Annotated in this window: 49 protein-coding genes (1 of these 49 cut by a window edge); 23 read left to right on the plus strand and 26 right to left on the minus strand. The window is 70.9% G+C overall.

Going from position 1 to position 55,344, the window contains the following annotated elements:
• The 3 genes in view from VHU88_15110 to VHU88_15120 are tightly spaced (each overlapping or abutting the next) and all read left to right on the plus strand, a layout consistent with a single transcriptional unit that may run on beyond the window.
• Positions 1–382, plus strand: the 3' portion of a protein-coding gene (locus tag VHU88_15110; GenBank protein HEX3613014.1) for a sigma-70 family RNA polymerase sigma factor. It extends 200 nt beyond the left edge of the window; 382 of the gene's 582 nt are visible here — the last part of the coding sequence; its start codon lies off the left edge, out of view; the stop codon is at positions 380–382.
• Complete coding sequence (locus VHU88_15115) at positions 375–821, plus strand: hypothetical protein (protein ID HEX3613015.1); 447 nt, start codon at positions 375–377, stop codon at positions 819–821. Before VHU88_15110 ends, VHU88_15115 begins: the two co-directional genes overlap by 8 nt.
• Complete coding sequence (locus VHU88_15120; protein HEX3613016.1) at positions 806–3,400, plus strand: CHAT domain-containing protein; 2,595 nt, start codon at positions 806–808, stop codon at positions 3,398–3,400. The genes VHU88_15115 and VHU88_15120 overlap by 16 nt, the downstream gene beginning before the upstream one ends.
• Before the next feature lie 101 nt (positions 3,401–3,501).
• Here the strand turns inward: VHU88_15120 and VHU88_15125 are convergent, their stop codons facing one another.
• The 3 genes from VHU88_15125 to VHU88_15135 are packed head-to-tail and all read right to left on the minus strand — an operon-like array spanning position 3,502 to position 6,061.
• The gene (locus VHU88_15125) at positions 3,502–4,329 is read right to left on the minus strand and encodes a sulfurtransferase (protein ID HEX3613017.1); all 828 of its coding nucleotides are present in this window, start codon (positions 4,327–4,329) and stop codon (positions 3,502–3,504) included.
• A gap of 23 nt (positions 4,330–4,352) precedes the next feature.
• Positions 4,353–5,486 (minus strand): alkaline phosphatase family protein, encoded by a 1,134-nt coding sequence (locus tag VHU88_15130; GenBank protein ID HEX3613018.1) that lies wholly within the window; start codon positions 5,484–5,486, stop codon positions 4,353–4,355.
• A complete protein-coding gene (locus VHU88_15135; protein ID HEX3613019.1) occupies positions 5,486–6,061 on the minus strand; it encodes a DUF5998 family protein in 576 nt (191 codons plus the stop codon). The genes VHU88_15130 and VHU88_15135 overlap by 1 nt, the downstream gene beginning before the upstream one ends.
• A gap of 147 nt (positions 6,062–6,208) precedes the next feature.
• Here VHU88_15135 and VHU88_15140 point away from each other — a divergent pair, with 147 nt between their 5' ends.
• Both VHU88_15140 and VHU88_15145 read left to right on the plus strand, forming a co-directional pair.
• Complete coding sequence (locus tag VHU88_15140; protein ID HEX3613020.1) at positions 6,209–7,117, plus strand: pseudouridine-5'-phosphate glycosidase; 909 nt, start codon at positions 6,209–6,211, stop codon at positions 7,115–7,117.
• A gap of 139 nt (positions 7,118–7,256) precedes the next feature.
• Positions 7,257–9,686 carry a DNA topoisomerase IV subunit A gene (locus tag VHU88_15145; protein ID HEX3613021.1) on the plus strand — a complete coding sequence of 810 codons (2,430 nt, stop codon included), beginning with the start codon at positions 7,257–7,259 and terminating at the stop codon, positions 9,684–9,686.
• 86 nt (positions 9,687–9,772) lie between these two features.
• On the opposite strand, the gene VHU88_15150 is transcribed toward VHU88_15145, so the two are convergent.
• The gene (locus VHU88_15150) at positions 9,773–11,869 is read right to left on the minus strand and encodes a DNA topoisomerase IV subunit B (protein ID HEX3613022.1); all 2,097 of its coding nucleotides are present in this window, start codon (positions 11,867–11,869) and stop codon (positions 9,773–9,775) included.
• 337 nt (positions 11,870–12,206) lie between these two features.
• Here VHU88_15150 and VHU88_15155 point away from each other — a divergent pair, with 337 nt between their 5' ends.
• Positions 12,207–12,434, plus strand: a complete 228-nt coding sequence (locus tag VHU88_15155; GenBank protein HEX3613023.1) for a hypothetical protein — start codon at positions 12,207–12,209, stop codon at positions 12,432–12,434.
• A 300-nt stretch (positions 12,435–12,734) separates the two neighbouring features.
• Positions 12,735–12,890, plus strand: coding sequence for a hypothetical protein (locus VHU88_15160; GenBank protein ID HEX3613024.1), 156 nt, complete (start codon positions 12,735–12,737; stop codon positions 12,888–12,890).
• Between the two features lie 21 nt (positions 12,891–12,911).
• On the opposite strand, the gene VHU88_15165 is transcribed toward VHU88_15160, so the two are convergent.
• The 5 genes from VHU88_15165 to VHU88_15185 form a co-directional block, all read right to left on the minus strand.
• Positions 12,912–14,324 carry an RNA polymerase sigma factor gene (locus tag VHU88_15165; protein ID HEX3613025.1) on the minus strand — a complete coding sequence of 471 codons (1,413 nt, stop codon included), beginning with the start codon at positions 14,322–14,324 and terminating at the stop codon, positions 12,912–12,914.
• A gap of 118 nt (positions 14,325–14,442) precedes the next feature.
• A complete protein-coding gene (locus VHU88_15170; GenBank protein ID HEX3613026.1) occupies positions 14,443–16,083 on the minus strand; it encodes a SpoIIE family protein phosphatase in 1,641 nt (546 codons plus the stop codon).
• Positions 16,076–16,657: an HhH-GPD-type base excision DNA repair protein gene (locus VHU88_15175; protein HEX3613027.1), complete on the minus strand. Its 582-nt coding sequence runs from the start codon at positions 16,655–16,657 to the stop codon at positions 16,076–16,078. Before VHU88_15175 ends, VHU88_15170 begins: the two co-directional genes overlap by 8 nt.
• 51 nt (positions 16,658–16,708) lie before the next feature.
• Positions 16,709–17,521, minus strand: coding sequence for a hypothetical protein (locus tag VHU88_15180; protein HEX3613028.1), 813 nt, complete (start codon positions 17,519–17,521; stop codon positions 16,709–16,711).
• A 43-nt stretch (positions 17,522–17,564) separates the two neighbouring features.
• A complete protein-coding gene (locus VHU88_15185) occupies positions 17,565–18,569 on the minus strand; it encodes an ATP-binding cassette domain-containing protein (protein HEX3613029.1) in 1,005 nt (334 codons plus the stop codon).
• A gap of 105 nt (positions 18,570–18,674) precedes the next feature.
• On the opposite strand from VHU88_15185, the gene VHU88_15190 reads away from it, so the two are divergent.
• The 7 genes from VHU88_15190 to VHU88_15220 all read left to right on the plus strand — a co-directional run bounded on the left by VHU88_15190 (position 18,675) and on the right by VHU88_15220 (position 31,422).
• Positions 18,675–22,394, plus strand: a complete 3,720-nt coding sequence (locus VHU88_15190; GenBank protein ID HEX3613030.1) for a hydantoinase B/oxoprolinase family protein — start codon at positions 18,675–18,677, stop codon at positions 22,392–22,394.
• Positions 22,387–23,688, plus strand: a complete 1,302-nt coding sequence (locus tag VHU88_15195) for a DNA polymerase IV (protein ID HEX3613031.1) — start codon at positions 22,387–22,389, stop codon at positions 23,686–23,688. The genes VHU88_15190 and VHU88_15195 overlap by 8 nt, the downstream gene beginning before the upstream one ends.
• Before the next feature lie 40 nt (positions 23,689–23,728).
• Complete coding sequence (locus tag VHU88_15200; protein HEX3613032.1) at positions 23,729–24,418, plus strand: response regulator transcription factor; 690 nt, start codon at positions 23,729–23,731, stop codon at positions 24,416–24,418.
• Positions 24,419–24,455: 37 nt separating this feature from the next.
• A complete protein-coding gene (locus VHU88_15205; protein HEX3613033.1) occupies positions 24,456–26,192 on the plus strand; it encodes a HAMP domain-containing sensor histidine kinase in 1,737 nt (578 codons plus the stop codon).
• Between the two features lie 34 nt (positions 26,193–26,226).
• Positions 26,227–27,861: a trypsin-like peptidase domain-containing protein gene (locus VHU88_15210; GenBank protein ID HEX3613034.1), complete on the plus strand. Its 1,635-nt coding sequence runs from the start codon at positions 26,227–26,229 to the stop codon at positions 27,859–27,861.
• Positions 27,862–28,415: 554 nt separating this feature from the next.
• Positions 28,416–29,927, plus strand: a complete 1,512-nt coding sequence (locus VHU88_15215; protein HEX3613035.1) for a TldD/PmbA family protein — start codon at positions 28,416–28,418, stop codon at positions 29,925–29,927.
• A gap of 103 nt (positions 29,928–30,030) precedes the next feature.
• A complete protein-coding gene (locus tag VHU88_15220) occupies positions 30,031–31,422 on the plus strand; it encodes a metallopeptidase TldD-related protein (protein ID HEX3613036.1) in 1,392 nt (463 codons plus the stop codon).
• A 100-nt stretch (positions 31,423–31,522) separates the two neighbouring features.
• Here VHU88_15220 and VHU88_15225 read toward each other — a convergent pair whose 3' ends face one another.
• Together VHU88_15225 and VHU88_15230 are read right to left on the minus strand one after the other, a co-directional pair.
• Complete coding sequence (locus VHU88_15225; GenBank protein ID HEX3613037.1) at positions 31,523–32,050, minus strand: hypothetical protein; 528 nt, start codon at positions 32,048–32,050, stop codon at positions 31,523–31,525.
• A gap of 181 nt (positions 32,051–32,231) precedes the next feature.
• Complete coding sequence (locus tag VHU88_15230) at positions 32,232–32,444, minus strand: dodecin (GenBank protein HEX3613038.1); 213 nt, start codon at positions 32,442–32,444, stop codon at positions 32,232–32,234.
• Between the two features lie 128 nt (positions 32,445–32,572).
• Between VHU88_15230 and VHU88_15235 the strand changes: the two genes are divergently transcribed.
• Entirely contained in the window at positions 32,573–32,926 is a 354-nt protein-coding gene (locus VHU88_15235) for a DUF3099 domain-containing protein (protein ID HEX3613039.1), read from the plus strand.
• A gap of 539 nt (positions 32,927–33,465) precedes the next feature.
• Here VHU88_15235 and moaA read toward each other — a convergent pair.
• Positions 33,466–34,458 carry a GTP 3',8-cyclase MoaA gene (gene moaA, locus VHU88_15240; protein HEX3613040.1) on the minus strand — a complete coding sequence of 331 codons (993 nt, stop codon included), beginning with the start codon at positions 34,456–34,458 and terminating at the stop codon, positions 33,466–33,468.
• Positions 34,459–34,702: 244 nt separating this feature from the next.
• On the opposite strand from moaA, the gene VHU88_15245 reads away from it, so the two are divergent.
• Entirely contained in the window at positions 34,703–35,536 is an 834-nt protein-coding gene (locus VHU88_15245; GenBank protein HEX3613041.1) for an SURF1 family protein, read from the plus strand.
• A 4-nt stretch (positions 35,537–35,540) separates the two neighbouring features.
• Here VHU88_15245 and VHU88_15250 read toward each other — a convergent pair whose 3' ends face one another.
• The 5 genes from VHU88_15250 to VHU88_15270 all read right to left on the minus strand — a co-directional run bounded on the left by VHU88_15250 (position 35,541) and on the right by VHU88_15270 (position 40,207).
• Entirely contained in the window at positions 35,541–36,311 is a 771-nt protein-coding gene (locus VHU88_15250) for a Sir2 family NAD-dependent protein deacetylase (protein ID HEX3613042.1), read from the minus strand.
• 93 nt (positions 36,312–36,404) lie between these two features.
• Positions 36,405–36,875 (minus strand): hypothetical protein, encoded by a 471-nt coding sequence (locus tag VHU88_15255; protein ID HEX3613043.1) that lies wholly within the window; start codon positions 36,873–36,875, stop codon positions 36,405–36,407.
• Positions 36,876–37,166: 291 nt separating this feature from the next.
• Positions 37,167–37,982 (minus strand): enoyl-CoA hydratase/isomerase family protein, encoded by an 816-nt coding sequence (locus tag VHU88_15260; GenBank protein ID HEX3613044.1) that lies wholly within the window; start codon positions 37,980–37,982, stop codon positions 37,167–37,169.
• Positions 37,983–38,202: 220 nt separating this feature from the next.
• Positions 38,203–38,415, minus strand: coding sequence for a helix-turn-helix domain-containing protein (locus VHU88_15265; GenBank protein HEX3613045.1), 213 nt, complete (start codon positions 38,413–38,415; stop codon positions 38,203–38,205).
• Positions 38,416–38,608: 193 nt separating this feature from the next.
• Complete coding sequence (locus tag VHU88_15270; GenBank protein HEX3613046.1) at positions 38,609–40,207, minus strand: ABC-F family ATP-binding cassette domain-containing protein; 1,599 nt, start codon at positions 40,205–40,207, stop codon at positions 38,609–38,611.
• A gap of 344 nt (positions 40,208–40,551) precedes the next feature.
• Here VHU88_15270 and VHU88_15275 point away from each other — a divergent pair, with 344 nt between their 5' ends.
• From VHU88_15275 to VHU88_15285, 3 genes are read left to right on the plus strand one after another with little or no spacing between them, the layout of a single operon-like run.
• Complete coding sequence (locus VHU88_15275; GenBank protein ID HEX3613047.1) at positions 40,552–41,478, plus strand: branched-chain amino acid ABC transporter permease; 927 nt, start codon at positions 40,552–40,554, stop codon at positions 41,476–41,478.
• Positions 41,479–41,506: 28 nt separating this feature from the next.
• Positions 41,507–43,618, plus strand: a complete 2,112-nt coding sequence (locus tag VHU88_15280) for a branched-chain amino acid ABC transporter ATP-binding protein/permease (protein HEX3613048.1) — start codon at positions 41,507–41,509, stop codon at positions 43,616–43,618.
• Positions 43,611–44,309 carry an ABC transporter ATP-binding protein gene (locus VHU88_15285; GenBank protein HEX3613049.1) on the plus strand — a complete coding sequence of 233 codons (699 nt, stop codon included), beginning with the start codon at positions 43,611–43,613 and terminating at the stop codon, positions 44,307–44,309. Before VHU88_15280 ends, VHU88_15285 begins: the two co-directional genes overlap by 8 nt.
• On the opposite strand, the gene VHU88_15290 is transcribed toward VHU88_15285, so the two are convergent.
• From VHU88_15290 to VHU88_15330, 9 genes are all read right to left on the minus strand, one after another.
• Positions 44,285–45,007: an acVLRF1 family peptidyl-tRNA hydrolase gene (locus VHU88_15290; GenBank protein HEX3613050.1), complete on the minus strand. Its 723-nt coding sequence runs from the start codon at positions 45,005–45,007 to the stop codon at positions 44,285–44,287. The genes VHU88_15285 and VHU88_15290 overlap by 25 nt on opposite strands.
• Complete coding sequence (locus VHU88_15295) at positions 44,997–45,395, minus strand: hypothetical protein (protein ID HEX3613051.1); 399 nt, start codon at positions 45,393–45,395, stop codon at positions 44,997–44,999. The genes VHU88_15290 and VHU88_15295 overlap by 11 nt, the downstream gene beginning before the upstream one ends.
• A 110-nt stretch (positions 45,396–45,505) precedes the next feature.
• On the minus strand, positions 45,506–45,829 hold the full coding sequence (locus VHU88_15300) for a metal-sulfur cluster assembly factor (GenBank protein HEX3613052.1): 324 nt from the start codon (positions 45,827–45,829) through the stop codon (positions 45,506–45,508).
• Complete coding sequence (locus tag VHU88_15305; protein HEX3613053.1) at positions 45,826–46,269, minus strand: SUF system NifU family Fe-S cluster assembly protein; 444 nt, start codon at positions 46,267–46,269, stop codon at positions 45,826–45,828. Before VHU88_15305 ends, VHU88_15300 begins: the two co-directional genes overlap by 4 nt.
• Positions 46,269–47,507 carry a cysteine desulfurase gene (locus VHU88_15310; GenBank protein HEX3613054.1) on the minus strand — a complete coding sequence of 413 codons (1,239 nt, stop codon included), beginning with the start codon at positions 47,505–47,507 and terminating at the stop codon, positions 46,269–46,271. Before VHU88_15310 ends, VHU88_15305 begins: the two co-directional genes overlap by 1 nt.
• A complete protein-coding gene (gene sufC, locus VHU88_15315; protein ID HEX3613055.1) occupies positions 47,504–48,265 on the minus strand; it encodes a Fe-S cluster assembly ATPase SufC in 762 nt (253 codons plus the stop codon). The genes VHU88_15310 and sufC overlap by 4 nt, the downstream gene beginning before the upstream one ends.
• Positions 48,265–49,350 (minus strand): Fe-S cluster assembly protein SufD, encoded by a 1,086-nt coding sequence (gene sufD, locus VHU88_15320; protein HEX3613056.1) that lies wholly within the window; start codon positions 49,348–49,350, stop codon positions 48,265–48,267. The genes sufC and sufD overlap by 1 nt, the downstream gene beginning before the upstream one ends.
• Positions 49,350–50,762, minus strand: coding sequence for a Fe-S cluster assembly protein SufB (gene sufB, locus VHU88_15325; GenBank protein HEX3613057.1), 1,413 nt, complete (start codon positions 50,760–50,762; stop codon positions 49,350–49,352). Before sufB ends, sufD begins: the two co-directional genes overlap by 1 nt.
• Positions 50,759–51,442 (minus strand): HTH domain-containing protein, encoded by a 684-nt coding sequence (locus VHU88_15330; protein ID HEX3613058.1) that lies wholly within the window; start codon positions 51,440–51,442, stop codon positions 50,759–50,761. Before VHU88_15330 ends, sufB begins: the two co-directional genes overlap by 4 nt.
• A 137-nt stretch (positions 51,443–51,579) precedes the next feature.
• On the opposite strand from VHU88_15330, the gene VHU88_15335 reads away from it, so the two are divergent.
• From VHU88_15335 to VHU88_15350, 4 genes are read left to right on the plus strand one after another with little or no spacing between them, the layout of a single operon-like run.
• Positions 51,580–52,509, plus strand: a complete 930-nt coding sequence (locus tag VHU88_15335) for an ABC transporter ATP-binding protein (GenBank protein ID HEX3613059.1) — start codon at positions 51,580–51,582, stop codon at positions 52,507–52,509.
• A gap of 53 nt (positions 52,510–52,562) precedes the next feature.
• Entirely contained in the window at positions 52,563–53,339 is a 777-nt protein-coding gene (locus tag VHU88_15340; protein HEX3613060.1) for an ABC transporter permease, read from the plus strand.
• 29 nt (positions 53,340–53,368) lie between these two features.
• Complete coding sequence (locus tag VHU88_15345) at positions 53,369–54,340, plus strand: COX15/CtaA family protein (protein HEX3613061.1); 972 nt, start codon at positions 53,369–53,371, stop codon at positions 54,338–54,340.
• A 27-nt stretch (positions 54,341–54,367) separates the two neighbouring features.
• Positions 54,368–55,300 carry a hypothetical protein gene (locus tag VHU88_15350; protein ID HEX3613062.1) on the plus strand — a complete coding sequence of 311 codons (933 nt, stop codon included), beginning with the start codon at positions 54,368–54,370 and terminating at the stop codon, positions 55,298–55,300.
• Positions 55,301–55,344: the final 44 nt, after the last annotated feature.

The raw sequence follows: 55,344 nt of genomic DNA on the forward strand, positions 1-55,344 counted from the left end.
CTCGCTGCGCGACCCCGACGCGCTGCCGGGCTGGCTGCGGACCACGACCCGCAACGAGTGCCTGCGGGTGATCCGCCGCGGCGGCCGCGAGGTGCACCAGGCCGAGGTGGGAACTGACATCACCTCACCTGACGCTCCATCACCGGAACACCTGCTGCTCGCCGAGGAGCGCGACCGCCAACTGTGGGGGGCCTTGCGCGGGTTGTCGCGCCGGTGTCAGGACCTGCTTCGAGTTCTCGCCTACTCCCCCGACGCCGGCTACGCCGAAATCTCCCGCTCGCTGGGCCTGCCGGTCGGGAGCATCGGTCCGAGCCGCGCGCGGTGCCTGGCCAATCTGCGTCGCAGGCTGGAGCAGACCGACCGACTGCCGGCCGGTGGGTGAGGCCGTGGAACGAGAGCTGGTCGACCGACTGCGGGCCCTGCACGACGCGGTGGACCCGGTGCCGCAACCCGTGGTCGCTGCCGCACATGCCGCGTTCGAGTGGCGCAACGTGGACGCCGAACTTGCCGCGCTCACCTCCGACACGCTCCCGGCGCAGGCCGGCATGCGCTCGACCGGGCAGGCGCGTCTGCTGGTCTTCGCCGGCCCCCGGGGCGGTGCGGAGGTCGAGGTCGTCCCGATCGGTCGACGGCACCGCCTGGTCGGGCAACTGCTGCCGATCCGGGCGAGCGAGGTGGTCGTCGAACTGTTCGACGACAGGCGCGCCGCCTCGACCGATGCAGTGGGCTGCTTCCGGTTCGAGGACCTGCCGCCCGGACCGCTGCGGTTGCGATGGACGACGGCCGACGGCCCGGTGGTGACCGGTTGGGTGTCGATCTGACGTCCGGCCAGTCCGCGGCGCACGCAGCGCTGCAACTGGTGCTCGTCGACCCGAGCGCCGCGCTGGCCGCGGCCGAGGCGGTGCTGGCGCGCGACGTCGAACCCGCGGAACGAGCCTTGGCCCTGCGGGCCGCCGGGCAGGCGTGCGCCGAGACCGGGCGCACCACTGCCGCGGTGGGGCATCTGCGGGCCGCGGTGGCACTATCCGGCCGTCATGGTCTGGTCGCCGACGAGACTGCCGGGCGGATCAGCCTGTCCGGGGCACTCGCGGCTCGGGGTCGGGTCGCCGCAGGCCTGCGTGAGCTCGACCAGGCCCCGTCGATCGGCGGCCGCCCCACAGCGCAGGTCGTCGCCCAACGTGGGTTCCTACTGGCCCGCGCGGGCCGGGAACGCGAGGCGCTCGAGTGCTGGCGCGACGCACTGCCCGGGCTGCGGCGGCTGGGCGATCAGAGGTTCGAGGCGATCCTGCTGCTGAACCGAGGTGCGCAGCTCGCCGAGCGCGGCGAGCTCGTCGCCGCCGAACGCGACCTGCGGCGCTGCGCGGCAGTCGCCGAAGCGGCCGGCCTCGGGCAGTTGGTCGCCGACGCACAGAACAACCTGGGGTACGTCGCCGCGCTGGCCGGGGACCTGCCCGTGGCTTTCGCCGCGTTCGACGCCGCGCAGGCCGTCCCGGGGATCGCCGCGGCACAGCTGATCGCCACCCGGCTGGACCGGGCGCGGGTCTTGCTGTGCGCGCGGATGGCCTCAGATGCGACCGTCGAGATCGAACGGACGCTGCCGTTGCTGGAGCAGTCCGGACGCGACCTGGAGCGGGCCGATGCGGAGCTGCTGTTGGCCGAGGCCGCGCTGGCGGCGGGTGAGCCTGAGTTGGCCCGCAGATCCGCAGCCGCCGCCTGCGTCCGGATGCGGGCCCAGCGGCGCACCGGCTGGGCGGCGTTGGCCGGGCACCTCGAGCTGCGCGCCCGGTTCGCCGCCGGGGAGCGCGGTGCCGCGTTGGCCACGGCGGCCCGGCGTGACGTCGCCCGGTGCGAACGCGTCGGCTGGCGTCAGGCGGCGGTGGAGTCGCGCGTGCTGTGGGCCACCTTGCTGCTGGAGGCGGGTGCCCCGAGCCGGGCCGCCGCGGTGCTGGATCCGGCCTGCACGGCGACCGGACGTGGCCCGACCGGGTTGCGGGTGGTGGCCTGGCATGCCGTCGCGCTGCGCGCCGAGGCACTCGGCGACCGGGCCGCCGCGCTGCGGGCCGCTCGGGCTGGGCTGCGGCTGTCGCGGGCGCAGGTCGCAGCTTGCGGGGCCGAGGATCTGCGGGCCCACGCTGCCGATCACGGCTCCGAATTGGCCGGGATCGGGTTGCGCCTGACGCTGGACCGAGGCGACGCCGCCGGCGTCCTGCGCTGGTCCGAGGCGCATCGGGCGACGGCACTGCTGCTCCCGCCGGTCCGGCCGCCGCGCGATCCCGCTACAGCCGCGGACCTGGCCGCGCTGCGGGCGAACAGCGCTGCCCTGGCCGAGCGGATCGCGGCCGGCCAGGACAGCCGGGCGGCGGCCCGGAACTGCGATCAGCTCCGGGCCGTGATCACCGCCCGCTTGCGGCGCGACCCGGGCGGCAGCGCGGCTGTGGAGGAGTTGGACCTGGCCGCGTTGACCACGACCGTCGGCGGGCGGGCACTGATCTCGTTCCTGCGGTCGCAGGGTCGGTGCCACGCCGTCTCTCTGGTGGCTGGGCGGTGTCGGTTGCGCGACCTGGGTGCCTTCGCCGATGTCCTCGGGCTGCTGGAGACGGCGCGATTCGCGTTGCTGCGCACCGCCGGGGGGCGTCGCGGCAACTGGGCGCAGGCACGTCGCGCGGCATTGGAACACGCGGTCGGCGGCCTGGATCGCTTGCTGTGCAAGGCATTTCCGGAGGTGGACGGCCGCGATCTGGTCCTGGTGCCGACAGGCGACCTGTTCCGGATGCCGTGGAGCCTGCTGCCGTCGTGGCGGGGGCGGTCGATCGTGGTCGCGCCGTCGGCACGGACGTGGCTGCGCGCGGCGGCCGGTCCGCGGCGCCGAAGGCGCGGAGTGCTGCTGGCCGGCGGCCCCGACCTGTCGGGCGCGACTGCGGAAGTGGCCGCGCTGCGGGGTCTGCATCCGGACGCCACCGTGCTGGTCGGCGCCGACGCGACCGCCGCCGCGGTGCTCCGTGGCCTGGCCGGGGCGGAACTGGCGCACCTGGCCTGCCACGGCGAGTTCCGCGACGAGAACCCGTTGTTCTCCAGCCTGGATCTGGCCGATGGACCACTGGTCGTCCACGAGTTGAGCGGGTTGCGTCGAGCGCCGCGGACCCTGGTGCTGTCGGCGTGCGACTCGGCCCGGTGCGCGGTGCGGCCCGGCGATGAACTGCTCGGGCTCACGGCGGCGCTGCTCGCGACCGGCACCCGCACCGTGGTCGCCGCGGTGAGCCCGGTCGACGACGCCGCGACCGTCGAACTCATGATCCACCTGCACCGGGGGCTGCGGGCCGGTGTGCGGGCCGGGCAGGCCCTGGCCGATGCAGCGGCAGCCACCGGCGTGTACGGATTCGTCTGCCTGGGCGCGGACTGACGCCCACCACCCCATCTTCTGCCGTGTCGCGCGCCCTTCCGCGTCGCGGAAGGGCGCGCGACACGGCAGAAGATGAGATTGGGGCCGGCCGGTCGGGGCGCTCAGTCGGTCGAGGCGGGGCGCTCCTGGGCAGACCATTCGCTCCAGGAGCCGACGTAGAGTGCCGGGGTCGGCAGGCCGGCGGTGTCCATCGCCAGGATCGTGTGACAGGCCGTCACACCCGAGCCGCAGTAGACGCCGACCGGCTTGCGCCTCACCCCTAGACCTCGGAAACGCTGCGTCAGTTCCTTTGCAGGCAGCCAGTTCCCGGCGGCGTCGACGTTCTCCACGGTCGGCGCGCTCACCGCGCCGGCGATGTGTCCACGCACCAGGTCGGCCGGATCCTCGCCGCGATAGCGCGCGGCGGACCGGGCATCGAGCAGCAGACCTTTCTTCGCCAGCGTCGCAGCGCCGTCGGCGTCCAGCACCGGCAGCGCCCCGGCCGCCGCCAGGAAGTTGCCCGGCTCCACCGGGTCCGGCTCACCCTTGGCCACCGGGAACTTCGCCGCCCGCCACCCGGCGAAGCCGCCGTCGAGCACGCGGACGTCCCGGTGCCCGAAGTAGCGCAGACACCACCAGGCGCGTCCGGCAGCCAGCCCCGAGTCCAAGTCGTGCACGACCACCGGACGGGACTTGCGCACCCCGTGGGCGCGCATCGCCGCGGTGAACACTCGGGCGCTCGGCAACGGGTGGCCGCCGCCCCTGGCCCCGCCCGCCGGGGCCGACAGTTCGGTGTCCAGGTCCACGAACCGGGCGCCGGGGATGTGACCGCTGCGGTACCCGGCGCGGTCGGGCGGCCCGGGGATCGGCCAGCGGACGTCGAGCACCACGGGTGGCCGCGGCCCGGCCAACGCTTCGGCCAACTCGCCCGGGGTGATCAACGACGACATGGCGGCTCCTGACTGTTCGGACCTCAGCCGAGGGCGCACAACAACGGCACGTACTGCTCGACCGCGGTCAGGCCGCCGTGCATGCCGATCAGCTTGGCCATGATCGGTTCGGCGGTGTTGGCCATCACCGCGCCGGCGCCCAGCGGAACGGCCAGGACGTCGCCGATCACCGCCTCGCGACCGGCGTCCAGCACGCCGAACCAGCCTGCCGCGACCGCCTCATCGCGTGCGCACACCAACCAGTCCGGGCCGAGCGCCTCCCGCCAGGTGGCCAGCACGTCCGCCGCCGCACCCGGCACGGTGTGCACGTACCGGGCCCGCGGTTCGCCGGCCAGCAACTCGACCCCGGCGAGCAGTTCCGGCCGCTGATCGACGTCGACCTGCTCGTCCTTGGGTACGTCGAGCATCCCGTGGTCGGCGGTGACCAGCAGCGCATCGCCAGGCCGCAGCCCGCTGACGATCTGCTCGACGATCCGGTCGACGTGCTCCAACTGGAAGCCCCAGGCAGCCGACTCGCAGCCCTCCCGGTGGCCCGTGGCGTCGAGGTCGCCGTGGTAGGCGTAGACCAGCGCAGGCTCCCCCGGCGCGCCGGACCCCAGCGCCCGCAGGGTCCCGGCCGCCAGCTCCCCCGGCGACTCCGCGCCCCACGACACCGCCCCGCGGAACGCCGCCGTGTTCAAGCCACTGCCCCGAAACCGCCGCGGGCCCACCGACTTGACCATGACGCCGGCCGCGGTGGCCCGCTCGAACGCGGTGGCATGCGGCTGCCAGGCGATCGGGTCGACAACGGCTGCGTCCCAATGCAGGGCCGACAGCAGTTCGCCGTCTGGGCGGCGCATGGTCAGTCCGAGAACCCCGTGCGCACCGGGCGGCAGCCCGGTTCCCAGGGAGGTCAGCGAGGTGGCGGTGGTCGTCGGGAACCCGGCGGCCAACCGACCGCCCTTCACGTCCGCGGCCAACGAGGTCAGGCAGGGCGCCCGGTCGGCGTGGGTCGCCAGCAGGTCCGCGCCCAGACCATCGACCAGCAGCACCGCAATGCGACGCGGCAGGTGCAGCCCGAGCACGTCCTTCTCACCGGGCACACCGAGGTTCGCGAGCACGGCGGGCATCAGGTCGGCCAGAGTCCGGCGCCCGTAGGGCGGCGCGACGATCGTCATCAGCCGGAGCCGATGGCTGCTGACAGGAACCCGGCGAAGGCCAGCAGTTCGGCGACCGCGGCCCGCCCGTCGCCGGCTTCGGAGACCCGCAGCGAGAGGTCGTCGGCGGTGGCAGTACCGGTGTAGCCGTGGTCGAGTTCGCAATTGGCGTCGCCGCACGCGGCCGGTTCGAGGTCGAGTCGACTGACCGCGCCCCAGCCCACCGTGAGCACGACCGCGCTGGGCAGTGCACCGACCACGTGCGCGGCCGGGTCGGCGACCGTGCGGCTGACCACCACGGTGCCGACCTTCCGCAGCGCAACGCACTCGGTGGAGGTGGTGGCGTAGGCGGTCGGGTTGTCGTCGTCGGCGCCGTGCTCGTCGGTGTGCCCGACGATCAGCCGGGTCGGGGTGAGCGCCAGCACGGTCACATGGCGGCGGACCTCCTCGGAGTCCAGCGTGGTCTCCTGGTTGACCAGGTAGGCCAGCAGCGCCTCCTTCCCGACGGCGGCGTCGATGCCCTCGCCGACCAGTTCGGGGTAGTAGCCGCTGCGCTGGATCGCCCGCCACATTTCGCGCGCGACGCTGGTGTCCACCAAGGCATGCTCTCCGTTCCGGACCGCAGAGCAGGACCCGCCGTTAGCGGCGGGTTCCGGCCCTGACCCCGGAATCCTTCCACCGACGGGCGGCCCGCCGCGCACGGCCGCTCCCGCTGTGGACAAGAACGCCGTTACGGTGCCGCCGTGGAGCACACGACGATCGCCCCGGAGGTCGCCGCCGCGCTGGCTGCCGGCGGGCCGGTGGTGGCCCTGGAGAGCACGATCATCACGCACGGCCTACCGCGGCCGGACAACCTCGCGCTGGCCCGCGACCTGGAGGCGGCGGTCCGCGCCGCGGGCGCCCTCCCGGCCACGATCGCGGTGCTGGACGGGCAGGTCCGGATCGGGTTGGGCGCCGCCGACCTGCCGCGATTGGCCCGCGCGGACGTCGCCAAGCTCTCGGTCCGCGACCTGGCTCCGGCGGTCGCGTCGGGTCGCAGCGGCGGCACCACGGTCGCGGCCACCGCGCACCTGGCTCACCGCGCCGGGATCCGGGTCTTCGCCACCGGCGGGCTCGGCGGGGTCCATGGGGCGGGACTCGACGGCTCGCAATGGGACGTCTCGGCCGATCTGGAGGCCCTGGCGCGCGCGCCGATCGCCGTGGTCTGCGCCGGGATGAAGTCGATCCTGGACATCCCCGCGACGCTGGAACGCCTGGAGACCCTCGGGGTGGCCGTGGTCGGCTACGGAACCGACGAGGTGCCCGGCTTCTACCTGCGCACCACCGGTCTCCCCTGTCCCTGGCGAGTCGACTCCCCGGACGAGGCGGCCGCAATCCTGGAGGCGAACGCCGCGCTCGGTGTTTCCTCCGCGGTGCTCTTCCTCAACCCGGTCCCGCGCGCGGACGCACTGGACCCGGCGGCCCACGAAGCCGCCCTGGCCGGTGCCCTTGCCGCAGCCGCCGGTGCCGGCGTGATCGGCGCAGAACTGACCCCGTTCCTGCTCGCGCACCTGCAGCAGGCCACCGGCGGTGCCGCACTCGGGGCGAACATCGCACTGGCGCGCTCCAACGTCGAGGTTGCCGCGCGGATCGCGGTGGCCCTGACCGCCTGACGCCGCCCCAACCACCCGACTTCTGCTGCCTGTCCCACCCTTCGCAGCACCTCCATAGGTGGGACACCCAGCAGAAGTCGCGAAATTTTGGGGCGTGGCCCTTCGACGCTCAGCACGAGCAGCGCCTGAGAATGAGCGCATGGCTGCCACCCCGCCCCCAACGCATCCCGACGAGCGGATCATCATCACCGACGTCGCCGAGGAGATGCGCGGCTCCTTCCTGGAGTACGCGTACTCGGTGATCTGGTCGCGGGCCCTGCCCGACGCCCGGGACGGCCTCAAACCGGTACACCGCCGGATCCTCTACCAGATGGCCGAGATGGGTCTTCGGCCCGACACGTCCACCGTGAAGTCGGCCCGCGTGGTCGGCGAGGTCATGGGCCGACTGCACCCGCACGGCGACGGCGCCATCTACGACGCGCTGGTCCGCATGGTGCAACCGTTCTCGATGCGCCTGCCGACCGTCCACGGCCAGGGCAACTTCGGCACGCTCGACGACGGCCCGGCCGCCATGCGCTACACCGAGTGCCGCCTGGCCGAACCGGCGATGGACCTGGTGCGCTCGATCCACGAGGACACCGTCGACTTCGCGCCGAACTACGACGGGCGCGAGCGGGAGCCCACGGTGCTCCCGGCGGCGTTCCCCAACCTGCTGGTCAACGGCGCCGCCGGCATCGCGGTCGGCATGGCCACCAACATGGCGCCCCACAACCTCGGCGAGGTCATCGCCGCCGCCCGACACCTGATCGCGCACCCGAACGCCGACCTCGACGCGTTGATGCGTTTCGTGCCTGGCCCGGACCTGCCGACCGGCGGCAAGATCGTCGGGCTGGACGGCGTCCGCGAGGCCTACGAGACCGGCCGCGGCTCGTTCCGCATCCGCGCCACCGCGCACATCAGCAACGTGACGGCCCGTCAGAAAGCAGTGGTCGTCACCGAACTGCCCTACGGCGTCGGCACCGAGAAAGTCATCTCGCGGATCAAGGACCTCGTCACGGCGCGCAAACTGGCCGGGATCGCGGCGGTCGACGACCTGACCGATTCCACCCAGGGCCTGCGCCTGGAGATCAAGATCAAGGGCGGGTTCAACCCGGAGGCGGTGCTGGCGGAGCTCTACCGGCTGACCCCGCTGGAGGACAGCTTCGCGATCAACGCGGTCGCGCTGGTCGACGGCCAACCGTTGACCCTGGGCCTGAAGGAACTGCTCCAGGTCTACCTGGAGCACCGTTTCGAGGTCGTGCGGCGGCGCTCGGAGTTCCGTCGGCAGAAGGCCACCGACCGACTACACCTGGTCGACGGTCTGCTGATCGCGCTGCTGAACATCGATGAGGTCATCGCGGTCATCCGGACCTCCGACGACACCGCCGCGGCCCGCGAACGCCTCATGCAGGTGTTCGATCTGACGCAGATTCAGGCCGACTACATCCTGGACACCCCGCTGCGTCGGCTCACCCGCTACGACAACCTCGCGCTCGAGCGCGAGCAGTCCGAACTGCGCGCCTCCATCGAGGAACTGACGGCGCTGCTCGAGTCCGACGCCCTGCTGCGCAAGACCGTCTCGACCGAGCTGAAGGAACTCTCGGACAAGCACGCCGACCCGCGCCGCACGGTGCTGCTGGAGTCCGACGGCGTCGCGGCCGGTCCGGTGCCGCTCGAGGTCACCGACGACCCGTGCTGGGTCCTGCTGTCCTCGGCCGGGCTGCTGGCCCGCACCGCCAACGCCGAAGCGCCGACGACCGAGGGCAAGCGGGCCAAGCACGACGTGGTCGTCTCGGCGGTCACCGCGACCGCGCGCGGCCACATCGGCGTGGTCACCAGCAGCGGTCGGATGATCCGGCTGCCGGTCGTCGACCTGCCCGCACTGCCGCCCACCGCCGCGCCACCGGCGCTGTCCGGCGGCGGCCCGGTAACCGAGTTCTGTCGGCTGGAGAAGGGCGAACGGGTCGTCGCGTTGGCCTCACTGGACCCGGACGGGCCGACGATGGCGCTGGGCACGGCGACCGGGGTGGTCAAACGACTGAAGTACGACGTGCCCGCCAACAAGGACGACTGGGAGGTAATCGCGCTCAAGCCGGGCGACACGGTAGTGGGTGCCGCGTCGGTGTCCAGTGACACCGCCGAGCTGGTCTTCCTCACCGACGATGCCCACTTGCTGCGCTTCCCGGCCGGTGCGGTCACCGCGCAGGGCCGGACGTCATCCGGCATGGCCGGGATCCGGGTCACCGACGGCGCCAAGGTCTCCTGGTTCGGCGTGGTCGACCCGATCCGACCCGCGGTGGTGGTCACCGTTTCCGGCAGCTCGGGGGCGCTCGACGTGGGCGGCGGGTCGATCAAGGTCGCCCCGTTCGAGGAGTACCCGGGCAAGGGCCGCGGCACCGGCGGCGTGCGCTGCCACCGGTTCCTCAGGGGCGAGGACGTCCTCACGTTCGGCTGGGCCGGCGCCACCCCGGCGCGGGCCGCCGATCCCAAGGGCGCCCCGGTCGACCTGCCCGAGGCGGACGGCCGTCGCGACGGCTCCGGCGTCCGATTCGAGAAGGTGCTCGGCGCCGTGGCCGGCCCCACGACCTGACGACTTCTGCTGCCTGTCGCACCTATCCGCCCCGAGTGATAGGTGGGACAGGCAGCAGAAGTGCAGGCTTGGGGCTCGGCTCGGGCTCAGGCGTCGATGCGCGAGCGGTCGAGCAGGTTCGCCGAGGACACGATGAACTCCTTGCGCGGCGCCACGTCCGAGCCCATGAGCAGGTCGAAGACCTTCTCGGCCTCGTCCAGTTCGCCGGCGGTGATGCGGCGCAGCGTCCGGCTGGCCGGGTCCATCGTGGTCGACTTCAACTGGCCGTGGTCCATCTCCCCGAGACCCTTGTAGCGCTGCGGTTCCTTGAACGACCGGTTCTTCTTGGTCAGGTCCGCCAGCGTCGTGCGCAGTTCGGCGTCGGTGTAGGTGTAGATGACCTCGTTCGCCTTCTTGCCCGGGTTGACGACCTCGATGCGGTGCAGCGGCGGCATCGCCGCGTAGACCCGTCCGGCGTCGACCAGCGGCCGCATGTAGCGGTGGATCAGCGTGAGCAGCAGCGTGCGGATGTGGGCGCCGTCGACGTCGGCGTCGGTCATCAGGATGACCTTGCCGTAGCGGGCCGCGTCGATGTCGAACGTTCGCCCGGAGCCGGCCCCGACGACCTGGATGATCGAGGCGCACTCGGCGTTCTTCAGCACGTCGCCGACGCCGGCCTTCTGGACGTTGAGGATCTTGCCGCGGATCGGCAACAGCGCCTGGAACTCGGAGTTGCGGGCCATCTTGGCGGTGCCCAGCGCCGAGTCACCCTCGACGATGAACAGCTCGCTGCGGTCCACGTCCTCGCTGCGGCAGTCGGCCAGCTTCGCCGGCAGCGACGAGGTCTCCAGTGCGTTCTTGCGACGCTGGTGCTCCTTGTGCTGGCGGGCGGTGACCCGGACCCGGGCCGCGGCGACGACCTTGTCCAGCACCGAACGCGCCGCCGTCTTGTCCGCGCGACGGGTGGCGGTGAGGAAGTTGCGTAGCTCCCGCTCGACCACGCGGGCCACGATGCGGCTGGCCGCGGAAGTGCCCAGCACCTCCTTGGTCTGACCCTCGAACTGTGGTTCGGCCAGTCGCACCGTGACCACTGCGGTCAGGCCTTCGAGCACATCCTCCTTGGCCAGCGCGTCCTCGTTGACCTTGAGCAACTTCTGCCCCCGGGCGACCTCGTTGAACGTCTTCGCCAGCGCGCGCTCGAACCCGGCGACGTGGGTGCCGCCCTTGGGCGTGGCGATGATGTTCACGAACGAGCGGACCGTCGTGTCGTAACCCGCTCCCCACCGCAGGGCGATGTCGACCTCGAGTTCGCGCTCGACCTCGGAGACGGTCATGTGACCGGCTTCGTCGAGCACCGGCACAGTCTCGGTGAACGTCTCCGAACCGGTGATCCGCAGGGTGTCCATGATCGCGGTGTCCGGCGCGAGGAACTCGCAGAACTCGGTGGACCCACCGGCGAAGCAGTAGGACTCCTCGGTGACCTCCTTCGGCGACCGCGCGTCGGTGACCCGGATCTTCAGACCCGGGACCAGGAACGCCGTCTGCCGACTGCGGGTGTGCAGGTCCTCGACCGAGAACGCGGCCTCGGGCAGGAAGATCTGCCGGTCCGGCCAGAACCGGACCCGGGTGCCGGTCACCCGCTTGGCTACCCGACGGACCTGGGTCAACCCGGAGGACGCGGTGAACTTCGCCTTCGGCCCGTCGCCGGCGAAGGCACCGGCGGTGCCCTGTCGGAAGCTGATCGCCTGGGTCGCCCCGTCGCGGTCGACCTCGACGTCGAGCCGGGAGGACAACGCGTTCACCACGGACGCACCAACGCCGTGCAAGCCGCCGGTAGCGGCGTAGGAACCCCCACCGAACTTCCCGCCGGCGTGCAATTTGGTCATCACGACCTCGACGCCGGACAGGCCGGTCCGGGGCTCGGTGTCCACGGGGATGCCACGGCCGTCGTCGCGCACCTCGGCGGAGCCGTCGGGGTGCAGGGTCACCTCGATCGAGGTGCAGTGCCCGGCCAGGGCCTCGTCGACGGAGTTGTCGATGATCTCCCAGAGGCAGTGCATGAGCCCGCGGCCGTCCGTCGACCCGACGTACATCCCGGGACGTTTACGGACAGCCTCGAGGCCCTCGAGAACCATGAGATGGCGGGCGGTGTAGCCCGCCCCAGGTGCAGGCGCACCAGCGGCAGCAGCGGTACGCGCGGTCACGGTCCGAAATCTACTCGTGCCTGTGGCGGGCGCGCCGACACGCCGCGCTCGGGACGTGTCGGATCGCGCCACACCTCGTACGTTCGGAGGAGGCAGTTGCGCCGTTCGGACAAATCCCACCTTTCACCGGAACCTGCGCGGGGTAGGAGCAAGTCCAAGCGCACACACAAGGCCGGGACCGCAGGGGCCCAACTGAAGGTGAACGCCAAGGTTTGGCGTTGTGTATGGCTTGAGAACTGGTTTCGGCGCGCCGAGAAGGTAACGTCGGTGAACGGGAACGATTCACGTCCGCCGTATTGTTCTAACTCTCGTACCGCCATGACGAGATGAGGCAATCGTGACCACGGTTCTTGCAGGATCTGAAGCGCTGACGGCCGCCGACCGCTGCGACCGCTGCGGTGCGCAGGCCTACGTCCGGGTGGTCCTCACCAAGAGTGAACTGCTGTTCTGCGCCCACCACGGGCGGCAGCACGAGCTGAAGCTGCGCGAGGTCGCGCGTGAGTTCCACGACCAGACGGCTCGGCTGAGCACCACGCCGGCCGGTCCCACGGAGGACGAGAAGTAGCCCAACGGGCCCAATCGGTCTGTCGCGGCGAGCACCCATCCGGGGGTGCTCGCCGCGTCCGTTTTCCGACCGCCGAACGGGTGTGATCCCCGCCTCGCGGCTGTGGAACTTGACGATTCGTGTGAATCGATCTCGTTTGCGGGAACTCACGCAATGCGATTTTTCACAGCACATTCGGATCCGAGAAACAGCCCGGTATCAGCCGAACGCATGAGTCGGCTCGGGCCAAAGGTATGAAACCCCCAGTCAGGGCCTCCCGTCGAACCGGTGTCGGGACAACGCCGGACCGCAGGGGTGCTCGTGACGATCCGTTCCTTCGCCACCCAACTGGCCGTGCGACTGGCCATGATCGGCGCCCTGCTCAGCACCGCCGGCGTCATCAGCTACTCGGCCACCCACTGGAACCCGCCGACCAGCGGCGCGGAGAGCTCGAACTCGGCCCCGGCCGGCCACTGAGCCTGCCCACCGGGTGCGGCCTCAGTTCAGGTAGTCACGCAGGACCTGGGAGCGCGACGGGTGGCGCAGCTTCGACATGGTCTTGGACTCGATCTGCCGGATCCGCTCGCGGGTCACCCCGTAGACCTTGCCGATCTCGTCCAACGTCTTCGGCTGGCCGTCGGTCAGGCCGAAGCGCATCGAGACCACCCCGGCCTCGCGCTCGGACAGCGTGTCCAGCACCGAGTGCAGCTGCTCCTGGAGCAACGTGAACGACACCGCGTCGGCCGGGACGATCGCCTCGGAGTCCTCGATCAGGTCGCCGAACTCCGAGTCGCCGTCCTCGCCCAGCGGGGTGTGCAGCGAGATCGGCTCACGGCCGTACTTCTGGACCTCGATGACCTTCTCCGGGGTCATGTCGAGTTCCTTGGCCAGCTCCTCCGGGGTGGGTTCCCGGCCGAGGTCCTGCAGCATCTGCCGCTGGACGCGGGCCAGCTTGTTGATGACCTCGACCATGTGCACCGGGATACGGATGGTGCGGGCCTGGTCGGCCATGGCGCGGGTGATCGCCTGCCGGATCCACCAGGTCGCGTAGGTCGAGAACTTGTAGCCCTTGGTGTAGTCGAACTTCTCGACCGCACGGATCAGCCCGAGGTTGCCCTCCTGGATCAGGTCCAGGAACAGCATGCCGCGGCCGGTGTAGCGCTTGGCCAGCGACACGACCAGTCGCAGGTTCGCCTCGAGCAGGTGGTTCTTCGCCCGACGGCCGTCCTCGGCGATGATCTGCAGCTCGCGCAGCAGCTTCGGCGACAGCTTCTCGTCGGAGTTCAGCTTCTCCTCGCCGAACAGGCCGGCCTCGATGCGCTTGGCGAGCTCGACCTCCTGCTCGGCGTTGAGCAGCGGGACCTTGCCGATCTGCTTCAGGTAGTCCTTGACCGGGTCGGCGGTCGCGCCCGCCTGCACGACCTGCGCGGCCGGCTCGTCGTCGTCATCGTCGGAGAGGACGAACTCCTCGGCCTCCAGTTCCTCACCGGCCGGACCCGAGGGCTCCTCGGCGGCGGGCTCCGCCTCCTCGACGACCAGTGCAGTCCCCGCGACGACCTCTTCGACCAGGCCCTCGAGTTCGGCCTCCTCGACGACCTCGTCGTCCGGGCCGTCCTCGTCGCCGGGCTTGGCGGCGACGGCCTTAGGCGCCTTGGCCTCCTCGGCGATCGCGCCCTTGACCGCCGTCTTGCGGGCCGGCTTCGGGGCCCCGTCGGCCTCCGGCGCCTTGGCGGCCGTCTTGCGCGCCGGCCTGGCGGCGGGCTCCGCAGCCGCGGCGGCTCGGGACCGGGCGGGCTTGGCCTCCACGGTCTCGGTCGCGGCGACGCGCGGGGAGGCCGCACGAGCTGCGCTGGTCCGACCAGACGGCCGGGGACCGTCGGGCTCGGGGTGAGGGGACGTCGTAACCGACACGAACTGCCTCTCGGCGTAGTTGAGGGGGAGGTACGGCGTCCGACCGCAAGAACGGAAACGGGCACCTGAGCGACCATTTTGACACGGCCGCGCCAAAGGTGTCGGGCCGCCACTCGGCTTAGGGCGCGCCGGGCTGCAGCCGGGCTACCAGAAGCGTCACGTCGTCGTCTCGCGGACGGCCCGCGAGCAGCGCCGCCTGGACCCGGTCGCACACCTCCTCGGCCGACCGGCCCTGCGCCTCGCGCAGCGCTTCAGCGACGGCCGCGAGCCCGACGTCCAGGGCTCGGTCGCGGCTCTCGACCAGGCCATCGGTGAACGCGACCAGCACGTCCCCCGGCGACAACCGCAGCCATGGGCCGGGCACCCGGGGCTCGGCCCAGCCCAACGGGGTCCCGGGCGGGTCGGCCACGACCATCTCCACCGATCCGTCGACCCGGGAGACGAACAGCGGCAGGTGGCCGGCGTTGCCGGTGGCCATCGTGCCCTCGGCCGCGTCGATCACCCCGTACACGCAGGTGGTGAGCATCTCCGGCTCCTCCGCGGCCTGGAACAACCGGTCCAGGCCGGTGAAGACCGCCACCGGGTCGGGGTCGCCGAGCGCGAACGCCCGCAGGGCGCCCCGGGCCCGGCCCATGCACGAGGCAGCCTCCAGGCCGTTGCCCATCACGTCGCCGACCACCAGGGCGAACCGACCGTCCGGCAGCGCGAACACGTCGTACCAGTCGCCGCCGACCGCGGACTCCGCACGGCCCGGCAGGTAACGGCAGGCCACCTCGAGTCCGGGCGTCGGCGGGACCTCGGTCGGCAGCAGACTGCGCTGCAGCAGCACCACGGCGTCGCGTTCCCGCTCGTACAGCTGGGCCCGCTCCACGGCCATCGCGCACTGCCCGGCCAACGCCTCCAGGAACAACCGCTCCCCGGCGGCCAGCACCCGTTCGGTCCGGAATGCCAGCCGCAGCACCCCGAAGGGCGCGCCGGTGGTCCGCAGCGGAACCAGCGCCCAGGAGCGTTCGTCGATCTCGGCGAGCAGCTGCCGAGTCGCCGCGCTGGTCACCAGTTCCAGGTACCGCGTGCCGTCCTCGACGTAGATCGGCTTGCCGTCGCGCAGCGCGAGCGCCACCAGCGTCTGCTCCGAGGGCGCCACCTCGATCCACGGGTCGGGCCGATTGGCGCCGAGCGGGACCGGCAGCCGGATGCGACCGTTGTTGACCACGCCGATCCCGGTGTAGTCGGCGCCGAGCGCGTCCCGCCCGATCTCGGTCATGGTGGCCAGCACCTGCTCGACGCGCAGCGCGGGCGCCAGCCGAGTCGTCGACTCCAGCAGCCGCTGGGCGCGATCGCCGCTGGCCCGCAGGGCGCGGTTGGAGCGCAGCAGGTCGGTGGTCTCGCTCAGCATCGCGGCCACGCCGATCAGCCGGCCGTCCGGATCGTGGACGGGGTACCAGGACGCCGCGAACGACCGGCCGGCCGCGCCGGGGGCGGGCACCGGCTCGCCGATGCGCTGCGGGCGCCCGGATGCCAGGACGTCGGCGGCCGCGGCCTCGATGTGTGCCGCGAGGTCGGCGGGCAGGATCTCGGTCGGGCGGTGGCCGAGGTGCCGCTCGACCGACACGGCGTGCAGGGCCGCCTGGGCGTCGTTGACGATCAGGTACCGCAGCTCGGTGTCCAGGACCGCGAACGGCACCGGGGCGTGCCGCAGCATCGCCCCGGCCAGTTCCAGATCCGCGGTCCGCGCAGCGGCCCCGCCCGCGTCAGCCACCGGCTGCCTCCGTGGCGGCCTTGGCGGCTGCCTTCTTCTGCTTCTTGAACTCCCGGACCTTCGCCAGCGCGTCCGGGCCGGTGACGTCGGCGACCGAGCGGTAGCCCTTCAACGCATAGTCGCCGGCCGCCGCCTTCCAGCCGGTCGGCTGCACGCCCAACTGCTTCCCGAGCAGTGCGAGGAGGATCCGCGCGGTCTGGTCGCCGAAGCCGGGGAGTTCCTTGAGCCGCTTGTACAGGTCGGCGCCGGTCTTGGCCTCGCTCCAGAGCCGGGTCACGTCCCCGTCGTACTTGGCCTCCACCAGCACGGCCAGTTCCTGCACCCGTGCGGCTTTGGCCGCCGGGTAGCGGTGGATCGCGGGCGGGGTTCGACAGAGCTCGGTGAACTTGTCCGGGTCGGCGGCGGCGATCACCGCCGGGTCCAGCGACCCGAACCGGGAGAGGATCTTCCAGCCGCCCCGGAAGGCATGTTCGATCGGGTACTGCTGATCCAGTTGCATACCGATCACGACCGCGAGCGGGTACTCGTCCAGGACAGCGTCGGCCGCCGGGTCGTTGGTGATCTGGAAACCCATGAACGGATCCTGCCACGGCGCGCCGGATCGGCGGGCCGTCCTGGCGCGACCTCAGACGTCGCGGTTGAGCAGGAACGCGCCACCGGCGGCGGTCGCGGCCGCGACCAGCAGCAGGAAGATCACGCCGCCCAGCGATGCGGGCGCGGACCACAGGGTCGAACCGCCGCCCCGCTGCGAGACCAGGTCGACGAGTTTGCCCGCGGACCGGAACGGCAGGTAGTCCAGAGCGGTTCGGGACATCGTGCTGTTGTCGTGGAGCAGCATCCGGTTCACGGCCGGCTCGACCACCAGCGGCAGCGCCAGCAGGATCGCACCGGCGACGAACGTCCGCCGGACGACCCCGACCAAGCCGAGACCGAACAACGCGGTCAGCATCGCCAGCACGACCTCACCGGCCAACGCGGCCGCGACGTGTCCGTGCCCGAGCACCCCGAACCCCCACGCGCTGCCCAGCCGCTGCCAGGCGACCGCGTAGGACACGACAAGCGCGGCACTCGTGGCCACCGCGGCCCAGACGGCCGTCACCAGCAGTCGGGCGCACAGCAGCACACCGCGACGCGGCACCGCCAGCAGCGTGGCGGCGCTCATCCCCCGGTGCTGGTCCTGGCCGCCGATCACGACGCCGAGCAGGCCGGCAAGCAGCGTGACCCCGCAGATCGAGGCGACCAGCGAACCGCCGGTGAGCAGCCGCAGCACGTCGGCCGGCAGGGCCGTCGTGCGCGACCCGTTCAGGAATTCCTGCGCGATCGACATCGTGGCCAAGCCGTTGAGGGCGCACATGCCCAGGGCCAGGCCCCACGTCGAGCGCACCGACCGCGTCCGCACGAACTCGTACCGGACCGCGGCGATCAGCGTCGTTCTCATCGGTTCTCCCCCTGGTCGCGCCGGCTGGTCTGCGGAACTGCGCTCACGGCTCGTTCCGGCCGAACAGGTCCGAGACCGAGATGTTCTGGGTGTCGTCGCCGGACCAGCCGAACTCGGACGGCTCGAGGCGCGACGGGCTCTGCGCCGGGATGAACGAGTCGCCCCAGCGCGGGGTGCTCGGCTCGTCGAACGGCGCGTCCAGGGTGGCCACCCCGGAGCTGAGTTGGTGGATCACGATTCCGTTGCGGAAGGCCAGGTCGCCGACTGTGGCCAGGTCCAGGCCGGACACCGCGAGCTGATGGTCCTCGGCGCGGCGCACCCGGGCGCCCGTGGCCGAGAGCAGCCGACCCAGGCGCTCCAGGTGCGGGGTACGCACCAGCACCAGTTCCCCGACCCCGTGCCGGCCGACGAACACCGCCGTCGGCTCGTCGGCGATCAGGCGGCCCTTCTCGATCACCACGAGGTGGTCGGCGGTCTGGGCCAACGCGCTGACGTCGTTGCCGGAGATGAACACGATCCGGCCCTCGGCGGCGAAGGCGCGCAGGAACCCGCGCAGCCACTTCGCCCCGGCCGGGTCCAGGCCCTCGGTGGGCTCGTCCAGGATCAGCACCCGCGGATCGCCGAGCAGTGCGGCGCCGAGCGCCAGGCGCTGGCTCATGCCGATCGAGAAGGTCCGCAGCCGCCGGTCGGCGACGTCGGCCAGACCGACCCACTCCAGCACCTCGTCGACCCGCTCCCGGGTGATGCCCTGGGCGGTGGCGAGCATCCGCAGGTGCGAGCGCGCCCGTCGCCCGGGGTGGAAGGCCCGCGCGTCGCCGACCGCGCCGACGACGCGCATCGGCTGGTTCAGCCGACGGTAGGGAACGCCCTCGAAGCGGGTCTGGCCACCACCGTGGTCGAGGCCGAGCATGAGTCGGATGGTCGAGGACTTGCCCGCGCCGTCGGGGCCCAGGAAGCCGGTGACCAGGCCGGGACGGACGTCGAAGGAGAGGTCGTCCACCGCGACCTGGGAGCCGTATGTCTTGCGCAGGTTGCGTGCCTCGATCATGGGAGCCCTCTCGTCGGCTCGATCTGTCGGCTCCGGCTGTCCCCGTCCGGCCAACTGGGACTCAAGTTAGCTATGTGACAACTGAAACGAATGGAGGCTCGCGGGATGGTTGGGACGGAACTGGCGACCGGCGCTGGGTCGTCCGAGCGCTGGGAGTTCTGGGTCGACCGCGGCGGGACGTTCACCGACGTCGTGGGCCGCGCCCCGGACGGCCGCTGGCACACCCGCAAGCTGCTGTCGGAGAACCCCGGCCACTACCCCGACGCCACCTTGGCCGGGATCCGCGAACTGCTCGGGACGCCGGCCGACGCGGCGGTGCCCACCGACCGGGTCGCCTCGGTCCGGCTGGGCACGACCGTGGCCACCAACGCCCTGCTGGAACGCCGCGGTGCGCGCACCGCCCTGCTGATCACCGACGGGTTCACCGACCTGCCGACGATCGGCGACCAGCACCGCCCGCGGATCTTCGCCCGCACCCTCGTCCGGCCCGCGCCGCTGCAGCAGACCGTCCTGGGATACGCCGAGCGGGTCGCTCACGACGGCACCGTGCTGCGCGCCCCGGACCTCGAGCGGCTGCGGACGGACCTGGCCGCCGCCCGGGCGGCCGGCGCGCAGTCGCTGGCGGTGGTGTGCCTGCATGCCCACCTCCACCCGGAGCACGAGCACGCCGCGGCCCGGGTCGCCCGCGAGGTCGGCTTCGAGCAGGTGTCCTGCTCCGCGGTCGTCGACCCGATGCTGCGGGTGGTGCCGCGGGCTGCGACCACCGTGGTCGACGCCTACCTGTCCCCGATCACCGACGCCTACCTGGCACGACTGGCGGCCGAACTGCCCGGCGTCCGGCTGCTGGTGATGACCTCGCACGGCGGGCTGACCGAGGCCGCCCACCTGCGGGGCAAGGACGCCGTGCTGTCCGGCCCGGCGGCCGGGGTCGTCGCCGCGGCGCAACTGGCCGCCCGGGCGGGCTTCACCGAACTCGTCGGCCTGGACATGGGCGGTACCTCGACCGACGTCTCGCACTACGCCGGCAGCTTCGAACGCAACCGGGACAACGAGATCGCCGGCGTCCCGCTGCGCACCCCGATGTTGGCCATCCACACGATCGCCGCCGGCGGCGGTTCGGTGCTCGCCGTCGTCGACGACCGCTACCGGGTCGGTCCGGACTCGGCCGGTGCGCAGCCCGGCCCGACCGCCTACGGCCGCGGCGGCCCGCTCACGATCACCGACGCGAATCTCCTGCTCGGCCGGATCCACGCCGAGCACCTGCCGGCCGTGTTCGGGCCGACCGGCGACCGACCGATGGACCTGCCCGCGGTGCAGGCGGCGTTCGCCGAGTTGGCGGCCGAACTCGGCGCGGTCACCTCCGAGCAGGTCGCCGAGGGGTTCCGCCGGGTGGCCGTGACGGAGATGGCCAACGCCGTGCGGACGATCTCGGTGCGCCGCGGCCGCGACCTGTCGCGCTACGCGCTGCTCAGCTTCGGCGGCGCGGGCGGCCAGCACGCCTGCGCGATCGCCGACGAACTCGGCGTCGACACCGTGCTGGTGCCGCCGCTGGCCGGCTTGCTGTGCGCCGTCGGGATCGGGCTGGCCGAGCTGACCGCGATACGCGAGCAGGCCGTCGAGCAGCCCCTGACGCCGGACCTGGAGGACCGGCTAACCGCAGTGGCCGGCGAACTCACCGCAGCGGTTCGGGCCGAGTTGGGCGCCCAGGGCGTCGCCGCCGAGGATGTCCGGGTCAGCGTCGAGGCGCACCTACGCTACGCCGGCGCCGATGCCTCGATCCCGGTCGAGCTGTCCGGAATCGAGGCGATGACGACGGCCGCCGCAACCGCGCACCGTCGACTGTTCGGCTTCGAACCAGACCGCGGGCTGGCCGTCGAGTCGCTGCGGGTGACCGGGTCCGAGCACGGCCGCGACCGCCCGATCCCGGCGGCACCGGTGCAGCACGACGTCGCGGTCGCAGTCCCGTTCCACGACGCGGGCACCTGGCACCGGGCGGTGCTGCGGTCCCGCCACGGGATCGGTCCGGACGAGTCGGTGGCCGGACCGGCGATCCTCACCGAGGACGGGTCCACCACGGTCGTCGAGCCGGGTTGGGTGGCCCGGCCCGGCGTGGCCGGGCACCTGGTGCTGCGCCGCGGGCACCCCCGTGCGGTCCCGGCCGTCGCCGCGGACACCACGGCCGACCCGGTGCTTCTGGAGATCTTCGCCAACCTGTTCATGGCGATCGCCGAGCAGATGGGCGCGCGGCTGGCCGCCACGGCCCGGTCGGTGAACATCAAGGAGCGCCTGGACTTCTCCTGCGCGGTGTTCGACTCGGCCGGTCGGCTGATCGCGAACGCCCCGCACATGCCGGTGCACCTGGGCTCGATGGGCGCGGCGGTGGCCGCGCTGATCACCGAGTGCGGACCGGGGATGCGCCCGGGCGACGTGTACGCGCTCAACGACCCCTACCGCGGCGGCACGCACCTGCCCGACGTGACCGTGGTGACCCCGGTGTGGGCGGAGCAACTGGAGCACGCCGGTGATGCGACCCCCGACGCCCCCTTGTTCTTCCTGGCCTCGCGCGGCCACCACGCCGAGATCGGCGGCCGCTCCCCGGGTTCGATGCCGGCCGACAGCCGCACCATCGACGAGGAGGGCGTGCGGTTGACCGCGCACCTGCTGGTGCGCGACGGGACCTTTCGCACGGCGGCGACCATGGCGGTACTGACCGCGGGCCGGTACCCGTCGCGGGCCCCGGAGGTGAATCTGGCCGACCTGCGGGCCCAGGTCGCGGCCAACGCCACCGGGCTGGGTGAACTGGACCGGGCGCTGGCCACCTTCGGCACGGCGGCGGTGACCGCCTACGCCGGGCACGTGCTGGACAACGCGGAGGCGGCGGTCCGCGCCGTGATCGACAATCTGACTGACAGTCAGTTCCGTTACGAGATGGACAACGGGGCGGTGATAGCGGTGCGGGTCGCGGTGGACCGCGCCGCCCGGGCGGCCACCGTCGACTTCACCGGCAGCAGCCCGCAGTTGGCGGACAACTTCAACGCCCCGTCCTCGATCGTCACCGCGGCGGTGCTCTACGTGTTCCGCACACTCGTCGACCGCGACATCCCGTTGAACGACGGTTGCCTACGACCGCTGCGGATCGTCGTGCCGGCGGGTTCGATGCTTGCGCCCAGCCCGCCGGCCGCGGTGGTGGCCGGCAACGTGGAGACCTCGCAGGCGATCACCGGCGCGCTCTACGGCGCGTTGGGCGTCGCCGCGGAGGGCTCCGGGACGATGAACAACGTGACGTTCGGCAACGCCGAGCACCAGTACTACGAGACGGTCGGCTCCGGTTCCGGCGCCGGACCGGAGGGCCCGGGTGCACCGGTGATCCAGACCCACATGACCAACTCCCGGCTGACCGACCCGGAGGTGCTCGAGACCAGATTCCCCGTCGTGGTCGAGGAATTCTCGATCCGGGCGGGCACCGGCGGCGCCGGGGTGCACCGCGGCGGCGACGGGGCCCTGCGCCGGCTGCGGTTCACCGCCCCGGTCGACGTCAGCCTGCTGTCCGGGCACCGCCGGGTGCCGCCGTACGGGATGGCCGGCGGCGCACCGGGCGCGTTGGGCAGCAACCGGCTGGTCCGCGCCGACGGCACCGTGGTCGCGCTGCGCGGCTGCGACAGCGTGTCCGCCGATATCGGGGACGTGCTCGAGGTGGCCACCCCCGGCGGCGGTGGTTGGGGGACACCACCCCCTGCGCCCGATGTCGCTCAGGCTCGCCGCGAGCCCGATGTCCCTCGGGCTCCTCACTCGTTCCTCGCTCGCCACACTCGCTCAGATGCGTGACCAACCCACTGTCCTGCATCTGGACCTCGACGCGTTTTTCGCCGCCGTCGAGCAGCGCGACAAGCCGTCGTTGCGCGGCAAGCCGGTGATCGTCGGGGGCATCGGGCCGCGCGGTGTGGTCGCCACCGCCTCGTACGAGGCGCGCCCGTTCGGAGTCGGGTCGGCGATGTCGATGGCCCAGGCCCGCGCGCTGTGTCCGAACGCCGCCTTCCTGGCCGGCCGGTTCAGCGCCTACCGCGAGGTCAGCACGATCGTGATGGACACCCTCGGCCGGCTGAGCGAGGTCTGCGAACCGATCTCGTTGGACGAGTGCTTCGTGGACCTGGCTGCCGCCGGCGACCGGTGGGACACCGGCCGGGTCCGCGCGGTGGCCGCCGAGCTGAAGGCCGCCGTGCACGCCGGCACCGGACTGCGGGCCTCGGTCGGTGCCGGTACCTCGAAGCTGGTCGCGAAGATCGCTTCGGACCTGGACAAGCCCGACGGGCTGCGGGTCGTGCCGCCGGGTGCGGAGCTGGAACTGATCGGGCCCATGCCGGTGCGGCGGATCTGGAGCGTCGGCCCGGCCACCGAGGCCCGGCTGCGACAGATCGGCGTGCACACCGTGACCGACCTCGGCACGGTCGGCGAGGACGACCTGGTGGCGCTGCTCGGCGGCGCCCACGGCCGACTGCTGGCCCAGCTGGCGCGGGCCGAGGACACCCGGCCGGTCACCGCGCACCGGGAGGCCAAGTCGGTCAGCGTGGAGGACACCTTCGAGCGCGACCTCGTCGACCGGGCCACCTTGGCCGCCGTCGTCGACCGGATGGCCGCGGTGGTCACGGCCCGACTGCGGGAGTCCGGGCTGTCCGCGCGCACGGTCACGCTCAAGGCCCGCAAGCCCGACTTCTCCACGTTGACTCGCTCGGCCACCCTGCCGGGCCCGACCGACGACGGGCGGGCAGTCGGCGCGGCCGCACGGCGCCTGCTGGCCGCCGTCGACACCACCGACGGACTGCGGCTGCTAGGGGTCGGCGTCAGCGGCCTGACCGACTGGACCCAGGAGGACCTGTTCGACCTTGCGCCCGAGCCGGCCGCCGAGGGGTCGGCCGAGCCCGCGGAACCGCCGGCCGACGAGCGGCCGACCCGTTGGGTGCCCGGCCAGGACGTGCACCACCGGCGGCTCGGCGCGGGCTGGGTCTGGGGCTCCGGGCTGGGCCGGGTCACCGTCCGGTTCGAGACCCGCGAGTCGACCGAGCCCGGCCCGGTACGGACCTTCGCCGTCGACGACCCCGAACTGGGTGTGACCCGCGCCTGAACCCACGCGAAGCGGCGCAACCTGGGGCACACTTGGGCGCATGCGCATTCTCGTCGTCGACGACGACCGGGCGGTCCGTGAGTCGCTTCGTCGGTCGTTGACGTTCAACGGCTACGAGGTCGACCTCGCCGCCGACGGCGCCGCCGCGCTCGGGCAGATTGCGACGAACCGACCCGACGCGCTCGTGCTCGACGTGATGATGCCGCGGATGGGTGGCCTGGAGGCCTGCCGCGCGCTGCGCGCCACCGGCGACGACGTCCCGATCCTCGTGCTGACGGCCCGCGACGCCGTGGCCGACCGCGTCGCCGGACTCGACGCCGGCGCCGACGACTACCTGCCCAAGCCGTTCGCGCTCGAGGAGTTGCTGGCCCGCCTGCGCGCGCTGCTGCGCCGTTCCGGCAGCGAGTCCGACCAGGCCGACCCGGGCCACCTGGCCTTCGTCGACCTGTCGATGAACACCTCCACCCGCGAGGTGCACCGCGGCGAGCACGACCTGAAACTGACCCGCACCGAGTTCGCCCTGCTGGAGCTGTTCCTGCGCCACCCACGCCAGGTGCTCAGCCGGGAGCGCATCCTCGAGGAGGTGTGGGGGTTCGACTTCCCCACCACCGCGAACTCCCTCGAGGTCTACGTCGGGTACCTGCGTCGCAAGACCGAGGCCGAGGGCGGACCACGACTCGTGCACACCGTGCGCGGCGTCGGGTACGTGCTGCGCGAGACGCCTCCGTGATGCGCCGGGCGGCGCGCCCGGCCGGTTGGTGGCCCCGGTGAGCGCGCCCCCCGCCGACGACCGCGTACGCCAAGCACCCGACTGGTTGCGTCGCCCGGCCGGGCCGAGCACCTCCTTCGGCGAGGCCCCGCCGAAGGCACCGGACCGCGCCGACTGGGCCGCGCTGATCGACGGCGCCACGCCCGCCAGGCTGCGCGACATCGCGGCCCTGCGCCCGACGAGCCAGGAGCTGCCGCCGGGGCCGTCGCCGCTGAAGGTGCGACAGTGGCGGGCGCTGCCGCAGATGCTCGTCACCGGGTTCTCGAACCTGAGCCTGCGCGTCCGGGTCGCCGCGCTGGTCGCGGTCGTCGTGGGCATCACGGTCTCGTTGACGTCGCTGGCGGCGTTCTTCACGATCCGCACCCAGATCTACGACTCCTTCGACCAGAGCGTGATCGGTCGCGCCCAGGCCGTCCTGCAGGTGCAGGACATCGAGGGCCTGGTCCGACTGCCGAAGGGGATCTTCGCGGCGGCCGACACCCGTATCGCGCTGCTCGACCCCAACCCGCAGGACCTGCCGATCCGGTTGAGCCCGGAGGACAACCCACCGATCGGCCCGCAGGAGAGGGCGGTCGCGGCCCGACTGCCCGACGGTCGGCCCGTCTCCCCCGGGTCGATCCGGACCGTCGCCTGCCACCCGAACCCGGACATCATCCTGTGCAAGGAGGGTTCGCAGTTCCGCGTCGTCGCGATCCCGGTGCCGAAGGGCCTGAACACCACCGGTCTGAAGGACCCCAAGGACGAGAAGAACGCCCAGGTCAACCCGAACCCGCCGACGGCGCTGGTGTTCGCCGAGTCCACCGACCAGATCGACCGCACCCTGCGGGCCCAGGAGACCGCGCTGCTGGTGATCGGCGTCGCCGGTGTGGCCCTGGCCGCATACGCCGGCGTGCTGGTCGCCCGGCGGGGACTGCGGCCGGTCACCGACCTCACCGTGGCCGTCGAACACGTGGCCCGCACCGGTGAGCTGCAACTGATCGACGTGCGCGGCGACGATGAACTGGCCCGGCTCGGGAACAGCTTCAACGCGATGCTCACGGCCGTCGAACGGTCCCGGGAACGGCAGCGGCGGCTGGTTGCCGACGCCGGCCACGAGTTGCGCACCCCGCTGACCAGCCTGCGGACCAACCTGGACCTGCTCAAGCAGGCCCACGGCGGCCTGGGCCTGTCGGCCACCGACAAGGCCGAACTGCTGGACGACGTGGTCGCCCAGGTCGAGGAGCTGACCGGGCTGGTCAGCGACCTGGTCGAACTGGCCCGCGACGACGTGGAGAAGTCCGAGGGTCGCCCGGTCGACATGGCCGAGGTGGTCAACGCGGCCGTCGAGCGGGCCCGTCGACGCGCGCCGGAGGTCCACTTCGACGTCCGCGTCCGGCCGTGGACGGTGTTCGGCGACGCCCGGGCGCTGGAGCGGGCCGTGCTGAACCTGCTCGACAACGCCGGCAAGTGGAGCCCGGCCGGTGGCACGGTCACGGTACGGCTCTCCGACGGCGTGGTCAGCGTCGCGGACGAGGGTCCCGGCATCGCCGAGGCCGACCTGCCGTTCGTGTTCGAGCGGTTCTACCGGTCCGAGGAATCCCGGACGATGCCGGGCTCCGGGCTGGGGCTGGCGATCGTCCGACAGGCCGCGGAACGTCATGGGGGAACCGTTACCGCGGACCGCGCACCCCAAGGCGGTGCCCTGATGCGGCTACGTTTGCCCCATTCCTCTTCCGTAACACACACGGGCCCCTAATCGTCCTGACAGGCGATCTGGGAATCTTGGGTGTATGGATGACACCGACGCCCCGATCCCCCCGGACAGCAACAACCCCTGGGGAACCCAGCCGCCCCAGCCGCCCGAGTCGGCCCCGGGTGAGCACCCGCCGAACGCCGGCGGGCAGCCGGGCGCCGGCCACGAGCCGCCCCAACCCGAGGCGGAGGCTCATCCGCCGTACCAGCAGCCGACTCCCCAGCCGCCGCCGTACGACTACGGCAGCCACGGCTCCTCGGGCTCCACCGGCGCGCAGGGCTACCAGTCGGCCTACGAGGCCGGCTACGCGGGCGACACCGGCTTCGGGCAGTCCGCCTACAGCCCGACGCCGGCCTACGGCGCCGCCACCTATGGGACCAGCGCGTACGGGACCGGCGCCACCGCCCCGTTCCCCGGCCTCCCGCTGCCGCCGCCGCGCAGCCGCACCTCCGCCGGCTCGAAGACGCTGGTGGCGATAGCGCTGGTGGCCCTGTTGGTCGGCGGTGGCATCGGCGGCGCGGCCGGCTACCACGCGGCGAACAGCTCCAGCAGCCACGTGATCAGCTCGCTCGGCCCGCCCGCCGGCAGCGGCAGCGTCGAGCCCGGCGGCGGGAGCATCCAGCAGGTGGCGGCCAAGGTGTTGCCCAGCGTCGTCTCGATCGACGTCAGCAATCTGCCCAGCAACACCAGTGGCTCGGTCATCCCCGGTTTCCCGGGCTTCGGCGGCAACGGCAACGGCAACAGCAACGGCGGGTCCGGCTCCGGCTCCGGGTCGGGTTCGGGCTCGAGTTCCGACACCGTCGAGGGCAGCGGCAGCGGCATCGTGATCAGCAACGACGGGCTGATCCTGACCAACAATCACGTGGCCGGTCAGGGCGACCTCGCGGTGACCTTCCAGAACGGCAAGACCGTGAAGGCCACGCTGGTGAAGGCCGACCCGGTCACCGACCTCGCGGTGATCAAGGCCGACGGCGTGACCGACGCCACCCCGATCAACTTCGGCCGCTCCGCCGAGCTGTCCGTCGGTCAGCAGGTCGTCGCGATCGGCTCCCCGCTGGGCCTGTCCGGCACGGTCACCAGCGGCATCATCAGCGCGCTGCACCGACCGATCCAGCCGCAGGAGGACACGCAGGGCAGCGGGACCACCAACGCCAACAGCGAGGCCAACGTCATCGACGGCGTCCAGACCGACGCCCCGATCAACCCTGGTAACTCCGGTGGCGCGCTGGTCGACATGAACGGCAACCTGATCGGCATCACCTCGGCGATCGCCACGCTCGGCGGCGGTCCGTTCGGTGGACAGAGCGGTTCGATCGGCCTCGGCTTCGCGATCCCGGCCGACGAGGCGAAGCTCGCGGCCGACCAGTTGGCCAAGGGCCAGGCGGTCGCGCACGCCCTGCTCGGCGTGCAGGTCTCCAGCTCCCCGAACCTGCTGCAGCGCGGCGCGCTGATCAAGTCGGTCACCGCCGGCGGGCCCGCCGACAAGGCCGGGTTGAAGAAGGGCGACCTGGTCATCAAGGCCGACGACCGGATCATCGACACCTCCGATTCCCTCGTGGCCGACGTCCGGTCCCACCAACCCGGCGACAAGGTGACATTGACCTACATCCGAGGGAACGCAACGCAGACCGTCGACGTCTCATTGGGCAGCGACGCAAGTACCGGTCACTGATTCGAGAACTCCATCGGGGAACTCCGCCGGCGCCCTGCCAGGGCCGCGGAGACGGCACCACCGTCGGGTCTGCCTTCACCCGGCGCGCACCACCCGCGGCTCCGCGGACTGACGAAACCGGGACGTTCGTCAGTTCGCGGGGCCGTGCCTGCTCAGGCGGCCTGTGTTCGCGGAAAGCGCGAACCATTGTTTCGTCGGCTAATTCATTGCGACGCTCCGCGTCGCTTCGCGGCGGCTGCGTCGCCCCTGCCTCGCCCCGCAGGCGGCCTGATTCCGCGTTTTGAATCCCAGTTACCGAGGGTGTGACGCCGGGTCACGCTCAATTCCTGACATTTCCGGAATAACCCCCATTTGACTGGTTCCGTTTTCTCGGTGTCGAGTCGTGAGCACCGGGCAACCGGTGGGACGAAACTCACGGCCACTCCTTGGGGCGGCGACGTCCGGGCCGGCTGTCGACGTCACGGATGAACTGGCCGTGCGCGCGACGAAGGAGCACGCGCGCCAGGAATCCGACCATGCGCACTGCGGGCCGGCCGTGGTCATAGGGTCGTCCGGTGACCCACTCCATATCTGCGGAATTCCTGGCCCTGCCCAGCGCGAGGCTCGCTGACGCGGCCTTGTCGACTGCGCGCGCCGCGGGTGTCTCGCACGCCGATTTCCGGCTCGAACGACTGCAGTCACAAGGCGTCCGACTTCGGGACGGCCGACTCGAGGCCAACGCCCGCAGCTCCGACATCGGCTACGCGGTCCGCGTCGTTCTGGACGGCACGTGGGGGTTCGCCTCAGGCGTCGACCTGACCCCCGAAGCGGTGTCCGCCACGGCCGCTGCGGCGGTCGAGGTCGCGCGGGTCTGCCGTCCGGTCAACACCGAGCCGATCGAACTGGCCGCCGAACCCGTCCACGGCTCACGCACCTGGGTCTCGGCCTACGAGATCGACCCCTTCGACGTCTCGGACACCGAGAAGATCGCCGTGCTCGGAGACTGGAGCCGGCGCCTGCTCGACCACGCCGCGGTGTCCCACGTGGACGCCTCCCTGCTGGCCGTCCACGAGAACAAGTTCTACGCCGACCTGGCCGGCACCACGACCACCCAGCAGCGGGTGCGCATCCAGCCGAACCTGGTCGCCACCGCGATCGACGCCACGGCGGGTCGCTTCGACACGATGGAGACCATCGCCCCGCCGGCCGGCCGTGGCTGGGAGTACGTCCAGGGCACCGGCTGGGACTGGGAGGCCGAACTCGCCCAGCTTCCCGACCTGCTGGCGCAGAAGCTGGCCGCGCCGTCGGTTGAGGCCGGCGACTACGACGTCGTGATCGACCCGACGAACCTGTGGCTGACCATCCACGAGTCGATCGGGCACGCCACCGAGCTGGACCGGGCGCTGGGCTACGAGGCGGCCTACGCGGGCACCTCGTTCGCGACCCCGGACAAGCTGAACACGCTGCAGTACGGCTCCTCGCTGATGAACGTGACCGGTGACCGGACCGTGGAGCACGGGCTGGCCACCATCGGCTACGACGACGAGGGCGTGGCCACCCAGACCTGGGACATCGTCCGCGACGGGGTCCTGGTCGGCTACCAGCTGGACCGGCGCATCGCGGCCCGAACCGGCGCGGACCGGTCCAACGGCTGCGCGTTCGCCGACTCCCCCGGCCACACCCCGATCCAGCGGATGGCCAACGTCTCCCTGCAGCCGGCCGCCGACGGACCGTCGACCGAGGACCTGCTCGCCGAGCTGGACAACGGGATCTACATCGTCGGCAACAAGAGCTGGTCGATCGACATGCAGCGATACAACTTCCAGTTCACCGGGCAGCGCTTCTTCACCGTCCGCAGCGGCAAGATCACCGGCCAGGTGCGCGACGTGGCCTACCAGTCCACGACCACGGACTTCTGGGGTTCCATGGCGGCCGTCGGCGGCCCGCAGACGTACCTGCTGGGCGGGGCGTTCAACTGCGGCAAGGGTCAGCCGGGCCAGGTCGCGGCGGTCAGCCACGGCTGCCCGTCGGCGCTGTTCCGCGGGGTCCGGATCCTGAACACGCTGGCGGAGGGTGGGCGCTCATGAGTGAGCGCAGCGAGCGAATCAATGAACACAGGTTCTTCGTGCCTCATGCGAGCGCCGAGCGCCCGATGACCCCAGCGACCACCCAGCGCAGCGAGGCGGTCGTATGAGAGTGCAGGAGATTGTGGAACGAGCACTGGCCGCCTCGACGGCGGACGGCTGCGTGGTGATCGCCGAGGAGTCCAGCAGCGCGAATCTGCGCTGGGCCTCGAACACGCTGACCACCAACGGCGTCAGCCACGGGCGGCAGGTCGTGGTGGTCGCGACCGTGGACGGCGCCCAGGGCACCGCGACCGGTGTGCTCTCGCGCAGCAACCCCGACCCGGAGCAGCTCGATGCGATCGTCGCGGAGGCCACCGCGGCCGCCCGCGACAACGAACCAGCCGACGACGCGATGCCGTTCGTGACGGCCGCCGAGGCCGGTCCGAGCGGCGACTGGGCAGCCGAACCGGCGCGCACCTCGATCGGCGTGTTCCAGGACGTTGCGCAGGCGCTGGGAGCCGCGTTCGGCGCTGCCCGCGACGACGACCGACTGCTGTTCGGATTCGCCGAGCACACCCTCAGCACGGTCTACCTCGGGACGTCGGCCGGGCTGCGACTGCGTCACGAGCAGCCCACCGGTCGGCTGGAGCTGAACGCGAAGTCCACCGACTACAGCCGCTCGGCCTGGGCCGGGGCCGCAACCCGCGACTTCGCCGATCTCGACGTGACCACGCTCGACGCCGACCTGATCGAACGGCTGGGCTGGGCGCAGCGCCGGCTCGACCTGCCCGCGGGCCGCTACGAGGTGGTTCTGCCGCCGACCGCGGTGGCCGACCTGATGATCAACGCCTACTGGTCGACCGCAGGCCGCGACGCGATCGAGGGCCGCACGGTGTTCTCGGCCCCCGGGGGACGCACGCGCCTGGGCGAGAAGCTGACCGAGCTGCCGGTTTCGTTGCGCAGCGACCCGGCGGCCCCGGGGCTCGAGTGCTGCCCGTTCGAGACGGCCGCGACCTCGGACAGCACCTCGTCGGTCTTCGACAACGGTCTGGCGATCGGCGGGACCGACTGGATCCGCGACGGCGTGCTGACCAACCTGATGCACTCCCGCTGGTCGGCCCGCGAGTACGGCGCCGAGGGCCCCACGCCGGGCGCGGACAACCTGGTGATGTCGGTCCCGGACCCGGTCGGCGACCTGGGCGACCTGATCCGCCGGACCGAGCGCGGCCTGCTGCTGACCTGCCTGTGGTACATCCGCGAGGTCGACGCCCAGACCCTCCTGCTGACCGGCCTGACCCGCGACGGGGTCTACCTGGTCGAGAACGGCGAGGTCGTCGGGGCGGTGAACAACTTCCGCTTCAACGAGAGCCCGGTGGACATGCTCGGCCGGTTGATCGAGGTCGGCCGGGCTGAGCGCGCCCTGCCGCGGGAGTGGGCCGACTGGTTCACCCGGGTCGCCATGCCCCCGGTCCGGGTGGCGGACTTCAACATGTCGTCCGTCAGCGCCGCCACCTGACGGCAGCTGAACAAGATCGTGAGGCCCGGGGCGCGACGCGCCGCCCCGGGCCTCACGGCTGTCACCGCAGTGTTCGGCAGCCTTCGGTGCGGGCGCCGGGTCAGCTGAAGTTGGACGCGTACTTGGAGCAGTACAGCGTCGAGGCGCCGAGCAGGAAAGCGCGCGATTGGGCTGCCGTCAGGCTCGCACCGTCCTCGACGCCGCTCACCAGGTCGGCCGGCTTGGTGCCGCCGGCCAAGAGGCTGCAGGCGGTCGAGGCGGCGGTGGCGGGTGAGCCGCCGGCGCCGAAGTCGAACCCGAGGGCCTTGTCGTAGGCGACCAGCGCGGTGTGCTTCTGCGTCGAGCTGAGCGACCCGGGCGGCAGCGCCGCGATCGCGGAGGCGACCTTGTCGGCGAACGTGGGCTTGGCCGCCGCGGACGGCGTCGGCGTCGGCGCGGGCGGCGCGACTGCAGCCGATGAGTCCGGGGTGGTCACCTGGGCCGCGGCGCCGCCGCGGCCGTTGATCATCAGATAGCCACCGGCCACCAGCGCCGTCACCATCAGGCTCATCACGACGATCCGGGCCCCGGCGCGCGCGGCGCCGACCATTCCGGAGTCCTCGTAGTCGTGCTCCGTCGCTTCCCGCATCCCGGCCCCCCGCTCACGACCGACCGGCCGCGTCAAGGGCCGGACGGATGATGCTCGTGCAGCGGTGGGACGCCGGCGGAGCCATTCCGGATCCCCGGCCGGCGAAACCTTTCCGCAGGCCAGGGCCAGGATGGGCGGCTACGTCACCGAGGTCCGCAATATCCCCTAGCGGATCGGCCGATCACGGGTCTTCCAGCCGGAAGCCCAACTTCAGCCCGACCTGGTAGGTGTCGACGTCGTCGTCGCGGATGTAACCGCGGATCTCGGTGACCTCGAACCAGTCGACGTGGCGCAAGGTCAGCCCCGCGCGGGAGATCGCAGCCCGGATCGCGGGCTCGATCCCGTCCTTCGACGTCCCGACCAGTTCGGTCACTCGATACGTCCGGTCGGTCATACGCACTCCTAGCTGTCGGGACGGGCTGTGCGCACATGTTCCTCGGTCCCCTCGGAACGGCCGCACCCACCCCGGCGCTTAAGACGTAACGTGTACAGGCACAACACTCACAACCGGAACGAGGCCCGATGCGGAGGAAGCCCGCGGCGCAGGTCTTCCGCGTCACGGGCGCGCGCGAGAGCCGCAGTGCCGATGTGCGACGTCGGTACCGCCGCTACGCGATCTCGATGAGCATCCGAACCGCGTGCTTCGTCGCGACCGTTCTGACGCACGGCCCGACCCGGTGGGTGATGTTCGCGGCCGCCGCGCTTCTGCCTTACGTAGCGGTCGTGATGGCGAATGGCGGGCGCGTTCCGGACCACGATTCAGTGGCCCCAGTTGTTTTGCCGTCACGCACGGAATTGCCGCCTATCCGGCATTCTCCGACCGTTCGGACGGGAGAATCCACCGGATCCCAGAACCAATCGCGAAACACTTTCTGAGTGTCGCCTCGGGCGACACGCCCGGCATGCCATACTCGCATTCGTCCCGCCCAGTACGGGGCGTCGGCAGGCGATGCCGGGCAGCTTCCCCCGTGGCTACCCGGCATCGCCTGCGGCGTTTCCGCGGCCTGGTCGCGGAAAGCGCTCCCCGGGACGCCGCAGGCCATCATTGCGGCGCTTCGCGCCGCGGCGGGGGGCTTCGCCACCCCGCGCCCCCCGACGTCGCCGTGGCTCGCTACGCTCGCCGGCTGCGCTCCGGTGGGGCGTCCTTGCCGTGCTCGCTGCGCTCGCCGGCTGCTCGGGGCAGTCCTTGCCGCGCTCGCTCCGCTCACCGGCTCCTGAGGGCAGTCCTTGCCGCGCTCGCTCCGCTCGCCGGCTCCTCAGGGTTATCCCTTGCCGCGCTCGCAACGCTCGCCGGCTCGTGGGGCATCCTGGACTTGCCGGCTTCGCCGACCGGGCTCTGGGCCCGCACTTCTGTGGTTGCGGTGGTGGCGGCTGGGTCAGGCGCCCAGGCGTTACTGGCGAGGCCGTGCGGCGCCTCAGCCGCCGATGGCCGACATCGGGCGCGTCGGCTGCAGGAACGTCGGGTCGTCGATGCCGTGGCCCGCACGCTTGCCCGCGACGGCCGCGCGCCAGCGCACGGCGAGTTCAGCGTCGCTTGCACCGGCGCGCAGGGCACTGCGCAGGTCGGACTCCTCGCGGGCGAACAGGCAGTTGCGCACCTGGCCGTCGGCCGTGAGGCGGACGCGGTCGCAGTCGCCGCAGAACGGACGCGTGACACTCGCGATGATCCCGACCGTCTGCGGGCCGCCGTCGATGTGCCAGCGCTCGGCGGGCGCGTTGCCGCGGGCTGCGGCAGGCTCGGGGCTGAGGTTGAAGATCGCCGACAGCCGCGCGAGGGTCTCCTGGGCGGTGATCATCTGGTCGCGCGACCAGCCGTGCTGCGGGTCCAGCGGCATCTGCTCGATGAACCGCAGCTCGTAGCCGTGCTCGAGGCACCACTCCAGCAGGCGCTCGGGCTGCGAGTCGTTGATCCCACGCAGCAGCACCGCGTTCACCTTGACCGGACGCAGCCCGGCGGCGTCCGCGGCGGCCAGACCGCGCAACACGTCGGCATGCCGGTCGCGCCTGGTGATCTGGAAGAACTCCCCGGGGTCGAGGGTGTCCAGCGAGACGTTGACCCGGTCGAGGCCGGCGGCGGCCAGCGCGGGCGCGAGGCGCTCCAGGCCGATGCCGTTGGAGGTCAGCGACATGCGGGGGCGCGGTTTGAGCTGACCCACGCGCTCGACGATGCCGGTCAAGCCCTTCCGGACCAGCGGCTCACCGCCGGTGAAGCGCACCTCGGTGACACCGAGCATGCTGACGGCGATGTCGACGAGCCGGACGATCTCGTCGTCACTCAGCAGCTCCGGACCAGGCAGCCAGTTCAGGCCCTCCGCGGGCATGCAGTAGGTGCACCGCAGATTGCAACGGTCCGTCAACGACACGCGCAGATCCGTGGCGACGCGGCCGAACGAGTCGCGCAGTGCCACAGGTCACTCCTCCACGCGTCGGATAGCCCGCTGAGTCGAGCATTAGCCTAAGGCAAACGGCCCAGATGGGAATTGTCGTTCGAAAGCGCTCTGACCTGTACAAATGCACATATCCAGCCGCAACTGCGGACGGAATGCGGTTCTACGGCACGCAATAGCAATGCATTGCTGCGCGGAAAAATCTTCCCGCCGTGCGCCGAACGGCGGCCGCGAACCACTGATCGACGCAAGGAGGCGACCCATCATGGCTGTCTCCAGCGACCGGCGAAACTATCGCGAGTTCCTGCTGACGCCGCGCTGGCTGTCGCTGCTCCTGATCGCGCTGCTCTCGATCCCGGCCTGCGTCGAGCTCGGCCGTTGGCAATGGCACCGCCTCGAGCAGGCTCGGGCGAACAACCATCTCATCACCGACAACTCACGGGGCACCCCGGTGCCGGTCGACCAGTTGAGCAGCGTCGGCGGCACCGTGACCGGGACGCAGCGGTGGCGGGCCGTGGAGGTCAAGGGCACCTACGACGGCGGCCACACCCTGCTGGTCCGCAACCGCAGCCGGGACAACGGCCCGGGCTTCCAGGTCCTGACGCCAGTAGTCACCGCCGGCGGCACCGCGGCGGTCGTCGACCGTGGCTGGCTCCCCGCTCCGGAGCCCGGCGGCCTGCCCGACCTCCCGGCCGTGCCGACCGGTGCGGTCACCGTCACGGGGCTGCTGCGCCCAACCGAGACCCAGCCCAGCCGCGGGCCCCACGACGGGCCGGACGTCCCCGCCGGTCAGGTCGTCCGCATCGACATCCCGCGGATCTCGAAGAACCTGCCGTACCCGGTCTACGCCGGATACGTGGACCTGCGCGCCCAGGACCCGGCGCCGCCGATCGTCGACGGACAATTCACCCCGGACCCCGACTCGCTGCCCGGCGGCGAGACCGAGATGCTGCACCTGGCCTACGCCTCACAGTGGTTCGTGTTCGCCGGTGTCGCCCCGCTGGGCTTCTTGATGCTGGTGCGCCGCGAGGCGGCCGACCGCCGAGACGCCCGCGGCAGACCGGCCCCGAAGGGCGGCACGCCGCTACCGACGACCTGAGATCTCAACCCGCTCGGACCTCGACGCACGGCGCCACCAGCGCCGGGAGCACCGCACCGATCCGGCCGCGGAGCACGGCGGCCGCCGCGGAGTCGTAAGGGGTCGGGTCGGCGTTGACCACGACGAGTCGCGCCCCGTGCCGAAGCGCCACCTCGCACATCCCGGCCGCCGGGTTCACCTGCAGCGTCGTGCCGACGGTCAGGAACAGGTCGCAGTCGGCCGCCGCCGCCAGTGCGGCCTCGATCACCTCGGTTCGCAGCGACTGCCCGAACGAGATCGTCGCGGCCTTCTGGATGCCGCCACACTCCGCGCAGATCGGGTCGACCTCACCGGCCGCCACTCGGGCCAAGGCGTCGACCATCCGTGTCTCGCGCCCGCAGGACAGGCACTGGACTCCATAGAGGGTGCCGTGCAGCTCGACAACCCGTCCCGGGTCGGAGCCGGCCCGCTGGTGCAGGCCGTCGATGTTCTGGGTCAGCAGGGCGCGCAGGCGACCGGAGCGCTCCAGGTCCACCAGTGCGCGGTGGCCGGCGTTGGGGGCCGCGGCCCAGGCCGCATGGTCGCGCCGGTTGATCCAGGCGCGCTCCCGCAGGCCTGCGTCGCGAACGTACTCGGACAGTTCGAACATCCGGGCGGCGGACGGGTCGCGGGTCCACAACCCGTTCGGGCCGCGGAAGTCGGCGATTCCGGACTCGGTGGAGATGCCCGCGCCGGTCAGCACGGTCACCCGCCGAGCGGCGGCCAGCCACTGCCCCACCACTTCGATGTCGTCCACGATCGGCGAGCTTATTTCGCCGGCGGCGCGGATCCGGGACTGCACGAGGCCCGGCTCTCCCCTCCGGGAGCCGGGCCTCGCGAGAACTTCGGATCAGGACTGGACGAGTGCTCGCAGCGGAACGGCCGGGGTCCCGCAGCGGTGCGCCAGCGCGTAGGCCTCGGGGTCGCTCTCGTAGCGGCCGACCAACACGATCAGGTCGACGGACCGGACCTCGACCTCGGTGGGCAAACCGTTGCTGATCGGACCCTCGAACTCGGTCGGCAGGATGTCCTCCAGCACGACGACCAGGCCCGCGGCCCACATCGCCTCGACCGCCGAGACCCAGTGCAGGTCGTTCTCCAGACCGATGACGTGGACCCGGACGCGCCGGAAGATCGACCCGTAGATGACGGCGGAAACGCGTTCGGCGTCGCTCACCCCGGCATAGACCAGCCGGGCCGCGCGCAGTTCGCGCGAAGCCTCGGTCTCCTCGCTCAGACGTGACCGGCTCCACGAGGGATCGGGCGCCTGGGTGTCATCACGGCTGAAATCGGCGCCGTAATCCCGGTCCTGATCGGACATTCGTCCCCCTGGCTTCGCGCCGGCCTCCCCAGCCGATCGCGGATAAGACGCAGCGCATCCAGGTTCGGTACCACTCCAGCCGCGAAACCATACGTTCGGACGATGTTCAGGTGCGTGCTGTCACACAACCTGACCTGCAGAAACCTGGGCAAGCAGGCCCTGACCCGGACGTCTCGCCGTCGATTCCGGAGACTCTTTCGGCCCAGCTCCCCGCCGGTCGGGTGATCACCCGTTCGGCCCAACCGGGGATCCGCGGACCGGGGTCGAAGGGTCACAACCGCTCCAGCAGGGTCAGCCGATCGCTGTTCCCATCGCCCGCAGCAAGGGCACCTGCAGGACGCGCTCCATGCGGTTCTGCTCCGCGAAGTCGCGTCCTGCCGCGCCGAGCAGGAGTTCCTTGATCGAGCGAACCGCATCCGTCGAGTTGGCAAGCACCGAGCGGCACATCTCGAGCGCGGCCGCAGGCAGCTCGGCGACCGGCACCAGCTGGTTGACCAGTCCGAGTCGGTCGGCCTCGGCCGCGTCGACCCAGCGGGCGGTCGTGCACAGGTCGAGCGCCCGGCCGTAGCCGACCAGGCGGTGAAGGGTCCCGGTGCCGGTCAGGTCGGGCACCAGGCCGAGCGCGGACTCCCGCATGCAGAACCTTGCATCGTCGGCGACCACGCGGATGTCAGCGCCCAGCGCCAACTGGAACCCGGCGCCCACCGCGGCACCCTGCACGGCCGCGACGGTGATCCAACGTGGGTCGGCCAACCAGGTGTGCGCCTGCTGCAGTGTTTCGATCCAGACCTGGATCTCGGTGTCGCTGCCCTTGGCGATCTGCGCGATCGACGGCTCCCCCGGGACGCCTTCCGGACTGGCCATCCGCAGGTCGATGCCGGCGCAGAACACCGGGCCCTCACTACGCACCAGGACTACCCGGACCTCGGCCGGGAGCAGGTCCGGGACGGCAGCCAGCGCCGCCCAGGACGAAGGGGTCATCGCGTTGCGACGGGTGGGCCGGTCGAGCACGACCGTGGCCAACTCACCGTCGACGAGCAGGCGGACATCGCCCGCAGTCAGGATCTCGGCTTCGACGCGGTGGCCGGCCTGGGTGTCTGTGTCCATCGGCGAAGAATAAGACGCCGACGGGGCGTGCAGCCTACGCCCATACGCGCCTGCACGCCGATCATCGATGATCGGAACGTTGTTCTCTCATACGCGAAGCGTCGGACGTGAGAAAGGTTCACCCGAGTGTCGAGTTCGGCTGGTGCCCCCCGAGGCACCAGCCGCTCGTCTCCAATCGCAGCTGACCGCGGCCCGAAAGCCTGTCAGCGTCAGCCTGGAATCAGGCCTTGACCTTGCCGCGGGTAGCACCGCCACGACCCCGGAGCGTGACCCCGGACTCGGACAGCATGCGGTGGACGAACCCGTAAGAACGTCCGGTCTCCTCAGCCAGTGCGCGGATGCTCCGGCCCTGGCTGTACTTCTTCTTCAGGTCGGCCGCGAGGCGCTCGCGCGCGGTACCGGTGACCCGGCTGCCTTTCCTGAGTTCGGCCACGTACTTCCTCCGATCGGGAATCCACCGTCATGCAGTGCTGTTTCGTTCCCCGAGACGTCCTCATGATCAGCCGAGAAAGATTCGTTCTGCAGGCTGATCGAGAAACTCGTGACTCCCGCAACGGCGGATGATCGCTTTTGTCATGCAACGTCTTGCGCAGACGCCGCCTCGCACGGCCGAGCGACCGGTTCGATCAGGCGAGAGCGACCAGATCCAGGTAGTCGGCACCCCATAGATCCTCCACCCCATCGGGCAACAGAATCAGGCGTTCCGGAGAAAGGGCGTCGACGGCTCCCTCGTCGTGGGTAACCAGGACGACCGCACCGGCATAGCGCCGCAGGGCGTCGAGGATCTCCGCCCGGCTGGCCGGGTCGAGGTTGTTGGTGGGCTCGTCGAGCAGCAGGACGTTGGCGCTGGAGACGACCAGAGCAGCCAGCGCCAGCCGGGTCTTCTCGCCGCCGGAGAGCACGGCGACCGGCTTGTCGACATCGTCGCCGCTGAACAGGAACGAGCCGAGAATCTTGCGCACCTCGGTGTCGGCCATGGTCTCGGCGGCCGTCTGCATGTTCTCCAGCACGGTGCGTGTAGGGTCCAGGGTCTCGTGCTCCTGTGCGTAGTAGCCGAGCCGCAGGCCATGGCCGGCGACGACCTCGCCGGTGTCGGGTTGCTCGACCCCGGCCAGGATCCGCAGCAACGTGGTCTTGCCCGCCCCGTTGAGCCCGAGGATGACCACTCGGGAACCACGGTCGATCGCGAGGTCGACGTCGGTGAATATCTCCAGGCTGCCGTAGGACTTGCTCAGCTCGCTCGCGGTCAGCGGGGTCTTGCCGCAGGGGGCCGGGTCCGGGAAACGCAGCTTGGCGACCTTGTCGGCCTGCCGAGTCCCCTCCAGCCCGGACACCAGGTTCTCCGCCCGGCGCAGCATGTTCTGCGCGGCAGTCGCCTTCGTGGCCTTGGCCCGCATCGAGTTGGCCTGGGCGGTAAGCGCCGCGGCCTTCTTCTCCGCGTTGGCGCGTTCCCGCTTGCGGCGTCGCTCGTCGGTCTCGCGCTGGGTCAGGTAGGCCTTCCAGCCGACGTTGTAGACGTCGAGCTCGGAGCGGTTGGCGTCGAGGTGGAAGACCTTGTTCACGCAGTGCTCGACGAGGTGCACGTCGTGGCTGATCACGACGAAACCACCGGCGAACGAGCGCAGGTACTCCCGCAGCCAGACGACCGAGTCCGCGTCGAGGTGGTTGGTCGGCTCGTCGAGCAGCAGCGTCTGAGCGCCGCTGAACAGGATCCGGGCCAGCTCCACCCGCCGGCGCTGGCCGCCGGACAGCGTGCCCAACGGCTGGGCCAGCACCCGGTCGGGCAGGCCCAGACTGGCCGCGAACGAGGCCGCCTCGGACTCCGCCGCATAGCCGCCGGCGGCGAGGAACTCGGCCTCCAGGCGGGCGTAGCGGCGCATCGCGGCCTCGTGGGTCGCCGGGTCGACGCTGGCCATCTGGCCCTCGGTCGTCCGCATCTTGCGCAAGGTCTCGTCGAGCCCGCGCACCGACAGGATGCGGTCGAGGGCCAGGGTGTCGAGGTCCCCCGTCCGGGGGTCCTGGGGCAGGTACCCGACGTCGCCGCTGCGGACGACCTTCCCGGACGCGGGCAGGCCCTCACCGGCCAGTACTCGGGTCAGCGTGGTCTTGCCCGCACCGTTGCGGCCCACCAGGCCGATCCGGTCGCCCTTGCCCACCCGGAAACTGCAGGGACCGAGCAGCAGGCGGGGGCCCACCCGGAGTTCGAGATCCGACGCCGTGATCATGTGCGGCAAATTCTACCGATCGGTTCAGACCGTTCCGAACCGCCGGCACCCCGGACCGGAACCTGCGCTTCGGGCGGCCCTCGAACTCGATCAATGCCGTAGCTGAGGCCCCTCCGGATGGGTCCCGAATCGGGGCAAATTGCCGCGACCTGGGGTAGTGCGGGCAGGGATGGCCGCGCTTACGCTGGGCAGGTAAGTCCCTTACGCCGCGTTCGCGAACTGCCGCGCGCGGCCCCGGCGTCGGCGGACAGGTTGGACCTTTGTCCAGTCCTGGCTGCCGTACGACAGGGTTCGCCGGACGTCCCGCAAGCAAGTGCCCGTCCCGGGGCACGGTAAGGGTTGCAGTGCCGCACTTTCACCCCGACTGGTCGATCTGGGGAGCGAGTTTCGTTCTCGGAATCGCCAACGCCGGCATCTACAGCGTGCTCGCGGTCGCCCTGGTACTGACGTTCAAGATCAGCCGGACCATCGGGTTCATGCACTACGGCATCGCGGTCATCGGCGCCTACGGCTACTACCACTTCATTGCCGAGTACAACATGAACGGCTTAGAGGCGCTCGTGATCCTGACCGCCGTAGGCGGCGTGGTCGGCGGCGCGTACGGCTTACTCGTGATGAACCGCGCCATAGCGTTCTTACCGCGCATCACGCTGTCGATGATCTCGCTGGCGGTGATGCTGCTGCTCACCTCGGGGTCGACGCTGATCTTCCCGGTCCGCCCGGACGTCGTGATCCCGCGCAGCCCGTTCGGCACCGGACACGTCCGGCTCCTCGGCTACAACGTGACCACCCACCGGATCGTCAGCCTGGCGGTGACCGTGGCGCTGGTCGCGCTGCTGGCCGCGTGGCTCAACGGCACCCGCGCCGGGGTCAACGTCCGCGCGATCTCCGACGACGTCGAGGCGGCCCGCTGGGCCGGCATCCGGATGTTCCGGATCGGGGTCGGGGCGTACGCGGCCTCCGGGGCGATGTCCGGCCTGGCAGGTGCGCTGCTCGCCCCGGTCTCCGGCACGGACATCTCGGACATCCTGCTGGTGTTCTTCCGGGCGTTGACCGTCGCGGTGGTCGGCGGCTTCCGCTCGCCGGCGCTGGCCCTGCTGGGCGCCGCCGTGCTGGGGGTGACCGAGAGCTTCTGCACCACGACCGCCCTCGGCGACCTGGGCCCCGGAACTCGCGAGACGTCGATCTTCCTGATCATGGTGCTCACCGCCGTCGTGGTGGCCAAGCTGCGCAAGCAGGCCGGCCACCGCCTGGAGGTGGAGGTCCTGTGACGACCGCCGGACGCGACGAGGCGGTCGCATGAGTATCGAGCTCGATCGGAAGCTCACCTTCGGCCGGCACCGCGGCGCGTCGGACTCCGAACCGGAGAGCAGCGACTTCCGGCAGGCCCTGGCGACCGCCGACGAGTCGACCGAGACGGAACTCGACACCTCGCACAACCCGCACACCCGCTCGCGGCCGTTGCTGTCGCTGCTGCGTCAGCCGTTGAACGTCGTCGGCGCCCTGATCGCCATTTTTTGGATCTTTGCCGCCAAGGACTACTGGGTCTTCACGATCTCCTCCGGTCTGATCATCGGCATCGTCGTTCTGGGCGTGATGGTGATGACCGGTTGGTGCCGCGAGGTGAACCTGGCCTCGGCCGGTGTGTACGCGACGACGCTCTATCTCGCCTCCTACGTCTACCGGACCCAGCCCAACGGGTGGGGTCTGCCGATGGTCGTGGCAGTGGCGGTCGCGATCGCGGTGGGCGCGCTGATCATGCTCTGCGTCTCGGTGCTGGCGGTCCGTTTCTCCGGCGTCTACGTCATGGTCTTCACGCTCGGTCTGCAGGAGATGATCGAGAAGGTCATGTTCACCCGGTACAAGCTGACCGGTGGCGACACGGCGCTGGACAACCCGCGGCCGGTCTTCTTCGGGTACGACATGGAAGGTCACGACCGCCCCTTCTACCTGTTCCTGCTCGGGGTTGTCGCGCTGGTGCTGGCGTTCCTGTGCCGGCTGCGGTTCTCCCCACAGGGCCGGGCGATGATGCTCACCGGGGCAGACCAGCAGGCCGCCGCCGCGGTCGGGATCAACCCGTGGAAGGCCAAGGCGTTGGGCTTCGCGATTTCCGGCGGCCTCGGCGGGCTCGGCGGCATCCTCGCCGCGATGTTGTACGTCAGTGCCCCGACAACGGTGAATTACCAGGCGGTCACCTCGCTGCTGTGGCTGTCGATCGCGATCCTCGGCGGGTTCGACTCGATGACCGCGGTACTGGGCGTCGCAGTGCTGTTCCAGGCGATCCCGTTCTGGCTGGAGCACTACCACGTCGACTACTACTTGCTGTCAGGCCTCTCGCTGCTCGTCGGTGTCCTTCTCGGCAACCGTGGCCTGGGCGGCCGCCTCCAGGACCTCTATCGACGAGCGCGGTTCGGACCGGCCGCCAAGCGCCGCGCCTCACGCGCCGCGACCTTGACCACCTCCGCCTCCGTGCTCAGCCGCAGCGACGGCACGATCGCGGTGGCCGAGTACGGCGCGAACGCCGCAGTGCGGCAACGGGCCTTGGGCGTTCTCGAGGAGTGGTTCCCGAAGCGCCGCACCGCGGAGTTCGCCCTGACCGCCGAGAACATCCACATATCCTTCGGCGGCGTCCACGCGCTTCGCGGCGCGACCATCCGAGTCCCCACCGGGTCGTTCACCGGACTGATCGGCCCGAACGGGGCCGGCAAGACGACGCTGTTCGACGTCGTCTCCGGGCTGCAGCGGCCGGACCGCGGCACCGTCCGGATCTTCGGCGAGAACGTGACCGGCCGGCGGCCCTGGGACCGCGCGGCGATGGGCATGACCCGGACCTTCCAGACCACGCGGGTCCACAAGGATCTGGGGGTCGCCGACAACCTGATGGCCGGCGCCGGGCTGCGCGTCAAGGGCAACCTCGCGCAGTTCGTCATCGGCGATCCCCGCTCCTGGCGGCAGGTGCGCCAGGCGGAGGAGGCAGCATTCGCGATCGCGCAGCTGCTGAACATCGACCGGTACTGGGACGAGCGGGTCGGCGAGCTGGAATTCTCGGCGCGACGCCGCACCGAGCTGGGCCGGGCGCTGTTGTCCGGGCCACAGATCCTGCTGCTGGACGAGCCGACCTCGGGGCTCGACCCGGCCTCGTCCGGCTCGCTGATCAGCCTGGTGCGGCAGCTGCAGGTCGACCTCGGTCTGACGGTGCTGCTGGTCGAGCACTACGTCAAGGCCGTGCTCGAGGGCTGCGACTTGGTCTACGTGCTTGCCGAGGGCCGGATCCTCGCCGAGGGCGCGCCGAGCCTCGTCGCCGCGGACGCCGACGTACAGGAGCAGTACCTCGGCGCCGGTTCGGAGCACTCGAAGGTGCCGTGGCGGGAGCGGATGCGCGCCGAGGGACGGATCCCGACCGGTGTCTGAGTCCTCGAACGGGTCGGGATACCCCAAGCTCATCCTGGAGAACGTCCGCGCCGGATACGACGGCGTCGCCGTCCTGTTCGACGTCAACATGGAGGTCTGGCCCGGCGAGATCGTGGTCCTCTGCGGCGGGAACGGGGCCGGTAAGTCCACGTTGCTCAAGGCGATCATGGGCACGGTCTCGGTGTTCGGCGGCGAGATCCGTTACGACGACCAGCGCATCAACCGGTGGGCCTCGCACCGGCGCACCAAGGCCGGGATCAGCTTCTCCCCCGAGGGTCGACGGGTGTTCGCGTCCCTGACAGTCAAGGAGAACCTGCACGCCGGGGCGTCGCACGTGCCGACCTCCCAGCTGTCCGAACGGCGCCAGGACGTCTACGAGTACTTCCCGATCCTGGGCCGACGCGAGGAACAACTGGCCGGCACGTTGTCCGGCGGTGAGCAGCAGATGGTCGCGATCGGCCGGGCGTTGATGAGTCGCCCGGACCTGATCCTGGTCGAGGAGCCCTCGCAGGGTCTCGCGCCGGTGGTCGTGGACCGCGTTTATCAGGCGCTGCAGCGGATCTGCGTGGACCGCAACGTCTCCGTGGTGATCGCCGAGCAGTTCCAGCAGTTACGGGTGAACGACTGCGACCGGGTGCTGGTGATCGACAAGGGCACAGTCGTGCCCTACGAGTCGCTCGCCAAGACCTGATCCGGGCCCGGGTCCACGACCCGGACGCGCACCGCCCGGAACATCGCCGGGGTGGACAGCAGCACCGCTTGGCGTGGGTCCGCGACGGTCAGGAATCGCGGCTCTGTCGGCACCTCACGCAGCGCGGCCAATCGGTCGTCGGCCAGCACCTTCTCCACCCCGGTGCGTTCGCCGCCGAGCACCAACGCGTCCAACGTGGCGGCAGCGGGCAGCAGGATGCGGACTGCGACCTCGGCGGCGGCGTCGCGAGCGGCGTCGGCCTGGTTCGCGCGACGGCGCGCGAACCGCTGCTGCGATCGGCCCCCGGCGGCGGTGCGGCCCTGGACGTAGGTCGAACCCACCTTCGAGGTCACCAACCCCGGTCCGTCGAACACCCCGGCGGCGTGGCCGCCGAGCCGCATCAGCAGCACGCCGACCCGGCGGTCCCGCAGTGCGTGGTTGCGCACGGCCAGCACCAACGCGATCCCCGCCGGGCCGCGACGTGGACCCTCCGGACCCTCGGGCACGACCCAGTCCAACGCGAACGGCACGAACACGTCGGCCACCGTGCCGTTCGCGGCGATCGCCCGCAGCCCGTCCGCGCTCGGGGTCAGCGGGACCGGGCGGCCGTTGCGTTCACCGAAGTTGTCCAACCACTTCGGCACCCGCTCCGGGGCGACATCGACCCACCGCGGGCCGCACGGTGCGTCAGCCTTCACCCTGCATCCGGTCCAACCGTTGGGCTATCGCCTGAAAGCCGGCGGCCATCTCGGAACGAGCTTCTGCGAAGCCTGCCGTCATCTCGGAGCGAACTTCTGCGAAGCCTGCCGTCATCTCGGAGCGAACGTCGACGAACTCGGTCCGTACCGCGGCGAAGCCCGCCGTCATCTCGGAGCGAACTTCTCCGAAGCCGCGGCGCATCTCGTCGAATCCCGCGTGCAGCTCCTGGCGGGTCTCGGTGAGCGTGTCGTGAAGGGCCTGGATCGAACGTTGATGCGCCCGGGCCTTGGCCCGCAGGTCCGTCGCGTCGCTGGCTGTCCTGGAAGCGAGCTGGTGGATGTCGCCCAACTCCTCGAGCCTGGACATGCGGCGTTCCAGCTCCGCCACTCGCGGGGGCAGGTCACTCGATGCGGTCATGTGGCGATGCTAGGTGTGCGCCGATCACGCGGCCATGCGCTTCGGCGCGCCTGTGGAGAACCAGCCGGTTGTGGACAACCTCAGACGTTGAAGCCCAATGCCCGAAGCATTTCCCGGCCATCATCGGTGATCTTGTCCGGGCCCCACGGCGGCATCCAAACCCAGTTGATGCGGAAGTCGGCGACGATGTTCTCCAACGCCGAACGGGTCTGGTCCTCGATCACGTCGGTCAGCGGGCAGGCCGCAGAGGTCAGCGTCATGTCGATCGTGGCGATGTTCGCCTCGTCGACGCTGACCCCGTAGACCAGGCCGAGGTCGACCACGTTGATGCCGAGCTCGGGGTCGACCACATCGCGCATGGCCTCGTAGAGGTCGTCCTCGGAAACGGTTGCGGTGTCAGTCATGCGATCGCTCCTCCAGCTTGCGCGACGGCGTCCTTCCAAGCCATCCACCCCAGCAGCGCACACTTGATCCGCGCCGGGTAACGGCTCACACCAGCGAACGCGACCGCGTCCTCCAGTACGTCCTCATTCGGTTGCGCCTGGCCCTTCGACTGCATCAGCGCGAGAAACTCGCCGTGCACGGCCATCGCCTCCTCGAGCTTCTTGCCGATCAGCAGGTCGGTCAGCACCGAGGTGGACGCCTGGCTGATCGAGCAACCGAGGCTGTCGTAGGAGACGTCGGCGATCGTGCCGTCGACCAGGTGAACCCGCAGGGTCACCTCGTCGCCGCAGGTCGGGTTGACGTGGTGCACCTCGGCCTCGAACGGCTCCCGCAAACCCTTGTGATGCGGGTTCCGGTAATGGTCCAGGATGATCTCCTGGTACAGCGCGTCGACTTCCATCAGGCCACCTTGAAGTAGCGCTTGACGGCGTCAAGCCCTTCGACGAGGGCGTCGATCTCAGCCGTGGTCGTGTACAGGTAGAACGACGCCCGGGTCGAGGCGGTGACCCCGAAGCGGGCGTGCACCGGGCGGGCACAGTGGTGGCCGCCGCGGACCGCGATGCCGAGCGAGTCGAGGACCTGGCCGACGTCGTGCGGGTGCAGGTCGCCCAGCTCGAAGCTGATCGCTCCCCCACGGTCGACCGGCTCGGTCGGACCGAGAATTCGCATGCCCGCAACGGATCTCAGCGCATCCAACGCATAGGCGGTGATCGCGTGCTCGTGCGCGGCAATCGCGTCCATGCCGATGCCGGACAGGTAGTCGATGGCCGCACCGAGGCCGACGGCCTGGGCGATCGGTGGAGTGCCGGCCTCGAAACGGTGCGGCGGCGGCGCGTACGTCGAGCCCTCCATCCGCACGATCTCGATCATCTCCCCGCCGCCCAGGAACGGGGGCAGGCCGGCGAGCAGATCGCTGCGCCCGTACAGCACGCCGATGCCGGTCGGTCCGCAAAGCTTGTGCCCGGTGAACGCGACGAAGTCGGCGCCCAGGGCGGTTACATCGACCGGCATCTGCGGCACCGCCTGTGAGGCGTCGACGCAGACCAGCGCACCGACCTCGTGCGCGCGGCGGGTGATCTCGTGGACCGGGTTCACCGTGCCCAGAGCGTTGGAGACCCAGACCAGGGAGACGATTCGAGTTCGCTCGGTGATGAGTTCGTCGATGTTGCTCAGGTCGAGGCGACCGGAGTCGGTGATCCCGAACCACCGCAGCTTCGCGCCGGACCGTTCGCACGCCTGTTGCCAGGGCACGATGTTGGAGTGGTGCTCCATCTCGGTGATGACAACCTCGTCGCCCGGCGCCAGCGGTATCACCCGGGCCACCAGGTTCAGCGCCTCGGAGGCGTTCTTGGTGAAGATGACGCCGTCGCGGTCGGTGGTGCCGATGAACGCGGCGACCTTGTCGCGCGCGCCCTCGTAGGCCGCGGTGGCCTCCTCACCGAGCTGGTGCGCGGCGCGGGCGACATTCGCGTTGTGCATCGCGTAGTGCTCGGCCAACGCGTCGATGACGACCTGCGGCTTCTGCGAGGTGTTCGCCGAGTCCAGGTACACCAGCGGCCGGTCGCCGGCCAGGCGCCGCTCCAGGATCGGGAAGTCCGCGCGGATCTTCTCCGCGTCCAGAAACTGAGGGTGCGTCACACTGGAGTCCTGTCGAGGAATCGCTCGTAGCCCTCTGCCTCCAGCCGCTCGGCCAGCTCCGGCCCGCCCTCCTCGACGAACCGGCCACCGACGAACACGTGCACGAAGTCCGGAGCGATGTACCGCAGGATCCGGGTGTAGTGGGTGATCAGCAGAACGCCTTTGTCGCCGTCGGCGCGGAAGCGGTTCACGCCGTCGGACACCACCTTCAGCGCGTCGATGTCCAGGCCCGAGTCGGTCTCGTCGAGGATCGCGACCTTGGGGTCGAGCAGTTCCAGCTGCAGGATCTCGTGGCGCTTCTTCTCGCCACCCGAGAACCCCTCGTTGACGTTCCGCTCGGCGAAGGTCGGGTCCATCTGCAGGGTGCTCATCGCGGACTTCATGTCCTTGACCCAGGTTCGCAACTTCGGGGCCTCGCCGGCGATGGCGGTCTTCGCGGTGCGCAGGAAGTTCGAGACGCTGACGCCGGGGACCTCGACCGGGTACTGCATCGCCAGGAACAGCCCGGCGCGCGCCCGCTCGTCGACGGACATGGCGAGCACGTCGGCGCCGTCGAGGGTGATGCTTCCGGAGGTCACCGTGTACTTCGGATGCCCGGCGATGCTGTAGGCCAGCGTGGACTTGCCCGAACCGTTGGGCCCCATGACCGCATGGGTCTGCCCCGGCGCGATGGTCAGGTCGACCCCGCGCAGGATCTCCTTGACGCCATCGGGAGTGTCCACCGTGACGTGCAGGTCCTTGATCTCGAGCGTGCTCATCAGGCCAAGCTCTCCAGTTCGTGCTCGATGGTCGACAGCAGGCGCGCCTCGACGTCGGGAACGCCGATGCGGGCGATGATCTCGGCGAAGAAGCCGCGCACCACGAGGCGCCGTGCCTCCTCGGCCGGGATACCGCGCGCCTGGAGGTAGAACAACTGCTCGTCGTCGAAACGTCCCGTGGCGCTGGCGTGCCCGGCCCCGGCGATCTCGCCGGTCAGGATCTCCAGGTTCGGCACCGAGTCGGCCCGCGCGCCGTCGGACAGGATCAGGTTGCGGTTCAGCTCGTACGTGTCGGTGCCGACAGCGTTGGCCCGGATCATCACGTCCCCGACCCAGACGGTGTGCGCGCTCCTACCCTGCAGCGCGCCCTTGTACGCAACATTGCTACGGCAGTGCGGCACCGAGTGATCGACGTAGGAGCGATGTTCCAGGTGCTGGCCGTCGTCGGCGAAGTACAGCCCGAGCAGCTCCGCGTCGCCGCCGGGGGCGGTGTAGCTGACCTGCGGCACGAGCCGGACCAAGTCCCCGCCGAAGGTGACCGTCACCGCGCGGATGCGGGCGTCCCGACCGAGCACGATGCGCTGGTGGCCCAGATGGACGCTGTCGTCGGCCCAGTCCTGGATGCTGATCAGATTCAGTGACGCACTGTCAGAAACGTGCACCTCCACGTTTCCCGCGTACGTGGCCGAGCCCTGGTGATCGAGCACCACGGTGGCCGACGCGAACGGGGCGACGTCGATGACGAGGTGGCCGTAGGCCGCGCCGTCGGCACCCTCGCCGCGCAAGGTGAGCACCGTCGGCTCGGTGGCGACAAGTTCCTTGGGCACGGTCACCACGGTGGCCGTGGTGAACGAGGCGAACGCATGCTGGGCGACACGGTCGGAGTACTCCCCGGACCGCCCGATCCGCTCGTCGTCCCGGCCGACCGTCTCGACGGTCACGCCGGGCGCGGCGACCGCGGATACGAGCACCTTGCCGTCGCCGGCGGCGGTGCCGTCGTGCAGGCCGCGCAATCGGCGCAAGGGCGTGAACCGCCACTCCTCCTCGTGCCCGGTGGGCACGGGAAGCATCTGATGGACCGTCACTAGCCGACAGCCCCTTCCATCTGCAGCTCGATGAGGCGGTTCAGCTCCAACGCGTACTCCATCGGCAGTTCGCGGGCGATCGGCTCGACGAAGCCGCGCACGATCATCGCCATGGCCTCGTCCTCGGACATGCCACGGCTCATCAGGTAGAACAACTGGTCGTCGGACACCTTGGACACCGTGGCCTCGTGACCGAGGGCCACGTCGTCCTCACGGGCATCGACGTAGGGATACGTGTCGGAGCGGCTGATGTCGTCGACCAGCAGGGCGTCGCAGCGAACCGTGGACCGGCTGTGGTGCGCGCCGGGCTGCACCCGGACCAGACCGCGGTAGGAGGTCCGGCCGCCGCCGCGGGCCACCGACTTGGAGACGATCTTCGAGGATGTGTGCGGTGCTGCGTGCACCATCTTGGCCCCCGCGTCCTGGTGCTGACCCTCACCCGCGAAGGCTATGGAGAGCACCTCGCCGTGCGCGTGCTCGCCGGTCATCCACACGGCCGGGTACTTCATGGTGACCTTGGAACCGATGTTGCCGTCGACCCACTCCATGGTCGCCCCGGCCTCGGCGCGAGCCCGCTTGGTGACCAGGTTGTAGACGTTGTTCGACCAGTTCTGAATGGTCGTGTAGCGGCAGCGGGCGCCCTTCTTCACGATGATCTCCACGACCGCGGAGTGCAGCGAGTCCGAGGAGTAAATCGGCGCCGTGCAGCCCTCGACGTAGTGCACGTAGGCGTCCTCGTCGACGATGATCAACGTCCGCTCGAACTGGCCCATGTTCTCGGTGTTGATGCGGAAGTAGGCCTGCAGCGGGATGTCGACCTTCACGCCCTTGGGCACGTAGATGAACGAGCCACCGGACCACACCGCGGTGTTCAGCGCGGAGAACTTGTTGTCGCCGGCCGGGATCACACTGCCGAAGTACTCCTGGAACACCTCGGGGTGCTCCCGCAGACCGGTATCGGTGTCGAGGAACAGCACGCCCTGCTGCTCGAGGTCCTCGCGGATCTGGTGGTAGACGACCTCGGACTCGTACTGGGCCGCGACACCGGCGACCAGGCGCTGCTTCTCCGCCTCGGGGATGCCCAGCCGGTCGTAGGTGTTCTTGATGTCGTCCGGCAGCTCGTCCCAGCTGGTCGCCTGCTTCTCGGTCGAGCGCACGAAGTACTTGATGTTGTCGAAGTCGATGCCCGACAGGTCCGACCCCCAGTTGGGCATGGGCTTCTTGTAGAAGAGCTTGAGGCCCTTCAGCCGCTGTTCGAGCATCCACTCGGGCTCGTTCTTCAGCTTGGAGATGTTCCGGACGACGTCCTCGGACAGACCGCGTTGGGCCGTGGCACCGACGTCGTTGGCGTCGGACCAACCGAAGTCGTACCGACCGATGCCCTCGAGAGCGGTCTCGGTGGTGCTGGTCATGTCGTCCTTCCTGGTACGTACGTGGTGCAGACGCCGTCGCCGTGGGCGATGGTGGCGAGACGTTGGACGTGGGTTCCCAGCAGGCGGGCGAACGCGGCCGTCTCGGCCTCGCACAACTGCGGGAACTGCTCGGCCACGTGGGCGACCGGGCAGTGGTGCTGGCAGACCTGCTCGCCGTGCCCACCGGGCGCCGGACGGGCGCTGGCCGCGTAGCCGTCGGCCGACAGCGCGTCGGCCAGTGCCGCGGGCCGGTCGGCCTCGGGGACCGAACTGACCGCGGCCCGGTAGCGCTCCTCCAGGTCCGCGACCCGGCGGGCCGCGAACTCCGCCACAGCGTCGGCGCCGGCCGTCTCGGCCAGGAATCGCAGGGCGCCGGTAGCCAGGTCGTCGTAGGCCTGGTGGAAGGAGTCGCGACCGGAATCGGTGATCGCGAACGCCTTCGCAGGCCGGCCCCGACCGCGGTGCCCGCGTTGCCGCGGGGTGGTCGGGACGATCGCGCCCTCGGCGATCAAGGCCTCGAGATGGCGGCGCACGGCCGCCGATGTCAACTCGAGGCGTTCGCCGAGCGCCGCGGCCGTCGAGGGGCCGTTCTCGAGGATCGAGCGAGCCACGCGATCGCGCGTCCCCCGTTCGGCGACGTCGATCGGCGCAGCGCCGACGAGCTCGTTGCCGTATTTCACAACGCCAGTGTGACGTAATTCTGGGCCGCTGCCAAATCTGGCGAATCGAGAACTACATCACGGACTGATGAGTAAGGCAAGCCTTACCTAAGGATGCCCACTCCGAGCGTCCCTGCCGCTCTCCTTAGACTGCGTCCGTGCCAGACGGAAGCCACAGCGCGGCACTGGAGATCCAGGGCCTGACCAAGCGCTACGGCCCCCGGACCGCCTTGGACGGCCTGGACCTGACGGTCCCGCGCGGCACCGTCACCGCCCTGCTCGGCCCCAACGGGGCCGGCAAGTCCACGACCGTCGAGATTTGCTGCGGGCTGCGCACGGCCTACTCCGGAACGGTGCGGGTGCTCGCGCGCGACCCCCGCCGGGAAGCTGCTGACCTGCGTCCGCGCATCGGCGTGATGTTGCAGAGCGGCGGGGTCTACCCCGGGGCGAACGCCGCCGAGATGCTTCGGCACATGGCGCGGCTGCACGCCGACCCGCTGGATCCGACGCAACTGCTGCACGAGGTAGGCCTGGCTGACACCGGGCGCACCACCTATCGCCGGCTGTCCGGCGGCCAGCAGCAGGCATTGGCGCTGGCGCTGGCCGTCGTGGGCCGGCCGGAGCTCGTCTTCCTCGACGAGCCGACCGCCGGCCTGGACCCGCATGCCCGCCGCGACACCTGGGCGCTGATCCGCCGGCTGCGGGCCGACGGGGTGACCGTCGTGCTGGCCACGCACCTCATGGACGAGGCCGAGTCCCTGTCCGACCTGGTGCACATCGTCGATCAGGGGAAGCTGGTCGCCTCCGGCACGCCCGCTGAGCTCACCGCGGGCTACACGGGGGTGCTGACCTTCCGCGCGCCGCGCGACCTGCCGTTGGCCGGGTTGCTCGCGGCACTGCCGGACGGCTGTCTGGCCAGTGAGTCGCAGCCCGGGCTGTACCGCGTCGAGGGCGGGGTCGGGCCGGGCGAGTTGGCGACGGTGACCGCCTGGTGCGCGGACCGCAACGTGATGCCGGAGATCCTGGAGACCGGGCGGCGCAGCCTGGAGGACGTCTTCCTGGACCTGACCGCGCGAGGTGAACCGTGAGCGACAGCGACGAGCGAGGGACGAGCGAGGAGCTTGAGCGAACATCCAGCAGGGTGACCGCCATCGAGGCCCCAGGCCGCCACACACCCGCGCCGGGCGGGGCGAGCCCGGGCCGCATGGTGCTGGCGCAGGCGGCGTTGGAGACGCGGATGCTGCTGCGCAACGGCGAGCAACTGCTGCTCACGGTGATCATCCCGACCCTGCTGCTGGTGCTGTTCTCGAAGGTCGACGTCGTGAACACCGGGCCCGGCGAGCGGGTCGACTTCCTCGCGCCGGGGATTCTGGCGCTGGCCGTGATGTCGACGGCGTTCACCGGCCAGGCGATCGCCACCGGGTTCGAGCGCCGCTACGGGGTGCTCAAGCGGCTGGCAGTCTCGCCGCTGCCGCGGTGGGCGCTGCTGCTCGGCAAGACGCTGTGCGTGCTGGCCGTCGAGGCATTGCAGGTCGCGCTCCTGGCCACGGTGGCCTTCGCGCTGGGTTGGTCGCCGCACGGGCGGGGCACTGCCATCGCCGTCCTGTTGCTGCTGGCCGGCACGGTGGCGTTCAGCGGTCTGGGGCTGCTGATGGCCGGGACGCTGCGGGCCGAGGCGACGTTGGCCGCGGCGAACCTGGTTTACCTGCTGCTGCTGGTGTGCGGCGGGATCGTGGTGCCGCTGAGCCGGTTCGGCGGGGCGGCGCACGTGCTGCGGGCGACCCCGACGGCGGCGTTGGCCGATGGGTTGCGGGCCGCGCTGGCTCACGGCGCGACCCCATGGCGCGACGTGCTGGTGCTGGTTGCCTGGGCGGTGGTCGGGACCGGCCTGGCGGCGCGGACGTTCCGCTGGGAATGAGCATTCGGAAGCCCGCCTACCATTTCGTCATGACGCCCGCGCCGAACCCGACCCTGCGTCGGCTCGCGACGGCGTCGATCGTCACCAACATCGCGATCGTGGTGACCGGCGGGGCGGTCCGGTTGACCGACTCGGGCCTCGGCTGCCCGACGTGGCCTCGCTGCACGAGCAACTCACTCGTCCCGACCGCGCGGCTGGGGTATCACTCCGCGATCGAGTTCGGCAATCGGATGCTCACCTACGTGCTGGCCGTGGTCGCGGTGGCGACGATGGTGGCCGCCTACCGCGCCCGGCCGGTGCGGGCCGACGTGCGCCGCCTGGCGCTGCTGCTGTTCGTCGGGATCCCGGCGCAGGCGGTACTCGGTGGGATCACTGTGCTGACCGACCTGAACCCGTGGGTGGTGATGTTCCACCTGCTGATCTCGATGGACCTGGTAGCGCTGGCGACGTTGCTGCGCCGTCGACTCGACGAGGGCGACGGGCCCCCGGTCCATCTGGTCGGCCTGCTCGAACGCCGACTTGGACTGGCGGTGCTCGGCCTGACCGGCGCGGTGATGTACCTGGGCACGATCGTCACCGGCAGCGGCCCGCACGCCGGCGACGCCCAGGCGCGCCGCACCGGGCTGGACCCACGGGTGCTGAGCCTCACGCACGGCTGGTTCGTGACGGTGCTCGTGGCCGCCACGGTGGTGTTGTGGCTCCGGACCTCGGGCGAGATCCGGCGCGCGGTCGCACTGGTACTCGGCGTCCAGTTGGCGCAAGGCCTGATGGGTTGGGCCCAGTACGCGACCGGCCTGCCCCGCCTGGTCGTGGCCCTGCACATGCTCGGCGCCGGACTCCTCGTCGTCGCCACCGTCCGCATGGTCCTGAGCCTCCGCTCCCGCCCGAGCCGCCAAGACGCATCCCCCGTTGCATCTAATGACGTGTCGCGCGCCCTACCCATCGCCGGAAGGGCGCGCGACACGGCAGAGGATGCGGTCCCGGGGGCTGTCCACAGCTAGACGTCATCCACACCTGGCTGCGAGCCGGTGGCGCTGCCCGCGTTTCCGGGCTCGGATCGGCGGATGCCACGCCAACCCGAGGCCCCCTGGCCGCTGCGCACGGGGCCGTTCCATCGTCAGGCCGCTTACGAACTCGGCATGACCCGTCATCATTTGGCCGCGCACTGCTGGGCACGGCTGTTCCGCGACGTGTTCGTCCATCAGGAGGTCGAGCTCACCGCGCAACGCCGTCTGGACGCACTCCGGCTGGCCGCACCGGACGGCGCCGCCCTCGTCGGTCGATCAGCCGCGTGGCTGTTCGGTATCTGGACGCCACCCCCAGGAACGCTTGTCCCGATGGAAATCGCCCTGCCCACCGGCGGAAGGAGATTCGACCAACGCGGCGTGCAGGCCCATCGCCTCGTGTTTGACGAGGGGGACCTCGACGACTGGGACGGCGTCGCGGTCACCACGCCGGAGCGGACCTGCTTCGGCCTGATGACACGGTCCAGCCCGACGGGTGCGGTCGTCTGGGCCGATTGCTTCCTGCACCACGACCTTGTGACCGCCGCCGGACTGCGTCGCTACGCCGACGAGCGCCCCTCCTGGCCACACGTGCGCAAGGTTCGCGACGCCGTCGCGCGGGCCCGAGCAGGGGCCGCGTCACCCATGGAAACCCGTTTGCGACTGATCATCGTCGACGGGGGGCTCCCCGAACCTCCGCTGCTCAATCAGCCGATCTACGACGCGAACGGTCGATTCCTCGGGGTTCCCGATCTGGGTTACGACCCGCCACCCTTCGGGATCGAGTACGACGGTGCTTACCACGAAGATGCCCAACAGCGAGCAGCCGACAACCGGCGCGAGAACGGCCTGCTGATCGCCGATTTCCCGCTGTTGCGGTACGGCCGCTACGACGTCTACAACTCGCCGGGCCGAATAGTCGCCGAGGTGCGGGCGATGCTGAACAAAGCCGGGTGAGCTACCGCGGGCGCCTCATCCATCTTCTGCCGTGTCGCGGGCCC

This window comes from Sporichthyaceae bacterium (genome assembly GCA_036269075.1).
Classification (GTDB): Bacteria; Actinomycetota; Actinomycetes; order Sporichthyales; family Sporichthyaceae; genus DASQPJ01.

Excerpts from the sequence above, each read along its gene's own strand:
- VHU88_15180 (HEX3613028.1), bottom strand. The coding sequence starts at position 17,521 with ATGAGAACGACGCTGATCGCCGCGGTCCGGTACGAGTTCGTGCGGACG.
- VHU88_15210 (HEX3613034.1), top strand. The coding sequence starts at position 26,227 with ATGGATGACACCGACGCCCCGATCCCCCCGGACAGCAACAACCCCTGG.
- VHU88_15260 (HEX3613044.1), bottom strand. The coding sequence starts at position 37,982 with ATGGACACAGACACCCAGGCCGGCCACCGCGTCGAAGCCGAGATCCTG.
- VHU88_15270 (HEX3613046.1), bottom strand. The coding sequence starts at position 40,207 with ATGATCACGGCGTCGGATCTCGAACTCCGGGTGGGCCCCCGCCTGCTG.
- VHU88_15245 (HEX3613041.1), top strand. The coding sequence starts at position 34,703 with ATGGCTGTCTCCAGCGACCGGCGAAACTATCGCGAGTTCCTGCTGACG.
- VHU88_15175 (HEX3613027.1), bottom strand. The coding sequence starts at position 16,657 with ATGGGTTTCCAGATCACCAACGACCCGGCGGCCGACGCTGTCCTGGAC.
- sufB (HEX3613057.1), bottom strand. The coding sequence starts at position 50,762 with ATGACCAGCACCACCGAGACCGCTCTCGAGGGCATCGGTCGGTACGAC.
- VHU88_15305 (HEX3613053.1), bottom strand. The coding sequence starts at position 46,269 with ATGGAAGTCGACGCGCTGTACCAGGAGATCATCCTGGACCATTACCGG.
- VHU88_15190 (HEX3613030.1), top strand. The coding sequence starts at position 18,675 with ATGGTTGGGACGGAACTGGCGACCGGCGCTGGGTCGTCCGAGCGCTGG.
- VHU88_15300 (HEX3613052.1), bottom strand. The coding sequence starts at position 45,829 with ATGACTGACACCGCAACCGTTTCCGAGGACGACCTCTACGAGGCCATG.
- VHU88_15220 (HEX3613036.1), top strand. The coding sequence starts at position 30,031 with ATGAGAGTGCAGGAGATTGTGGAACGAGCACTGGCCGCCTCGACGGCG.
- sufC (HEX3613055.1), bottom strand. The coding sequence starts at position 48,265 with ATGAGCACGCTCGAGATCAAGGACCTGCACGTCACGGTGGACACTCCC.
- VHU88_15145 (HEX3613021.1), top strand. The coding sequence starts at position 7,257 with ATGGCTGCCACCCCGCCCCCAACGCATCCCGACGAGCGGATCATCATC.
- VHU88_15345 (HEX3613061.1), top strand. The coding sequence starts at position 53,369 with ATGACGCCCGCGCCGAACCCGACCCTGCGTCGGCTCGCGACGGCGTCG.
- VHU88_15225 (HEX3613037.1), bottom strand. The coding sequence starts at position 32,050 with ATGCGGGAAGCGACGGAGCACGACTACGAGGACTCCGGAATGGTCGGC.
- VHU88_15125 (HEX3613017.1), bottom strand. The coding sequence starts at position 4,329 with ATGTCGTCGTTGATCACCCCGGGCGAGTTGGCCGAAGCGTTGGCCGGG.
- VHU88_15185 (HEX3613029.1), bottom strand. The coding sequence starts at position 18,569 with ATGATCGAGGCACGCAACCTGCGCAAGACATACGGCTCCCAGGTCGCG.
- VHU88_15130 (HEX3613018.1), bottom strand. The coding sequence starts at position 5,486 with ATGACGATCGTCGCGCCGCCCTACGGGCGCCGGACTCTGGCCGACCTG.
- VHU88_15200 (HEX3613032.1), top strand. The coding sequence starts at position 23,729 with ATGCGCATTCTCGTCGTCGACGACGACCGGGCGGTCCGTGAGTCGCTT.
- VHU88_15235 (HEX3613039.1), top strand. The coding sequence starts at position 32,573 with ATGCGGAGGAAGCCCGCGGCGCAGGTCTTCCGCGTCACGGGCGCGCGC.
- VHU88_15230 (HEX3613038.1), bottom strand. The coding sequence starts at position 32,444 with ATGACCGACCGGACGTATCGAGTGACCGAACTGGTCGGGACGTCGAAG.
- VHU88_15280 (HEX3613048.1), top strand. The coding sequence starts at position 41,507 with ATGAGTATCGAGCTCGATCGGAAGCTCACCTTCGGCCGGCACCGCGGC.
- VHU88_15255 (HEX3613043.1), bottom strand. The coding sequence starts at position 36,875 with ATGTCCGATCAGGACCGGGATTACGGCGCCGATTTCAGCCGTGATGAC.
- VHU88_15195 (HEX3613031.1), top strand. The coding sequence starts at position 22,387 with ATGCGTGACCAACCCACTGTCCTGCATCTGGACCTCGACGCGTTTTTC.